The following is a 56881-nucleotide window of genomic DNA, read 5'->3' as shown; positions in this document are numbered from 1 at the left end:
AATTCCGACATTTCCAGCGTCATCAATGGCCGCGTTGCCATTGCAGACGCCGTCTGCCCGGCCATGGGCGGCGCGGCACAGAAGGGCGGGTTCGACGTCATCTCCGGACGCTCCGGCTCCGGCGCCCTGGCCAATCTGGCCGGTCCCGGCCTGACCAAGTTGGCCACCGGGGTCGCGGCGCTGGCCCTGTCCTATGACCGCGCCATTCTCGACCTTGCGGCCGGTGCCGACCGCGCCACCATCCGCCTCGCTTTGACCGCCGATGATGTGGTGATCGTGCTCAATGACGAGCCGACCTCGCTCACCGACGCCTATGCCTTTGTGAAAACGCTGCGCCTGCATGATGACGGCGCCTCGCCGCTGGTGGTGATCAACAATGCGCCCAGCATCAATGCCGCCAACGAGGCCTTCAGCGCCTTCCGCAAGACCTGCGAGGCGTTTTTGAGCTTCACGCCGACCCTGGCCGGCATTGTCCGCCGCGACCCGACCGTCCCGGCGGCCATCCGCGCCCAGACCGCCGTCTCCCTGCGCGCGCCGCAATGCGAGGCGGCCAAGGATATCCAGGCCTTGGCGGGCTCGCTCGCGCGTGGCAAACAGGCAGCCTGATCGACCGGGGGGATCGAGCATGTATGACAGTTTCGCGGAACGCCTGGCCGTCGGCTTCACACCGTTCGATTGGTGGCTGATCATTGTGCTGTCACTGGTCGCGGCGCTGATCATGCGCAAATGGCCACAATGGCCGGCCGCCGCCTCGATCGCCTTCATGCTCGATGCCTGCGCCCCCTTCTTCTACCGCTGGTCCACCGGCATCCCGCCCGATTTCGCCTTCGACTTTGCCTTCTCGCGCCTCGATGAGCGCGGCGGGGTCGTCGTGCTGATGCGGCTGGCGATCTACATGATCACGATCGGTGCGATTTACTGGGCCAAGCGCCGCTACGGGCGCTGACCGGGCACCGCAGGGCCGCGCGTCCGCATTATTCATATCCCGAATGAACGATATTCGCTCCATCAATTGGCGAAATCTGTGGTGATGCCCCACCTGATTGCGCGGCCAGCCGTCCGGCGGTCGCAAAGAGGGATCGCCATGACGAAATATACCGACACGCGCTAAGCGCCTGCGCGCCCAGGCGCGCCCACACCCGACATTCTGACATCTGACGCGCGCGCCTTGGCGCCGCGACTGCCGCCGGACGCGATACGCGCCGGTGAGCGTAATCCGTATTGCCTGAAAGGACCCGAAATGGGCGCAATCAGAAACCGCACGGACATGTTCGCAACGGCCCTGGCCGAGCGCATGATCCGCTGGCGCTGGGCGGTGATCCTCGTGACACTGCTCGCCACATTCGGCTTTGCCACCGGCATGCCGAACCTCGCCTTCGACACCAATTACCGGGCCTTCTTCTCGGACGAGAACCCGGAACTTGCCGCCTTCGAGACCTTCCAGGCGACCTACACCAAGAACGACAATGTGCTGATCGTGGTGCGTCCCGCAGACGGCAATGTGTTTTCCGCCGACACGCTGGCCGTGGTCGAGGAGATCACCGAGGCCGGCTGGCAGGTCCCCTATGCCATCCGCGTCGATTCCATCACCAATTTCCAGCATACCTGGGCACAGGGCGACGAGCTGATCGTCGAGGACCTGGTCCGCAATGCCCACGCGCTTGAACGCGGCGATCTTCTGGAGCGTCGCAGCATCGCGCTCAACGAGCCGCTCCTGCGCAACCAGCTGGTGACGCCGGACGGGTCGGTCACGGCCATCAACATCGTGCTGCAATACCCCGAACTCCATTCGATGGAAGTGCCGGAATCGGTGGCGGTCGTGCGCGCCCTGCGTGACCGCATCGAGGCGGAATATCCCGATATCGACATCGTCCTGTCGGGAATCTCGATGATGAACAATGCTTTCATGGAAAGCGGCATGGGCGACATGGCGAAGCTCATTCCGCTGATGTATCTCGTCCTGCTGGTCATCATGATGATCGCCATCCGCTCCTGGAGCGGCACGCTGGCCACCCTGTTCCTGATCCTGTTCTCGACCATCGTCGCGATGGGTTCGGCCGGCTTCCTTGCCATCGGGCTGACCCCGGTCTCGGCCTCGGCCCCGACCATTGTCCTGACCCTGGCGATCGCCGACTCGATCCACGTCCTGATGTCGATGCGGCAACGCATGCGCGACGGGCTGGCCAAGCGTGAGGCCATCATCGATGCGGTGCGGATCAATTTCCTCGCGGTCTCGATCACCTCGCTGACCACCGTCATCGGCTTCATGGCGCTGAACCTGTCGGACTCGCCGCCGTTTGGACATCTGGGCACCATGACCGCCATCGGCATCGTCGCCGCCTGGCTGCTTTCGATCACCTTCCTGCCGGCCATCGTCTCGCTGCTGCCGATGAAGGCCTCGCCGCGCAAATCGGATGGCAAGGACGCCACCGCCCGCATGGGCCAGCTGGCCAACTGGGTGACCCGTTACAGCCGCCCGGTCCTGTTCGGCTCGGTGGCGGGCAGCGCGGCGCTGATCGCGCTCATCCCGACCATCGATTTCAACGACCAGTGGGTGAATTATTTCGACACCTCGCTGGAAGTGCGGCGCGACAATGACCAGGCGCTGGAGGATTTCGGCCTCTACCCGATCGAGTTTTCAGTGCCGGCGCAAAGCTCGGGCGGGATCGCCGAGCCGGAATATCTGCAGAATCTCGACGCCTTCGCGGCCTGGGCCCGCTCGCAGGACAATGTGACCCATGTCTATTCGGTCACCGACATCATGCGGCGCCTCAATCGCAACCTGCATGGCGATGATCCGGACTATTACACCCTGCCGGATGATCGCGGTCTGGCGGCGCAATACCTGCTGCTCTACGAGCTCTCTTTGCCCTATGGCCTCGATCTCAATGACCGCATCAATATCGACAAGTCGGCCTCGCGCCTGACCGTCACCCTGGACAATGTCACGACCGAGGAGACGAAAGCCTTCCTCGACGCGGCGGAAGCCTGGCTGGCGGACAACACGCCGGACTACATGCACACATCGGCGACCGGGGCCCAGGTGATGTTCGCCTATGTCGCCGAGCGCAATGTGAACTCGATGATCTCGGGCAATATCATCGCCGTGCTGGCGATCGGCCTGGTGATGATCCTGGCCCTGCGCTCGCTGCGTCTTGGCGCCTTGAGCCTGATCCCGAACACACTGCCCATCCTGACCACGTTCGGGGTCTGGGCCTTGCTGGTCGGCACGGTCGGTTTCTCGGTCGCGGCGGTGGGTGCGGTTTCACTCGGCATTGTCGTCGACGACACGGTCCACTTCCTGACCAAATACCGTCGGGCCCGCGTCGAGCGCGGCGCCGATACTGCCGGCGCCATCCGCTACGCCTTCGAGACCGTCGGCATGGCGATCGTGATCAACACCATCATCCTGGCGGCCGGTTTTGCCGTCCTCGCCCTCTCAACCTTCAAGCTGAATGCCGACATGGGTCTTCTGACCGCCCTGGCGATCGTCTTCGCCCTGGTGCTCGATTTCCTGCTCCTGCCGGCCCTCCTCGTCGAGCTCAACAAGCTCACCTCCCGCAATACGCAATCCGGAGAAAACCGTGATGAAGACCAAAGCTACCAACCCGCTCAGTAAATCCCTGCTGGCCATGGCGAGCCTGCTCGCCCTGGCCGGCCCGGCACCGGCCTTCGCCCAGGAGGCCGAGCTGCCGGCCTGGGTCGACACAGACAGCGAACGCCGCGGCTATGAGATCGCCATCCGTTCGGACAATTCCGACAATGGCTTCGGCGACAGCCGGGTCGAGGCGACCATGACGCTGCGCAATGCCGCCGGTCAGGAAACCTCGCGCCAGCTGAGCTTCCAGACACTGGAACGGGCTGACAATACGGTTGGCGACAAGTCTGTGGTGGTGTTCCACACCCCGGCTGATGTCGAGGGCACCGCCCTTTTGTCGCACGCCCACATCCTGGAGCCGGACGATCAATGGCTCTACCTGCCGGCCCTGGCCCGGGTGCGCCGCATCTCCTCGGCCAACAAGTCCGGCCCCTTCGTGGGCTCGGAATTTGCCTTCGAGGACTTCACCGCGGTCGAGCTCAACAAGTATGAGCACAACTACCTGACCACCGAAGCGATCACGGTGGCCGGTGAAACCCTGCCGACCGACGTCGTCGAGCGTTTTCCGCGCTACGAGAACTCCGGCTATTCGCGCCAGGTCTCTTATATCGACCAGACCATCCACCAGGTCCGCCGCATTGAATTCTTCGACCGCCGCGGTGATCACCTCAAGACGCTCGATCTGGGCGACTACCGTGAATATGGCGACGGGATCTGGCGCGCCCACCGCCTGGTCATGACCAATCACCAGACCGGCAAGTCGACCGATCTTGTCTATGGCGATTTCGAATTCGGGGTCGGATTGACCGACAACGACTTCGTGCGTGGCGTTCTGGAACGCCAGTACTAGCCCCCCAGCCGACCGGCCGCGGCCCTGCCCGACTGCGGCCGGCTCAGCGACCGCCGCGACTGCACCTCTCCCTGTCGGTGCAGTCGCGGCGGCTTGTTCTTGATGAGGCCAATCATGAGGTCCCTGATGCGTACCCTGAAATCCCTGATCATGCCGTTGCTGGTGCTGGCGGCCGTGATCTTCGGCGCCTCCACTGCCCTGTCCCAGGGCTGGGACGTGGGAGGCTCGATCGGCGCCGAAGCGCGCATTTTTCCCGACGACCCGGCCTTCGCCGGCCAAGAGGATGGTGTCCAGACTTCGATCATCCTGGAGGGTGATTTTCGCTGGCGCAGCGCCGACCGCCGCCACCAGATCGTTCTGGTGCCCTGGGCGCGCCTGGACGCCGTCGATGACGCGCGCAGCCATGCCGATTTGCGCGAAGGCTTTTACCGCTTTGTCGGCGACGAGCTGACCGTCGAGGCCGGCCTGATCAAGGTGTTCTGGGGCGTGACCGAGTCGCGGCATCTGGTCGACATCATCAACCAGACCGACGGAGTCGAGGACAGTGATGGCGAGGACAAGCTGGGCCAGCCCGCCATCCGCCTGACCCGGCAGACCGGTTGGGGACGGCTGGAAGCCTATCTCCTGCCCGGCTTTCGCGAGCGCACCTTCCCCGGCATTGAGGGCCGGCTGCGCGGCCCGCTCATCGTCGACACGGATGCCCCGCTCTACGAACATGCCGACGAGGAGCGCCATGTCGATATCGCTGCCCGCTGGAGCCATTATCTCGGCGATTGGGATCTCGGACTGGCGGCCTTTCACGGCACCAGCCGCGAACCGGGATTCGTTCCATCCGCCGACGGGCAGAGCTTGCGGCCGGTCTACAATATCATTTCCCAGCTCTCGGCCGATGTGCAGCTGACCCGTGGCGCCTGGCTGTGGAAGGGCGAGGCCATTGTCCGCGAAGGCCAGGGCGACACCTTTGCCGCCTTCACCGGCGGGCTGGAATACACCTTCTATGGCGTCACCGCGTCCGGTGCCGATTTCGGCGTGCTGGTCGAATACCATTCCGATGGCCGCGACAGCGATCCATCGGTCGCGCCGCCGACTTCCTTCGACAATGATGTCTTCCTGGGAGGCCGCTTTGCTTTCAATGACATGAATGACACATCCCTGCTCGGCGGCGCGGTCATCGACGTGGAAAATGGATCAAGCGCAGTCCTGATTGAAGCGGAACGGCGTCTGGGTACCCATATATTCGTGGAAATCGAGGGGCGTTTCACCGTCAATGTCGACCCCGCCGACGCTCTGGCTGTCGTGCAGGACGATGATGCCATCACCCTTCGCATCACCCGGCATTTCTGAGCCGGACCGGTTGGAGCGTGCAGGAAGGATGAGCCTGATGAGCCTCAAACATATTGACTTGAACCTGTTGATCACCTTCGACGCGCTCTGGCACGAACGCAATGTGACCCGGGCCGCGCGGCGTTTGAACGTGTCGCAACCGACCGTGTCCAACGCCCTTTCGCGCCTGCGCCTGGTCTTTGGCGACCAGCTCTTTTTGCGCGCACCCCGCGGGATCGAACCGACCGAACGCTGCAGCGAGATCATCAAGGATGTGCGCGAGGCCCTGCGCCATATCGAACAGGCGCTGGACAGTGGCCCGGCGTTTGACGCCAAGCAGTGTCGGCGGCAATTCCAGATCGGATGCGCCGATTATTTTGACCTCTTCGTACTGCCGGACCTGCTCGCCTATATGGCCGTGCACGCGCCGATGATCGATCTGCGTATTCGCTCGGTTGATATTGAGGAGGGCATGGACCTGCTGGATGCCGGCGAGCTGGACTTCATGATGCATATGGAATTTCCCGCCGCGAAGCGCTTCGGCGTTCGCCCGGTCCTGCGGGAACGACACGTCTTCGCGACCCGGGCCGGTCATCCTCTGGTCAAGGGGCCACCCGATATCGCGACCTTTGCCAGCCTCTCCCACGTCAATTTCTCGCAGCGCGGCGACTCCGAGTCACTGGTCGACGAGGTCTTGGCCAAGCTGGGTCATCGCCGCCGCGTCGCGATCACGACCCAGCACATGACCACCGTCGCGCATCTGGTGAAGACCACCGATCTCGTGGCCTCGGTCCCGTCGCGCATGGCGGCCAAGATGCTCGAGGAAGGCGGGTTCGCCGTCTATCCCATCCCCTTCAAGATCGAGAAAGTGCCGGTCGCGGTCTATTGGAATCGCCGCTTCGAACTGGACGGCGCGATGCGCTGGATGCGCGATGCGATCATCGAGTTCTGCGAAGTCCTGGAGCCGGTCACCCTGCCTTTTGACACGCCCGCGCCAACAAAAATGGCGACGGCCAGCTAGCCGTCGCCATTTCTTTTTCCCGGTCAGCGCCGGGCGCTATTCGATGATGGTGATCTGGCTGTCCAGATAGGTCGCCGCATCTTCAAAAGCGGTCTCGGCATCGCTGATACCGAAGAGGACCCGCTGACCGGCTTCCAGCACCGGGCCGTAGAGCAGCGTGCCCTCGGCATCATCCTCGATGTGAAAACGGCGCGTGCCATCGGTTTCCAGCGCGTCAAAGCGGGCGCGAACCAGGGCCCAGTATTCCTGCGTGGCATCCCAGTAGTCGAGCGCGGCCTGGCCGTTGGACAGATCGGTATTGCGATAGGTGTTGACCCCGACTTCGCGGACCAGCTCGTGCACAACGCCGTCTTCCAGCGAGAGCTTGGAATTGTCCTGCTCGTGGATCCAGCCCCAAGACGTGACCGTGTGACGGTTGACGGCAGCAATCACGTCATAATCGTCGCGCGTGGTGTCATCGCGGCGCGGCAGCGGACGCCAGGAAACCGGCGGTTCCCAGGTGGAAATGCCATCCGCATCATGCGTCCACGGCGCGACGGCGGCGTAGCGCGGGCTGTCATCGACCTGGTAAACGGTCTGCGACCAGGCGCCGGCGCGATCGGCTGCGGCGACATCCTCGACGGTCCAGTCATCAAAACCCTGGAAAGCCAGCACGGTCGCCGGCTCATAGCGCCAATCCTGGCGCCAATGCTTGACGATGAAGGGGTTGTCGCCCTCACCGGCGATCAGCAAGTGCTGCAGCATGATGAAATCGCCCGTGTCCTCGACCACGACGACGACTTCGCGGGCCGGGGTGAGCTTCGGTTCTGCCAGCTCGTAACCGTCGGCAATCGGTACCATCTCACGGAAATCGAAAGTGACGGCATATTCGCCCTGCATGGCGAGGATCGCCTGGCGATCCCGTTCAAATGCTTCCGGCGAATGCGTGGCGACCGGCAGCGTCGGAGCCGATACTGGCGCGGTGTCGGTGGTCGTCGTGGCACAGGCAGACAGCGTCAGTGCGGCGGCAGCGAGATAAGCGAGTTTCATTAGCCCCTCGGTGAAATCTGGAATGACCCGGATGGAATTGGCAGTTGTTGATACAAATTCTCACTTGCATTCGCAGAAATCAAGCGGCAGAACACAGCTCATGCAAATCATTCGCAATCAGGACTTATCATGAAACGCGTATTTCTGGCCTCGACCGCCCTGTTCGCCCTCGCCGCTCCCGCCTTCGCCCAAGCCGACGAGGCCGAAACGGCCGAGGACGTGATCATCGTCGAGACCACCTACACCAAGCTGGACCGCTTCGTGTATCCGGGCGCGACCGCGACCGTTGATGCTGAAGCCCTCGACCTCAGCCGCCCCTCCGACCTTGATGACCTGTTGCGCCAGCTCCCCGGCGTCGACGTTTCCGGCGGCCCGCGCCGCACCGGCCAGACGGTGTCGCTACGCGGCCAGGGCCGCGAGAATACGACCCTGCTGCTCGACGGCGCCCGGCAGAATTTCGGGTCGGCCCATGATGGTGTCTTCTTTGTCGACCCGGCCATGCTGGTTGGCGTTGAAGCCGTGCGCGGGCCGGCATCGGCCCTGTTCGGCTCCGGCGCTTCCGGCGGGGTGATCGCCTTCCGCACTGCCAGCGCGCACGACCTGCTCGGCAATGGCGAGAACTGGGGCTATGGCCTCGGCGCCGGCTATCGCTCGGTGGACGAGGAAACCCGCAGCTCGGTCAGCCTTTACGGCCGCACCGGTGCCTTCGACGCCCTCGCCTCGATCTCCTCGCGCAGCTCCGGCGATATCGCGCTGGGTTCCGGCAATGACCTGCCCGCCGATGATGACAGCGTCTCCGGCCTGCTCAAATTTGGCGCCGACCTGGCCGACGGTATCCGGGCCGAGCTGAGCTGGCAGACCTTCGACGGCAGCGCCACCGAGCCGAACAATGCCCAGGGCGCGGCCGCGGTCGGTTCGCTCAACGCCCTGGTCAACAAGGACATCACGTCGGACGCGATCACGTTGAACGCCACCATCGCCCCGTCCACGATCAGCTGGCTCGATCTCGACGTCACCGTCTATCGCAACGAGACCGGCGTCGATGAGACCGAGACCGTGTCCGGCCGCGAGCTTCGTCGCGATCTGGAAACCTCCGGCATCCGCCTCGACCAGCGCTTTGACTTCACCCTCGGTGCCTATGATGCCGGCCTGACCGTGGGCGGTGAGTATTACGAAGACAGCCAGGACGGTTATGACAGCGCCGAGGCTGGCGGTGTGCGCGGCGGTGCGCCGGATGCCGACAGCCAGTTCACGGCCGGCTGGGTACAGCTCGAACTCGACGGGCCGGCGCCCTTCGGCCTGCCGGGCCGGGTCATCCTGCTGCCAGGTGTGCGCCAGGACTCGTTTGAAACCTCCACCCCAACCACCACGACGGTTTCCAGCGACGCCACGTCCAGCCGCTTTGCCGCCACCTATGCGCCGATCGACAGTTTCAATGTCTTCGTCAGCTGGGGTGAAGCCTTCCGCGCGCCGTCGATCAACGAGCTCTATCTCGACGGGACCCACTTCTCGCTGCCGCACATCATCCTCGGCCCGCCGACCTTCATCACCAACGAGTTCATTGCCAATCCGGACCTGCTGCCGGAAGAGACCGAAACGCTGGAAATCGGCTTGCGGGTGGATCTGTCGGACCGGATCAATGTCGACCGCCTCGACGTGAGCGCCTCCTGGTACCAGACCGATGCGGAAAACCTGATCGACCTCTTTGTCGATTTCGCTTTTGATCCGACCTGTTTCGCCCCGCCCTTCTTCGGTCCGTGCTCGGCCGGCACGACGCAGAGCCGCAATGTCGGCGCTGCGGAGCTGGAAGGTTATGAAATCCAGCTTGGCCTCGCCGAAGGCCCGTTCTCGCTGGACGCTTCACTCACGGGTATTGACGGCAAGGACGTCGCCACCGGCGATCCGCTCGGTTCGCTCGCGCCGACCCGGCTCTTCCTCGATGGCCGCTGGCGTTTCGAGGATACCCGCCTGACCCTGGGTGGCCGCATCGAGGCTGCCGGTGAGTATGACGAACCGCTGGCCGTCAGCGAACACCGGCCGGGCTATGTCGTCGCCGACGCCTATGCCCGTTGGCAACCGATCGCCGATAGCGGCTTGCGCATCAATGCCGGTGTCGAAAACCTGTTTGACCACGATTATGACCGCGTCTTCGCCGGCGTCAGCGAACCGGGCCGCTCGGTCCGTGTCGATGTGAGCTGGTCGCAGAACTTTTGATCGGCCCGTCTCCTTGTCATCCCTGATGGACGCCCGGCGAAAGCCGGGCGAACGTCAGGGACCTAGCTGGTCACCGGCACATAGGTCCCTGCCCTGCGTCCGGCCTTCGCCGGACATCCGGCAGGGATGACAATCCTGGCGGGGTATCCGCGCCCAAACAACAAAAAGCCCCGAACCAGCTGGTCCGGGGCCTTTTTGCGTCGTCACAGAATTCGCGTGGTCAGTGTGATGAGCGTCCGTGGCGAATCTGGGCGATTTCGTCGAGCTCGTCCTGTTCGGCGGCGCGGAGGGATTGTTCGATCCGGGCCAGACGGCGTTCTTCCAGCAGCTCGTATTTCTTGAGATCAGTGAAGGCTTCCGACAGCCGGTCGCGCAGGGCGTCGGCCTGGACATCGACCTCATCGAGCGAGGCGCGGATGTTCTCCTTCCGCTTGATCACCGCCTGGGCATAGGAGCCGTAGGCGACATAGCCCTCTTTCGACTGCGTCGCAGCCGCCTGCTCCTCCGGCACGGATGCCTCGAGCCGCTCGATCTGTCCGATCAGTGCCGCCCGGGAGCGATCCAGCTCGGCCATCTGCTTTTGCAGTTCTTCCACTTTGAACCGGGCCAGCCGGATCAAGGGTTCATGTGAGCGTGTCATTGTCGCACTCCTTCACCACCACCCAAAATCTCCGACAGCATCGCGAAGGTCGACGGAATATCCGCCGCCTCGTCTTTTGACTGTCCGAGAAACGCTTCCAGCGGATCGTTGAGCTCTATGGCCCGATCCACCGCCGGATTCGATCCCTGGGTGTAAGCACCCAAACGGATCAATTCTTCCATGTCGGCATAGGCCGACAAATGCTTGCGCGCTTCCGCGACCAGGGGTCGCTCGGCTGCGTCATAGACTTCAGGCGCGGTCCGGCTGACCGACTTGAGAACGTCGATGGCGGGGTAGCGCCCCCGTTCAGCAATGGCTCGGCTCATGACCACATGTCCATCCAGGATGCCTCGTACGGCATCGGCTATGGGTTCGTTATGGTCATCACCATCCACCAAAACAGTGAAAAGACCGGTAATGGAGCCTGCTTTTTTGCCGTCTTTACGTTCGGGACCGGGCCCGGCGCGCTCAAGTAGCCGTGGCAATTCAGCAAATACCGACGGCGTATAGCCGCGCGTGGTCGGCGGTTCACCGGCGGCAAGGCCGATTTCGCGCTGCGCGAGGGCAAAACGGGTGACACTGTCCATCAGGCACAGCACATCAAGGCCCTGATCGCGGAAATACTCCGCCGCGGTCAATGTCAGATGCGCCGCCTGACGGCGGGCCAGGGCCGGCGCGTCCGAGGTTTCGGTGATCACGACCGAGCGCTTGCGACCTTCCGGCCCGAGCACGTCATCCACGAATTCACGTGCTTCCCGGCCCCGTTCGCCAATCAGGCCGATGACAATCACATCAGCATCGCAGGCGCGCGCCAGCATCGACATCAACACCGACTTGCCGACCCCCGATCCGGCAAAAATACCGAGGCGCTGGCCACGACGCATGGGCACAAAGCTGTTGAGGACGCGCACGCCCATATCCATGCGGTCGCCCAGACGGGCGCGACCATGGGCGCTGGGCGGATTGCCCTTGAGCGGATAGGGCGTGCCGCCTTCGGTGAGCGGCGCACCGCTATCAAGCGGACGCCCGAACCCGTCGAGCACACGGCCCAGCCAGGACTGGCTCGGGCGAACACGGGCAGCTTCCGGCTGGAGCAGCGCGCGGGCGCCCGGCCGAATGCCCTCAAGCGGACCAAACGGCATCATCAACGCCGTTTCACCGCGAAAACCGACCACTTCACATTCAGCGATGCCATTACCGGTGTCGATCCGGGCATGGGCTCCGAGTGACAGGCCCGCCTTGGGCCCCTCCGCCTCGACAAGCAGCCCGTTGAGCGCGGTGACCCGTCCTTCCAGGATCCGGTCATCCAGTCGCCCGACGCGATCGATCAGGGTTTGCATCATACGGGTCAGCCCGCCTTCTCAAATGTGGCGCAAATGCCACTTCCCGGACAGTTTAAGGGCCGTCGGTTGCCTCGACGTAAACACCCGGCAGATTCTGCAGCCTTGGAAACGCGGTGATTCTGACCGAGGCCGGATTCCGATTCCAATGCTGAGTCCCGCAGTCGCAACAATTGCCTGTGGATAAGCCTGGTCGACCGGATCTTGGGAATCCTGAGCCGATTTGCCTGTCTGCACAGGTGAAAATCGCAACTCACTGGGAATACTTTATACCGTGCATATTTGATCAATCCGCACAATTTCACCGCGATGATGGCCCTGGTACCCCCGTTAACCCTTGAATGGTTAACGCGAAATCCGAATCAAGCTTTTCCGGGGAAATTTCGGAAATCTGCGATTCCAAAACTGGGTCAAGACGCAGTTAACTTTCGTTAAGGGTTTCCGCATAGCGTCCAAATAAGGTTAATCACCAGATGAGACCGGGCGCGCACTGATTCGCCCGGGTAGCAAAACCGGAGGCGAACCATATGCGGGTTCTTCTTATTGAGGACGATCGGGCAACGTCCCAGTCCATCGAATTGATGCTGAAATCCGAGGGTTTCAACATCTACACCACCGATCTCGGCGAAGAGGGCGTGGATCTGGGCAAGCTGTATGATTACGACATCATCCTGCTTGACCTGAACCTGCCGGACATGCCGGGCTTCGACGTCCTCAAGACGCTGCGCGTGGCCAAGGTCGACACCCCGATCCTGATCCTCACCGGCAATGCGGACATCGACAACAAGGTGCGCGGCCTGGGCTGTGGCGCCGACGACTATATGACCAAGCCCTTCCACAAGGACGAGATGGTCGCCCGCATCCATGCGATCGTGCGCCGCTCGAAGGGCCATTCCCAGTCCATCATCAAGACCGGCTCGATCGGCGTGAATCTCGACGCCAAGACGGTCGAGGTCGAAGGACAGCGCGTCCACCTGACGGGCAAGGAATACCAGATGCTCGAGCTGCTTTCCCTGCGCAAGGGAACGACGCTCACCAAGGAAATGTTCCTGAACCATCTTTATGGCGGCATGGACGAGCCGGAACTGAAGATCATCGACGTCTTCATCTGCAAGCTCCGCAAGAAGCTCGCAGCGGCCACCAATGGCGAACACTATATCGAGACGGTCTGGGGCCGCGGCTATGTGCTGCGCGACCCGGTCGAGGAGAAGGCGTCAGCCTGATCCACCGGTCTCAGCGTGATAAAAAGGCCCGGGCTGCCCGCCCGGGCCTTTTTCATGTCCGGTGTCCGGTATCAATCGCGCGACGGCTCGTCCGTCGTGTCATCGATTTCCTCGCCGGCTTCTTCGAACGTATCGCTGTCTTCACCGGTGACGTCCTCAATCGCGGCGTCGACCTCTTCGCCGGCATTTTCGGCATCACCGTCGGTGCAGCCGGCCAAGGCCAGGGCGGAGACCGTAAAGGCAAGCGGAATGTATTTGCGCAACATGGGATTTCCTTTCTGTGTGACTTCAGGAATTCTGGATTGTCTGCGTGTCAGATCCGCGGATTACGTCCGCGCAACAGACCTACCACAACCGAGAGCGCGAACAGAAAGAGAAACAGGACGAACACGATCTTCGCGATCGACGCGGCGCCCGCTGCGATACCGCCAAAACCCAGTACGGCGGCAATCACGGCAATAATGAAAAAGGCGAGAGCAAGATTTAACATGATCATCTCCTGGTTCGGCTATGTCCATGAAATGCCTGGAACGGGCTTTGGTTCCGTTCAGCCGCGAAGCTGAAGTATTGCCCGGCGACGCTCCGACAAATTGTCCTCCCCTGTTCAGGGGCCGGGCAGGCATTCGCCGATCCATGCGACACCATGACGCCGGCCCGGATGGTCAGGCGTCATGGTCAGCCACAGCCGCCCCCTGCATGGTTGACCACAGCGCCACAATGGCGGTGAGACCTGTCCATGATTTTGACCACGGTCGCGTTTTCGTGCGGTAGTGATCGGCAGCGGTCTCGACTACCGGCATTCGATCATCAGTTCACGGCTGACCATGGTCTGGAAGCTCAAGTCGCCATCCATTTCTGAGACATGCGTGTCCGTATCTCCAACGCGATCGATCACGATATAGCCCTGCGGGCACAAGCGGCTTGCCTCTTCATAACAGTCACTCCAGCGACCGCTCGAACAATCGATCGAGAAGCCCGGAAGGCCGTCCGGTGAGGTGAGCGGCTCGGATGTCGTGCAGCCGCTCACGAAGAGTCCGATCGTGAGAACGGCCAGCCAAATCCTGGTCGGGCGGATGATTGACTTGATGTGTGAGGTCATGCGGGGCTCCGGTTTTGATCGTAACCGGACCTTAGTCGCCCCAGGCGAAATGCGGCGTCCGAGCCAAACGGCACGGCCCTCGCTGGCAGCTCCGGCAGACCGCCCCGGATGGCTCGGACGTCATGACCGACCGACACCGCTACCAAGACGCATCAGCCGGGTCTGAGCAACGGGATCATCCCACTTGAATCCGGCTGGATGTCCAAACGGTGGCCGCCCCCCGGGCGTCAAGGCGCTCAAGCAAAACTGCGCCGTGCCCAAGGCCGCCGGTATTCCAATCCGTGTTCAAATCCAGTTTCGAGAAAAACAATGAAACATCTGATCCTGACAACGGCTCTGGTCGCCGCTTTCTCAGCAACTGCCCATGCGCAAGACTCGCGCTTCACCCTCTCCGAGGGCTACGCCTACCAACAATTTGACGAATTCAACGCCCACTCGCTCAATAGCCGGCTGGGCTACAACCTCACGGACTTCATCCGTGTCGAGGCCAATGCGGTGTCGGGTCTGAGCGGCTCCTCGGGGATTGATTGCCCGGTTGGCACAGATTGCTCGTCCATAGAGCCACGAGCCCGCTTCCGCTACGGATATGGCGTGTCAGTCGCCGGCGAGTATCCGGTATCCGAACACCTCTCCATGTTTGCCCGCATCGGCTATGACATCGCCAACTTCAAGGCCACCGCCGGGCCGTCCGGCGACGACTCCGGCTTGGCGTTCGGCGCCGGCGCCGATTTCTTCTTCAACGATGCCCATGGCGTCCGGCTGGAATACTCACGGACTGATTTTGACGATCGAGACGATGCGTCGAGCTGGGGTATTTCCTACGTGCGCCGCTTCTAGCAGGCAGGGTCTGTACGCCATCGCCTGCCCCCCTGTGGCGATCGGACGTCAGCCGGCGGCGGAGTTGCGGTGCCCACCGCAGCTTCGCCGCCATTCGGTTGGGGTCGTACCACTCACGCGTTTGAACGCGGCATTGAAAGTCGATTTGGTGTTGAACCCAACCGTGAGGGCGACCGACAGGACCGACTCCGAACTGTCGGGGTCGGCCAACATCTCCATCGCCGCCCGAACACGGGCCTGGGCGATAAAATCGTAGAACGTACTGCCGATCTCCTGTGTCAGTGTCTGGGACACGTAGGGCGCCTGAACACCGATACATTTCGACAGCTGGGTCAGTGACAGGTCACTGTTGCGATAGATCCCGTCGGCATGGACAGCCTGCCGGATCTTTGCGGCGATACGGTCCATGTCCCGCTGGGTCAGGCCGGATTTGGAATATTTCTGCTCCGCCTCTTGCCGACCTTCGGACGGGCCCGGACCCGCATCGGGATCGTCCCGGGCACTGCCCGGCGGCACAGGCGCGACGGGCGCCGGCGGCGGGGATTGTGGTCCGAAGATGACGCCCTGTCGCAGTCCAAGGATCGCCATCACATAAAAGCTCAGCAATTCCCAAACACTCAGCGCGATAAAGCCGGCCGACGCCTCCGACCAGTCGGTCCAGTCAGCCGCCATCGTCACCACCCACAGGAGCGAGATGTTGATCAGCGATACTTTCAGCCATCTCAGCCGCTTGCGGTCCAGATTGGAGAACTCGTCACGAATGCTGGCCGAGTTCCTGTTCAGAAGTGCATAGCCCTTGATGATGTAGATCAGGGTGATGACGAAGGTGACCAGCAAGACAACGGCCAGCATCAACACGATAAGAAAGTCTACCGGAGTGGCCGGGTCGACGTCCTGAGTGATGAAGCCGCCAAACGCGTCGGTTGGCACAAAAAGCAGTCCCGACGTGAACACCGCCCCAATAGCTGGCGCAATGAAGTGTTGTCGGTTGACCGGAGCCGAAAGCTCACCTTCACGGTTCACGACCTTGGTGATGTACAGGTAGAGAAGCGGCCCCAGAAACATCGGCGCGGCTATAAGCGGCACGGCGAGGCCGGGCGCCACGGTCAGGACGCCTGTCATGGACGTGATTTCGGCCAGGAATGTCAAACCGTAGAGACCGACGAAGACGCCCAGATAGAAGCGGGGCTCCGCCTTGCTGCGCGCATAGGCAATCAGCATCACGGCCACGAGCAGCGACTGCGAGAACCCGGCGGTTAGCAACGCCAATTTGAGTTGTTCCAATGGGTAATCCGACAAATTTGAAGCCCAATCCATCATGTCCACCTTCGGTTTCGGTACCAACAAGGTCAATCCTGGTTGCCGCCCCCTCCATTGCCTCGGTCATGAAGGCGAGGAGGCCCTGACTGGCAGGGCAGCTGGCCGCACCGGCAAGCCGAAACAGGGGAAAAGCGACGCCCCATACGCGATCGGTGCGACATGGACTATGACGACCGGCGACAGAGGCGACCGGCGCATCCCCGAGATTGGCCTTGAGATGGACAACGGATCCACCGCGGCCCGGCAGCGCGTTGCCCTGTCAATTGGCCGAGATGGCGGGGGGGGTGGCGCAGCCCGCCTCGGTGATCACCATCGCGACGACGGCAAGAGTGCTGGCTGTCATGATTCATCCCGTCGCTTGACTCGTGCGCCTGGCCATCGGCACGCTTGAAGATAACGGAAAGTCAGTTTTGCCCGGGCCGCTGACGACCGGCCCGCTCGGGCCGGTCCTTGAGGAAAGGCCGTCGGGGACGATCCGTCGCCCCAAACAAAAGAAAACCCCGCAGTCGCCACTGCGGGGTTTCTCAATTCGCGTCCTGACCGGACAGGATCAGGCCGCAGCTGATTTGGCGACAGCCTGGCGGCCATAGAGGCCACGACGCCCCTCGACCGGCGAGAAATCGCTGGAAAGACCGACCACGGTTTCGGCGGCGCCCATGATCAGATAGCCGTCCTGGGCCGTCTGCGTCGCGATACGCGCCAGCACCTTCTTCTTGGTGTCGGCATCAAAATAGATCAGCACATTGCGGCACAGGACCAGATCAAACGTGCCCATCGCCGAGAAGTTTTCCAGCAGGTTCTGCTTCTGGAAGGTCACCATCGAGCGAATGTTTGGCTTGACGCGCCACTGTTCGCCCTGCTGTTCGAAATGCTGCACCAGGCGTTGCACGGCGAGGCCGCGCTGGACCTCGAACTGGGAATAGATGCCGGCCTTGGCCTTCTCCAGCACACGCGGCGCCATGTCGGTGGCAATGATCTCGACACGCAGATTGCCAAGACGCGCGCGCTCTTCCTCAAGCAGCATGGCCAGCGAATAGGGTTCCTGGCCTGACGAACAGGCGGCACACCAGATCCGGATCGATCCATTATTGCCGCGGGCTCGGGCCAGGACCGGCAGCACGTCCTGCTTGAACAGGTCAAACGGCGTGTTGTCGCGGAAGAAAAAGGTCTCGTGCGTCGCCAGGGCCTCGGTGATCGCCCACAGGAGGCGACCGCCGGCATCGCGCCGGGCTGCCGTGATCAGGGCTTCGATCGAGGGATAGCCCTCGGCCCGCGCCAGCGGCGCCAGGCGGCTTTCCAGCAGGTAACCCTTGTCAGCGGACAGAACCAGGCCGGAGCGCTTGAACGCCTCTGCGGCAACGAAAAGGATGTCGTCGTGTTTTATCATTTTACAGCCCACCTTTCGCGCGCCGGACAATGCCCGGGCCCATGTCCGCGAGGGACAGAATTTCATCAGCCAGACCCGCCTCGGCAACGGCTCCCGGCATTCCCCAGACGACACTCGTCGCCTCATCCTGGGCCAGGATCGTGCCGCCGGCATTGCGCAGCATGCGCGCGCCTTCGCGGCCGTCATGGCCCATGCCCGTCAGCACGATCCCCAGCGCCGCGCCGCGGGTAACCTCGGCGACGGACTGGAACAGGGGATCAACCGCCGGACGGCAGAAATTGATCGGCGGTGTCTGGTCGAGCACCGCATAGTAACCGGCCGCGTCCTTGCGGATGGTCATGTGGAAATCACCCGGCGCGATATAGACGCAGCCCGGCTTCAGGCGCTCATTGTCTTCCGCTTCCTTGCACACCAGCTTGCCGGCCTTGGTCAGATGTTCGGCGAGGATCTTGGTGAACAGGGCCGGCATGTGCTGGGCGATCACGATTGGCGATCGCACATCGGCCGGAAAGGCACCGATCACATCACGCAGGGCCTGCGGACCACCGGTCGAGGACCCGATTGCAATGATTTCCGGACGCCCGGTATGGCGCGGCGTTCCACCGCGATTCATCGGCGGCTGGGCCACCGGTGCATGCATTTTTTTGGCCGGGGCGGCGGCGGACGGCGGCGCGGTCGTTGTGCGCGCTGTCGGCGTTGCCGGTGCCGGCGGTGTCGTTGACGGCAGGACATCGCGCTGGGTCGGCACTGGCGGAATTGGCCGCGGTGCCAGCGCTTTCAGCTTGGAGAGCAGGTCGCGGCGGAATTCCTCGGCGCCCGCCAAGCGGCCGGCCTGAGGCTTGGACGCATAATCGGCAGCGCCCATCGACAGGGCCCGGATCGTCACTTCACCGCCGCGGCGGGTCAATGTCGACGCCATCACAACCCTGCAGCCCGGCACAGCCTTCAGCAGCAATGGCAAGGCAGCGAGCCCGTCCATTTTCGGCATTTCAACATCGAGAACGATGAGGTCGGGCTTGAGTTCGGTCGCCTTGCGAAGACCCTGCTCACCGTCGACGGCAGAGCCGACGAGTGTGAGATCCGGGTCCTCTTCGACCCAACGGGTCATGAGACCGCGGGCAACAGCCGAGTCGTCGACAACGAGGACCCTGGCAATGGAATGGGCGGGAGACGCCTTGGGGGCGAGTTCCGTCATTGGAAACTCCCTCAGGACGCGCGCAGCAAACCCGTCTGCTGGAACTTGGACTCGATGATGTCGCCGTCGAAAGGCTTCATGACATACTCGTCAGCGCCGGCCCGCAGAGCTTCGGTGATGTGCGCCATGTCGTTCTCGGTCGTGCAGAAAACCACGATCGGACGATCACCGGTTTCTTCGCGGCGCAAGGCTTTGACGAAGTCGAGTCCATTCATGACCGGCATGTTCCAGTCCAGCAGGATCGCATCCGGCATCTGCTTGCGACAGGCTTCCAGGGCTTCAGCCCCGTCACCCGCCTCATGGCATTCAAAATCAAGCTCTTCGAGAATTTTGCGTGCGACTTTCCGGATCACCCGGGAGTCGTCAACGACCAAACATGTTTTCATCCCAACACCCTCCGCTAAGCTGCCTCTGCCTTGGCACCGGCCGATCCGATTACGGCCGAGACATCGAGTACAGCGAGCAATTCTTTTTCCAGCCTGTGCACACCCTTGACCATGGACCGCCAGGTCGGGTCGACATGGGCCGGCACCGGCTCCAGCTCCGCCCTCGGACGACGAAGCACTTCACCGACACTGTCCACGATAAGTCCAAAAATTTCGCTACCACGCTCAACACCCAATGCCATTCCGGCATCATTGGCGTCGCGCGGCGGCAGACCGAGGCGGCGGCGGGCGTCGATCGCGGTCACGATCCGGCCGCGCAGGTTGAGCAGGCCGGCCACTTCGCTCGGGGCGAGCGGCACGGACGTCACCGATTGCGGGGCGAACACTTCGCGGATCGCATCGACCGGAGCCCCGAAGAGCTGGTCACCGATACGGACCGAGACATATTCATTCATCGACTCGGCGCTGAGTTCAGCGTTGTCACCGTGATGCGTGGTCATGCCACCTTCTCCTCTTGAGACACCGAGTCGAGGGCGGCGATCAGGGCGCCACGATCCGATCTCGGCAGCACAGCCGTCAGGCCCTCAGCCTGGGTGTCTTCCGGCCAATCGGTGACGGCCAGCGTCGGCAGGTTCGGCCACAGGCCCTCCTGGCGAATGCGCGAGAGCGCGCTGGGATCACCCACCATGGCATCAAATTTCTCGCCCGCCTCGGCAATGGCGTGCACCTCATGCATGCCGCCCGTGGGCGTGACGTCATAACCGGCAGCGGCCAGCAGCGGTGCGATCATGCGGCGCGCGAAGGCGTCGGCATCGACCAGCAGGATACGGCGGCGGCGATTGCTCGAACGACGCTGGATGTTTCCAGCGCGCGACTGGTCGAGATACCAGGCAATGTCGACGACATCGGTCGCCTTGCCCTTGATGATCGCGGATCCGATAACGCCCGGCTTGTCGGACGACATCTGCAGATCAACGCGTTCCTCGACGACATCGACAATCTCGTCAACCGCGAGACCGATCGAGGTGTGGTTCTCGGCAAAGACGAGCACCGGCTGACGCTGGCCCTCGACGGTGCGGATTTCCGACCCGATCGGCACGATCGGCATCAGGCGGCCGCGATACTGGACCACGAGGCGACCATTGGTGCTCTCGATCGCCTGCGGCTCGAACTCTTCCAGACGCGTGACCAGGGCCAGCGGCACGGCTTTCGGCTCGGAACCACCGGCGCGGACCAGGAGAAGTCGCTGGGTATTGGCCATTTCCGCCGCCTTCGAAGCACCCGCATCGATCGTCGCCTCATCATCCATGGCGGTGACGATTTCACCGGCCAAGCCGTTCGGGTCGAGGATCATGATGACCGAACCGTCGCCGAGAATGGTGGCGCCGGAATAAGCGTGGACGCCGCGCAGCGAGTCCGACAGCGGCTTGACGACGATTTCCTCGGTATCAAGGACATTGTCGACGACGAGGCCGACATTGCGACCACCGGCGTCAAGGACGACCACAAAGCCGGTTTCGTCAGACGCGCCGTTATAGGCTTCGCCGACACCGAGCACATCGTGCAGGTCGACCAATGGCATGAGCCGGTCACGCAACCGCATGACGCGGGCACCGTTGAGGTTTTCAACCGTGTGATCCGACCCGGCACCGACCCGCACCAGCTCGCGCACGGCGAGCTGCGGGATGGCGAAGCGCTGCTCGTCACATCCGATGATGAGCGCTGACACGATGGCCAGGGTGAGCGGGATCTTGATCGAGAAATTCGATCCCTTGCCGGCCGTCGAGGTGACATCAATGACACCGCCGATTTGTTCAATATTGGTGCGCACCACGTCCATGCCGACGCCGCGGCCGGACAGGTTGGTGACCTTTTCCGCGGTTGAGAAACCCGGCGCGAAAATGAAGCGGTGGATCTGCTGATCCGTCATCCGCTCCAGCTCTTCATGCGTGGTCAGGCCCTTCTCCAGGGCCTTCTCGCCGATACGCTTGGTGTTGAGGCCCATGCCATCATCAGAGATCGCGATGATGATATGGCCGCCCTCATGATAGGCGGAAAGCTTGATCGTGCCCTTTTCGGACTTGCCCGCCTTGACGCGATCGGCCGGCATTTCCAGGCCATGGTCTGCCGAGTTGCGGACCATGTGGGTCAGCGGGTCCTTGATCAGTTCGAGGACCTGGCGATCGAGCTCGGTATCATTGCCGTCCATCACCAGTTCGATCTTCTTGCCGAGATCGGTGGAGACGTCGCGGATGATACGCGGCAGCTTGCGCCAGGCATCACCGATCGGCTGCATGCGGGTCTTCATGACGCCGTCCTGCAGCTCGCCGGTCACGGCAGACAGGCGCTGCAGCGGACCTTTGAGGTCATCATCTTCAAGGCCGCGCACGGTCTGCATCAGCTGGTTCCGGGTCAGGACGAGTTCCGACACCGTGGTCATCAGCGCTTCCAGCACATCGACGCCGACGCGGACGGTCGCCATGACCTTCACACCGCCCTCGCCCATGACATGTTCATCGCTGCCCTTGAGTTCGGCCATCGCCGTCTGCAGGGCCTCTTCGCGGCTCATATCCTTGGAGATCAGTTCGGCCGTCGGCGCGACGCTGACTTCTGGCTCGGCGCTGGCAAAAGCGGCTTCAAGCTCGGCGGCAGAGACTTCGCCCGGACGCAGTTCACGGCCCAGATCGGGATCAAAATCGCCAACACCGAGATGCTCGACCGGTGCGGCCTCAACGGGTGCGGCCTCGGCAGGTGCGGCCTCAGCCGTCGGGACGGCGGGCACATCGACTTCCGGGGCGGCACTGTTGAAAGCGGCTTCCAGGTCGGCGAGCGAGACTTCGCCGGGGCGCAGTTCGCGGCCCAGATCGGCGTCCCAGTTTTCAGGCTCTTGCTGGACTTCCTCCGCAGCCTGTTCCGGCAGACGGCCCATGGCGGCGTCTTCCAGGCGTCCGATCAGCTCGGCATCGTCGCCGGCCGGCTCGACACCGCTGTTTTCGAGGGATTCAAGCACGACCTTGATCTGGTCGATCGCCTGCAGGACCAGCGTCACCATTGGCGGGCTGACACTCAGCTCGCCGTCACGGAACTTGCCCAGCAGGGTTTCGCCGGCATGCGCCACGGCTTCAAGTCGCGGCAATCCAAGGAAACCGCAAGTTCCCTTGATGGTGTGCAGCAGGCGGAAAATATTATCGAGGATCGCCCGGTCTTCCGGGTTGTTCTCGAAGCGCACCAGTTCAGAATCGATGACGTCCAGGCTTTCGCCCGTTTCGGTCAAGAATTCACTGATGAGATCATCCATGGCAGGCCCCGTACGGTTCTGATTCCACAGCAACCTGACAGGGCTTGGTTAACGGACTATTGGCCGGGACGTCTGCGAGACAGCCAAATCGCTCATAGGATATGAGACCGCCCGGGCGTTCTTTGTCCGGCTAGCCGATCATGCCTTCCGGCGGCTTGACCAAGGCGATGAACTCGACCCGGTTCTCACCGGCCTGGGCGCTGACGCGGCCACCATTGGTGCGGGCAATCAGTCCCGTATAATACGGCTGGATCGAGCGACCATCATAGCCGTTCTCCGGAGCAATCGCCTCCAGGGCCTTCGCCGTACCTTCCTCCAAACGCGCCCGCGGACCGTCCGAGATCACGCGCAGGCGCGCACCGCCGGCAGCGGCCGCCGCTTCCACCGTCACCGTGCCGCCGCGCGGGGCCGCATCGACGCCCAGCAGGCACATGTTCAGCAACAGGCGCGCGGCCTGCTTCTCCAGCCCGGTGGCTTCAACCTTCCAGACAATCTGCGGCTTGACCGCCGAGAACATGGCTTCGGTCAGGCGTTGCAGCTCGCGGCTGTCGAGAATGCCCGGTGCTGACCCGCCAGCCCCGAAAGCGAGGCGGCAGAATTCCAGCTTGGCCTGGGCCTGGCGCGAGCTTTCGCGGACCAGCTCCATGGCGTCGTCATGCATGTCCGTCGAGTCCGGATCGTCGAATACGCTCAGCGCAGCGCTGAGCGCCGAAACCGGGCTGACGAGGTCATGACAGAGCCGTGCACAGAGCAGGGCGGCGAGTTGGTCGGCCGGGATTTCGGCGGGAAGAGCATCTTGCATGCGAATTTCCATACACGATTCTTGAGGATCGGTGACGGTTTTCGCACCGTGACTGCAATCACGGTCGCGGAAAGGTCTTGGCAACCGGATCAGTCCAAGACATGATTCGTCCCCGGCTGTGGGGACAGGTTTTGCGTTGCGTTTGGGGACAAGCCACAAACCGGTGCGAGACTTGCTTGATGGACCAGACAGGCCTGATCCGCTACGGACAGGCGTGTCGTTTGAGCAGACCGGAGTTTTGGGCAAGTGTCAGAGTTCGACGTCACCCGCGCCGATACCCGTCGCACGCGCGGCTTGGTAGCTTTCGCCAGCCTGGCGCTTTCCGCCGGCCTCTTGGCCGCGCTGATGCTGGGCGGTGAACCGCGCAGCGAAGCCGCCAGCACCGAAGCCATGAGCCTGGCGATGGCCGCACCGACCGATCCGGCCAACATCGTCCCGGTTCAGGACGTGGACGTCGAAGCCGCGCCGCGCGTGCTCAGCGCCGCCGATCTGGCACGCGTCAATGATGCCGCCTTCACCGAATGCCGGACCTGCGCCACCCGGATCCAGATCGAGCGGATCGTGCCGCGTGGCGGGACCATGGCCGGCTTGCTGGATGATGCCGGTGTTGATCGCGTCGAAGCCGCTCGGGCCATCGCCGCACTGGGAACGGTTTTCGACCTGCGCTACCTGAATATCGGCGAACGGATCAATCTGTATTTCGGCGCCGATGCGGCCGCCGATGGCGGTGAGGCCGCGACACGGTTTGAAGGCCTGTCCTTCCGCCCCGATATCGAGCGTTCGATCACCGTTGCCCGCACGTTTGACGACACATTCCGCGCCCGCGAGACGATCGCCGAGTTTGATCGCGAAATGGTGCGAGCCTCCGGTTCCATCACCGCCTCGCTCTATGTCGACGCCCTTGCCGCCGGCGCCACCGACCGGGTCGTCAACGAACTGGCCAGCGTCCTCGCCTACGCCATTGACTTCCAGCGCTCGATCCAGCCCGGCGATGAATTCGACATCCTGTTTGAGCGGTTCGTCGATGAGGAGGGCCATACCGCCCGCACCGGTGACATTCTCTATGCGATGTATGACGGTCGCGGCGATGCCAAGGAATTCTTCCGTTACGAGACCGAAGACGGGATTGTCGGCTATTACAGCCCCGAGGGCGCCAGCGCCCAGCGCCTTTTGATGCTGACTCCGGTCAATGGCGCCCGCCTGTCCTCATCCTTCTCGAGAGCGCGCCGTCACCCGATCCTGGGCTATACGCGCCGCCATAACGGCACCGATTTCGCGGCCCCGACCGGCACCCCGGTGATGGCCGCCGGCAATGGCGTCGTCGAACGCGCCGACCGCTATGGCAGTTTCGGCAATTATGTTCGCATCCGGCACGCCAATGGCTACCAGACCGCCTATGCCCACCTGAACGGCTTCGCCCGCGGCATCCGCGCCGGCAGCCGTGTCACCCAGGGCCAGGTCATCGCCTATGTCGGCACGACCGGTCGCTCGACCGGTCCGCACCTGCACTATGAAGTCCACCACAATGGCACGCCGCGCAACCCGATGACGCTGGACCTGCCGACCGGCCGCCAGCTGTCGGAAGACGAGATCCCGCTGTTTGAAGCCGAACGCGACCGCATCATCGCCATCCGCAACGCGGCCCGCCCGGCGGCTGACACCGACACGCCGATCGTCGCCGATGCGGGGAACGGGGCGCAGTAGTATCTGGGGCGAAGACCGCAGGTCCTCGCCCTTGATGGGCGAGGTGGATCGCCCGCAGGGCGAGACGGAGTGGGTGATCGGCTGTCAGTGCAAACAAGCGGTGACAGGCCTTCATTTTCGCGCGCCACGCGCGCGGTCGTCCATAGATCACTTGGCAGCCATCGGGCCGTAACCGGTTCTTGAGGTCAAGGGCGCCGCAGGCGCCGCTCCGCGGGCATGCCCCTTGAGCTCAAGAACCGGTTACGGCTTTCTCTCGGCAAGTGATTTATGGCCGAGCGTGCGCCGCGGGCGCGGTAACGTCACCTGTTTCCTCCCCAAGCCAGCCCCGCCTCGGGAGGCGAATGGTCAGTGCACCGGGACAACGGTATCTGTCCCGAGCCGGCCGCGATCGCCGCCCGTCATGGACGCCAAGCGGGATTGCGACGCGTCTGATCTCGCTATTGCCAAGCCGTCCGGCTTGTTAGCCATTCGCTGATCCGAGACGCGTCGAAACTAGGAAATACGCATGATGCAAAGTTTCAAATCCGCTTGCCTTCTCATCGGAATGGGCTTGTTCGGTTATGCAGGGACGGCATCTGCCCAACAAGCCGCCCCGCCTGTTTGCGGTCAGGACGTCGCACCATATTCGGATTTCGATTTCGTGATCGGCGAGTGGGACTTCTTTACCGCCGACGGGCAACAGATCGGCACCCAGACCTATACCCGGCGGGAGGCTGGTTGTCTGGTGGTTGAAGACTGGTCGACCTTCGATGGCGGCACAGGCACAGGAATGACGTTTGTCGACCCGGCCACCGGGCATTGGCGGCAGGTCTGGATGAGCCCGCGCTTTCACATCGACTATTCAGGCGGACTCGACGCAACGGGCGCGATGGTCCTGGAAGGCCGGTTGCACAGCAATGCGGACGGCAGCGAAATGCAGGTCCGTGGCGTTTGGGCACCGCAGGAGGACGGTAGCGTCCGACAAGAATTCTGGGTCCGCCCGGACGATACGTCTGATTGGGCCCCCCTCTTTGTCGGATACACCCGACGCCGGTAGCGCGACTAGCCAGAGCGGCACGGTGGTTTCACCTGCTTCCTTGACGGGCCAACCTCGACAAAACGGCGACGCAGTTCATTTATCTGATCTCCGCCGGTCTTCGCGGGGCGTCCGTCGGGGATGACGACCGACATCGACGCCCATTGACCCCCGTCCTCGCCGCGCCTATCTAGCACCCTAGGCATGGAGATGCCCGCCGCTCGCAGGTTTTTGGCCTTGGTGAAATCTCCCTTGAACACGACATTTCCCTCACGTCTTTTCGACATGCGGCGGGATGGCAAGGCGAGCCCCATCACTTGAACCGCATGCCAGAAGAAAAGGGCATGTCATGACCTCATCCCAACCGCTTTCGCGCGATGCGCTGAAAGCCCAGGCCAAGCGTTTGCGAAAAGCGCTGGAAGCCGAAGGCAATTTTGTCTCGCACAGCGAGGCCCTTGAACTCCTTGCCCGCCAGATGGGCTATCGCGACTGGAACACACTCAGTGCCGCTGCCGGCAACCGGCCGGACACGCCGCTCGCCGTTGGCGGGCGTGTCTCCGGACATTATCTTGGCCAGGCATTCCAGGCCGACATTATCGGCCTGCAATCGATTGCCGGTGGTGCCGGTGGCTGGCGGGTTTCGCTGGCCCTCGACGAAGCCGTCGATGTAGTAAAGTTCGACAGTTTCTCGGCGTTTCGCCAACGCATCAATGGCACGATCGGTCGCGATGGCCGCTCGGTCGCGCATACCTCGGACGGCACGCCGCACCTGCAATTGTCGCTTCGATAATCTGCGAAACAAAACAGCGTTGATCCCGAACGCGTCAACCTCTACGACCCCGCCTGTACTCAATGAGACGGGCGGGGTCGCATGCTCAACATCCTGGTTCTGTGCACGGGCAATTCCGCGCGCTCCATCCTGGGCGAAGCCCTGATCAATGCCCGTGGCCAAGGCCGGGTGGCGGGATACTCCGCCGGCTCGGCACCGACCGGCACACCCAATCCCCTCGCCCTTGAGACCCTCGCCGCCCACGGCCTGCCCGCCACCGGCTATAGCTCGAAAAGCTGGGACGTGTTTTCCGCGGCGGACGCGCCGGTCCTCGATGCCGTCATCACGGTCTGCGACAGCGCCGCGGCGGAAGTCTGCCCGGTCTGGCCCGGTGCCCCGGTCAAGACCCATTGGGGCCTGCCCGACCCGGCTGCCATTGCCGATGCCGAGGCCGCCCGAAAAGCCTTCCATGACACGTTCAACACGCTGGACGCCCGCATCACCGCCTTGATGGCCGCACTTGACGGCGATGATCGCGACGCGCTCAAACGCGCTTTTGATACTCTCGCCGCCCGACAGGACACACCCGCATGACCGACACCACCGTACAGGACGCCGCCCCGGGCGGGATCGGCTTTTTCGAAAAATGGCTGTCGGTCTGGGTCGGCATGGGCATGGCGGCGGGTATCGCCCTCGGCGTGATCATGCCCGGCGCCTTTGCCTGGCTCGCCGGGCTTGAATACGCCTCGGTCAATCTCGCCATTGCAGTGCTGATCTGGGCCATGGTCTGGCCGATGATGATCCAGATCGATTTCGGCTCGCTGACCCATGTTGGCGAACGGCCCAAGGGGCTGATCATCACCCTGGTCGTCAACTGGCTGGTCAAGCCCTTCTCGATGGCGCTTCTGGGCGTGTTGTTCTTCGAGCATGTCTTCGCCCCCTGGCTGCAGCCCGAGGACGCCCAGCAATACCTGGCCGGCGTCATCATCCTCGGCGCCGCACCGTGCACGGCCATGGTTTTCGTGTGGTCGCAGCTGACCAAGGGCGACGCCAATTACACCCTGGTCCAGGTCGCCGCGAATGACCTCATCATGGTCGTCGCCTTTGCCCCGATCGTCGCCCTGCTGCTCGGCGTGACCGATATCACCGTCCCGTGGGACACGCTCCTGCTGTCGGTCGGCTTGTATGTCGTCATCCCGCTGATCGCCGGCTGGCTGACCCGCAAGGCATTGTCGCGCGGCAAGTCCGCCGCGGGTGCCGACAAGGCCGTCGGTGATTTCACGGCGCTGATCAAACCGGCCTCGATCATCGGCCTGATCGGCACGGTGATCATCCTGTTCGGCTTCCAGGGCGAGACCATCCTGACCCAGCCCATCACCATCGCCATCATCGCGGTGCCGCTCCTGATCCAGTCCTACGGCATTTTCGCCATTGCCTATGGCGCCGCCTGGCTGTGGAAGACCCCGTTCAACATCGCCGCCCCCTGCGCCATGATCGGCACCTCGAACTTCTTCGAGCTGGCCGTCGCGGTCGCCATCAGCCTGTTCGGCCTGAATTCCGGCGCCGCGCTGGCGACCGTGGTCGGGGTGCTGGTGGAAGTGCCGGTGATGCTGTCCCTGGTGGCCTTTGCCAACCGGACGCAGGGCTGGTTTGCGGGGCGGTAGGGGGCGGGCGAACCGGAATCGCCATCGGAAACGTCCGCGCCTCGCGGAGAGATATTCATTCTTGGCTTGTCAGCCGTTTGCCCAGGCAGGTTCAGCGCGTCAAGGGCGGCTTTGCCGCCGCGAAGCGGCCCTTGGCCCTTGACGCGCTGAACCTGCCTGGGCCTGATCTCGGCAAGCCAACAATGGATGCTTGGGCAGGCGGGCTGCCCGTTTTCGAACGAGAATGGGGCGGCCATCACGACCGCCCCAAACATCAATTCACCGCGTCCGGCCTCGGCACTTTCACACCCACGGCAACCCCATTCACCGTCAGCACACCGGCCTCGCTGGAGACCTGGATGGTGTCGCCATCCTTGATCTTGCCTTCCAGCAGGAGACGGGCGAGCGGGTCCTGGAGCTCTTTCTGGATGACGCGCTTCAGCGGGCGCGCGCCATAGGCCGGGTCATAGCCCTTGGCGGCCAGCCAGGCGCGGGCGCCGGCGTCGATTTCGATCACCATGCGGCGGTCTTCCAGCAGGCGCTGGAGATAACCGAGCTGGATGTCGACGATGGCGCCCATATGCGCTTCGGCCAGCTTGCGGAACAGGATGACCTCGTCGATCCGGTTGAGGAATTCCGGCCGGAAATGACCGCGCACGACCGCCATCACACTGTCCCGCGCCTCCTCGACATCATCGACCAGTTGCAGATGCTCCGACCCCAGATTGGAGGTCATGATGATGATCGTATTGCGGAAATCGACCGTGCGGCCCTGCCCGTCTGTCAGCCGGCCATCATCAAGGACTTGCAGCAGCACGTTGAAGACATCCGGGTGCGCCTTCTCGATCTCGTCGAGCAGGACGACCTGGTAGGGACGCCGGCGCACAGCTTCGGTCAGGGCACCGCCCTCCTCATAGCCGACATAGCCCGGCGGGGCGCCGATCATGCGCGAGACCGAGTGTTTCTCCATGTATTCCGACATGTCGAGGCGCGAGACGGCGGTCTCGTCGTCGAACAGGAATTCAGCCAGCGCCTTGGTCAGCTCGGTCTTGCCGACACCGGTCGGGCCGAGGAAGAGGAAGGAGCCGATCGGACGGGCCGGATCCTTCAGACCAGCGCGGGCCCGGCGCACGGCGTCGGACACCGCTTCCAGGGCCGGGTCCTGGCCGATCACCCGGCCGCGCAGCGCGTCTTCCATGCGCAGCAGCTTGTCACGCTCGCCTTCGAGCATCTTGTCGACGGGCACACCGGTCCAGCGCGAGACGATCTGGGCGATCTGCTCGTCATCGACGACTTCCTGCATCGTGGTCCCGTCATCGCCCTCGGCCTCGGCGGCGGCGAGCTTGCGTTCAAGGTCGGGCAGTTGGCCGTATTTGATCTCCGACGCCCGGCCGAGATCACCGCGCCGTTCGGCGTCGGCGAGTTCGGAACGGGCCCGATCGATGGCTTCCTTGAAGGTGGTGGCCGAGGCCAGCTTGTCCTTTTCGGCGCGCCAGGTGGCGGTCAGTTCGGCGGAGCGGGATTCCAGCTCGGCGATCTCCTTGGAGATTGTTGCCAGGCGTTCCTTCGAGGCGTCATCCGCCTCCTTCTTGAGCGCCTCCGCCTCGATCTTGAGCTGGATGGCGCGGCGGTCGATCTCGTCGAGCTCTTCCGGCTTGCTATCGATCTGCATGCGCAGGCGGGCCGAAGCCTCGTCCATCAGATCGATCGCCTTGTCGGGCAGGAAACGGTCGGTGATGTAGCGGTTGGAGAGGTTGGCGGCGGATACGATGGCGCTGTCGGCTATGCGCACGCCGTGGTGAACCTCGTATTTCTCCTTCAGGCCCCGCAGGATGGAGACCGTGTCCTGCACCGTCGGCTCCTCGATCATCACCGGCTGGAAGCGCCGTGCCAGGGCGGCATCCTTTTCGACATGCTTGCGATATTCGTCCAGCGTCGTGGCTCCGACACAATGCAGCGCACCGCGCGCCAGGGCGGGCTTCAACAGGTTGGACGCATCCATGGCGCCATCGGTCTTGCCGGCGCCGACGAGCGTGTGCATCTCGTCGATGAAGAGGATGATCTGGCCGTTGGCATTCTCGACCTCGGACAGCACCGCCTTGAGCCGCTCCTCGAACTCGCCGCGATATTTCGCACCGGCGATCAGGGCGCCCATGTCCAGCGCGAGAAGGCGCTTTTCCTTCAGGCTTTCCGGCACATCGCCATTGACGATGCGCAGGGCCAGGCCTTCGGCGATGGCGGTCTTGCCAACGCCCGGCTCACCGATCAGGACGGGATTATTCTTGGTCCGGCGCGACAGGACCTGGATGGCGCGGCGGATTTCCTCGTCCCGGCCGATGACCGGGTCAAGCTTGCCGTCGCGGGCGACTTCAGTCAGGTCGCGGGCATATTTCTTGAGCGCCTCATAGCCGTCTTCGGCCGACTGGCTGTCGGCCGTCTTGCCCTGGCGCAGATCATTGATCGCGGTGTTGAGGGCCTGCGGTGTCACACTGGCGGCCTTGAGGATGTCGGCACCCTTGGTGCCGCTCGCCAGCGCCGTTGCCAGCAGGATGCGCTCGGCCGTGACGAACTGGTCGCCGGCCTTTTTGGACGCCTCCTCGGCAGCGCCAAACAGCTTGGCCGTCTCCGGCGCAAGATAGAGTTTGGCCTCCGCCCCGTCGACGCGCGGCAGGGCGGCCAGGGCCTGATCGACCCCGTCCTGCACCTGACGGACACGGCCGCCTGCGGCCTTGATCAGATTGCCGGCCAGACCGGCATTGTCGTCCATCAGCGCCTTGAGCACATGCACGGGCGTGAATTGCTGGTGGCTTGATTTCAGGGCCAGCCCTTGAGCGGCCTGGATGATCGACCGCGCGCGGTCTGTATAGTTCTCGAATTCCATGTCGATCCCCCGGATAAGGCGAGATAGGTTGCAGTTCGCCGCCTTGATCAAGCACGGCAAACTCGCGTTTCAGACCGCATGTAGGTGTTGCATATGCACCACACAAGGGGCTGATCTGCGACATTCTGACCACGGTTTCACCCGGACGCAGCGGAGCGACTCGGACCATGCCCCAGCTTACAGCCATCACACGCTTTCCGGTCAAAGGACTTGGCCCCGACCCGCTGACCACGGTGCCGCTGCGTGCCAACCACACCCTGCCGATGGATCGCGCCTTCGCCATCGAGAACGGCCCCTCGCCATTCGATGCCGCCGCGCCGGGTCACGTAAAAAAGAAACATTTCCTGATGCTCGCCGGCCAGGCCGAGTTGGCGCGGCTGATTTGCCGCTACACCGAGTTCGACGGGCGCTACACGGTCAGCCTCGACGGCAGCACATCAATCGCGGTGACGCTGGACGATGCCGATACCCACCAACCGCTGTTTGACTGCCTGCAAGAGCTGGTCGGCGATGCCATCCGGGGACCGCTGCGCCTCGTTCACGCCCCTGACCAAGCCATGACCGATATTCCCCAGCCGCAGATATCCCTGATCAACGCCGCCTCGGTGCGGGACTTGTCCACCAAGGTCGGCCAGTCGCTCGACCCGGTCCGCTTTCGCGGCAATTTGTTGGTCGACGGGCTTTCGCCCTGGGAGGAGTTCGAGCTGGTGGGGCAGGAGGTCAGGATCGGCGGCGTCAAATGCCGGGTTGAGAGCCGCATCCGCCGCTGCGCCGCGACCAGCGTGCATCCCGGCAAGGGTGAGCGCGATATCGATGTGCCCGCAGCGCTGTTCGAGCACTACGGGCACATGGATTGCGGTCTGTATCTGACGGTTCTTGAGGATGGCGAGATCGCGCTGGGTGAGCGGCTCAACCCGATTGCTGCACCACACTAGGAAGATCTGGCCAATCGTCCTGACTTGTCGTCTCGGACAGATTTAGGTCAACATCTCTGAGCGCAGTCAACACATCAACGCCGCGAATATAGTTCTCATACTCCACTTTTCCCTCAACATAGCAAACATTGTAGGCATCGTATGCTTGATTTCGTATTTGGACAATTCGGTGAAAACCACTTCCCAGTCGGTTCAATGACTGAGCTCCAAAAACATTCCTCTCAAACACTACAGCTGAACCCGAAATCGCCGTAAAAAATATCAATCCTGAAGAAACAAGATGAGACGGCTCGTAAGTCCCATAAGCGGCAAGCGAAACAGTGATAAGATACAAAAGAACTCTAACTATTCGGCTAATAACCTTGCCTTTTGAGGCATAATCATGAGCAGCAACGAAATCGTCTGCCGCACTGTTAAATAAACTTAAAGAATCTATCAATCTGCGCTGCAGACTATCGATGCGCCCTTTTTGTTCATCAATACTAAGGGAGTCCCAATCCGATTTGGACATTACTAATAGCGATTTAAGATCAATCATGAACGACCTTAACGCCGACAACTACAGTTCAAACGACCACCAATGCCGGCTTTTCCAACACAGCTCATAGCTTTCGGGCAGCCACCGCCACAGAAGTAGGACTCGGCTGCACCGCCTGTGATTTGGTATTTTGGCTTACTGGAGTGCTCAGAACGCACCCGGACCGCGTGGAGATGGAAACCAGTACGCAAAGAACAGTCACCTTGAACCAAATCAGACCAAAATTCCTCTTCATGCATCCGATCGTCAGGCGCGTTTGCTGAACGACAAAATTCGGCGATCTCCGCGCATTGCCTTGCCGAGTAGTAGCGAGGTCGACGCCCTTTACCTACAACATGCACTACAAGGGGATGGTTTCGAAAATTTTGTGAATTTCCGTTTCGAAGAGAATAAGTTGGCATTCAAGAATTCCTGTCGGTCGCATCATCCCGAAAGACGGCTTCTAACTTCTTGGTTACCATTTAGGTCGGCATGGTCAAACGCTGTCAACCCCCCTAGGTCGCAGGCGCCCAAGCTACACCCACTCGCGAGTAGCATCTCAATTGCCTTAACGTCATCTCGGAGCGTGGCATAAATCAACGGAGTCCATCCGAAACTATCCATCGCGTCCAAATCGGATATCGTAGCAATCGCTGATGCGAGCGCATCATAGTCTTGCTTTGCCAACGCATCTTGAAAATCTTTGTAGTCGGTCATGGAGGCCTCTTCATTTCGAGACGGCCCCAAATGATACTGGCATCCGAATCAGACGAGGCGCCGACAAATACTACCAGCGCCCAAATATAGTACCATACCACAACGCCAACCCTATATGTGCTACCTTTGGCACGAGCTGGGGCAAAAAAAGGCTTGCCGCGCGGCAACTTGGAAAGCCGCGCACCGGGAACACACATCAACTTCGCGCGACCAAAGGTTGACTTTTCCACAAGTTTATAAGGAGTGGGCGACGAGCGACAGCTCTAAGAGTTCAGCCGCACACTCGACGATTAACGCCTGAAATTGCGGGTTTGCCCTGCCGTCCCTTATTTCAAACTGTCGCGAAAAACCTCGCCTAAGCGGCCTGGGTCTCCGGACCGTCACCGCCGGTCTTGTCGGAACTGCCTTCATCGGCGGTTTCCGACGCGGATTTGAGGGCGGCCTCGGCAGCGCGGGCCGCTTCCATTTCCGCCTTGGTGCGGCGCGGACGACGGGTGCGGCGACGCGGCTCTTCAGCCTCATTGCCGGCATCTTTCGGCGCGTCGGACGTCGTCTCCGGCGACGGCGCATCACCCTCGGGGGTCACCACGCCAAGCGGGTCGTCCTGGGTGTCACGCTCCGTGTCGCGACCATTGCGACCGCGATTATTGCGGCCGCGGCGCGGTTCGCGCTGGTCACGATTCTCGTCCTGATCCCGGTCACGGCGCTCGCGCGGCTGACGGTCACCCCGGTCCTGACGGTCACCGCGATCCTGGCGGTCGCCCCGGTCCTGACGATCATGGCGGTCATTCCGGTTCTGGTTCTGGCCCTGGCCCTGGCCATTGCCGTTGTAATTGCCCTGGGACTGATTGCCGTCGTCGTCATCATCCATGTTGTCGCCATTGTCGTCATCCTGGTTGGGATCACGCTTGGGCTGGTTCAGCTGGACGATGCGCAGATAGTGTTCGGCGTGCTGGAAGAGATTTTCCGCCCGCACCCGGTCACCCGCCGACGACGCGTCGCGCGCCAGCTGCATGTATTTGTCATAGATCTGGGACGCGTTGCCGCGGATCTTCACCTCGGGACCATTGCTCTCATAGCTACGGTTCGCGGAATTGCCGGGCTTACGTCCTCGACCACGTTGACGCTTCATATCGCGTTATCCTGTTCAACAGCGATGCATATCTAACTTCTGGCTTGGCGGTGCATTCGCAGGTGCAAGCCTGTGCGCTGATACGTTGGGGATCCAAATAATTGACCGGATAATGGCAGGTGGCTCATCCGGCCGCGCGAGACCCCCGTACTGGCGCGATCCACCTGCCTTGGTCCGGACCCTAGACCGCGATGGCGGGCATTCCAAGCCCTTTTAGCGGTCACCCCCGGATCGCCGCCCGATGACGACGCGGTCATGGCCGGCAAGGTCCGCTTTCACGGCAATACTGACAAGGCCGGACGACCGTGCCAGATCGCTCACCGCAGCGCCTTGGTCAAAGCCGATCTCAAGCGCAAACAGCCCGCCCGGCACCAGCAGGCGCGGCAGGTCGCGAATGATTTCGCGATAGGCGTCGAGCCCGTCGGCGCCGCCATCCAGCGCCAGGGCCGGTTCATGGTCGCGCACTTCAGGCGCCAGCCCGGCCAACACGTCAGTGACAATATAGGGCGGGTTGGACACCAGGATATCCGCCGAGGCATCAGCCAGCCCCGCCCCCCAGCGCCCCTGCAGAAAGCGAGCGCGATTCGCCAGGCCGCAACGTTCGGCATTGCCGCTCGCGACGATCAGGGCCGCGTCGGACAAGTCGACGCCGAGACCGTTCCAGCCCGGCCGTTCCGACAACAGGGCGAGCAGGATGGCGCCGGAACCGGTGCCCAGATCGACCAACCGCGCAGCGTCGGTCCCGGCCTCCGACAACACGGCTTCGACGAGGGATTCGGTGTCTGCCCGCGGCGTCAGCACATCCGCCGTGACAGCAAGATCCAGCGTCCAGAAAGGCTGACTGCCCAAAACCTGCGACAAGGGCACGCGCTGCAGACGGCGCCAGCTCAGGGCGGCGAGCCGTTCGGCCTGTTGCCAGGAAAACAGGGCGGGATCGGCCAGGGCCTGGGCGAGACTGGCGGGAGCCAGGACATGATTGAGCAGGAAACGCGCCTCGTCTCCGCCCTCATCAACCCCGGCCGCGATCAGGCGCGCGGCGAGATCGCTGCGGATATCAGCGAGAGACAGCGCCTGCCAGGCCTCAAGCAGCGGTTTATGGTCCGCCACGTCAAAGCCGGACCGGGCCGCCTCAACCAGCGCGTCGAAAGGCCCGCGCGCCATGGCGCTTACGAATTGTCTTCGAGGGCGGCCAGGCGCGCCGCCTGGTCCTCGGCGATCAGGGCGGTGATGACCTCGTCCAACCCGTCACCAGCGACAATGTCGTCCAGCTTGTAGAGGGTCAGATTGATGCGGTGATCGGAGACCCGGCCCTGGGGATAATTATAGGTGCGGATGCGCTCGGAACGGTCGCCGGACCCGATCTGGCCCTTGCGGTCGGCGGCCCGTTCGGCGGCGGCGGCCTCGCGCTGCATGTCGTAGAGCTTTGCCTTGAGGATTTCCTGCGCCCGGGCCCGGTTCTGGTGCTGAGATTTTTCCTGGCAGACAACGACAATCCCGGTCGGGATATGGGTCATGCGCACGGCTGAATCGGTCTTGTTGACGTGCTGGCCGCCGGCGCCGGAGGCCCGCATCGTGTCGACCCGCACATCCCCCATATCGAGTTCGATATCAATGTCTTCCGGCTGCGGCATGATCGCCACCGTCGCGGCCGAGGTGTGGATACGGCCCTGGCTTTCCGTCGCCGGGACACGCTGCACCCGATGCACGCCGCTCTCGAATTTCAGACGCCCGAACACGCCATTGCCGGAGATCGCCGCCACGACTTCCTTGAAGCCGCCATGCTCGCCATCAGACGCTGAAACCAGCTCCCAGCTCCAGCCGCGCAGCTGGGCATAGCGCTGGTACATGCCATAGAGATTGCCCGCAAACAGGGCCGCTTCATCGCCGCCTGTGCCGGCCCGTATCTCGATCATGGCATTGGCGCTGTCATCCTTGTCTCGTGGTAACAGCATCAGGCTCATCGCATGCTCGAGCTCGGGCAGGCGTTCCTTCAGCGCGTAATATTCCTCACGCGCCATGTCGGCCATTTCCGCATCCTCGCCCTCCATCATCTCGGCGAGCTCGGCGAGTTCGGCGCGGGCCGACTTCAGCGCATTGGCCTTTTCGGCCACGGGCTTGAGCTCGGCATGCTCCTTGGAGAGCTTGACGATTTCATCCGGGTCGGCGGCGGCGCCCAGGCGGGCTTCCACCTGGTCGAACCGGTCGATGACTTGGGCGAGTCTGGCTTCAGGTGCGTGCATGACGCTCCGTTAGCACCTCGCGCGAGCGATGAAAATCCTGCGCCGCTGTCGGGACACCCGTCAGGCCAGTACCGCCATCACATTGCGCACCGCCATGATGATCAACACGATCGAGCCGAGGGTGAAGACCAGAAAGCGTATCGGGATGAAGTTCCACAGGCACTGGATCAGCGAGTGGACCACCCGGATCAGCACATAGGCCCAGGCCAGCATGATGTTGAATTCGTCCGACACGCCGACCAGGTGGGAGTAAAGCACCAGCGCATAGAAGATCACCGGCTGTTCGTGCAGGTGATTGTAATTATCCGCGATACGCCGCACCTCGATGGGCAGGCGGTCCATCACGGACTTGTCTTTCACCGTCGCCGGGTCGATCCCGGCCTTGCGCATGGCCGGAATGCGGGTGGCATACATCCACACCCACATGATCAGCGTCCAGCAAACCAGCGCCAATATCGGCGTCATCATTGATTGAAACATAGCTCAGCCCTCCCCGGCCATTTTGCCGGAGGTTAGTCCGAGTTTGGTTGATTTGGCGAGAGGGCGGTTTTTCGCCCTGCAGACCATCCGGTTGGTCGTCCCGGATGGACGCCCGGCGCAGGCCGGGCACAAGTCCGGGACCTTGATACCGATCAACCCGCCGCATTGCCGCCGCGATCCCTGCCAATTCCCGCCTTTCACTGGGTCTAGCCTCTTGCAGGACAGCACCAGAACGCGTTCTATGGGAAAAAATTCGAGTATGCCGGATTCAACGATGGAATTTCACCGCACCAAGCGTCTGCCGCCTTACGTTTTCGAAGAAGTCAATCGCCTGAAGGCCAAATTGCGGGCCAATGGCGCCGACATCATCGATTTCGGCATGGGCAATCCGGATCTGCCAACCCCGCCGCATATCCTCGCCAAGCTGCGCGAGACGACAGAGAAGCCGCGCACCAATGGCTATTCCGCCTCGCGCGGAATTCCCGGGCTGCGCAAAGCCCAGGCGCGTTATTACAAGCGCCGCTTCGATGTTGATCTCGACCCGGACAGCGAGGTCATTGTCACGCTGGGCTCCAAGGAAGGCTTTGCCAATCTCGCCCAGGCGATCACCGCGCCGGGCGATGTCATTTTGGCGCCGTCACCCTCCTATCCGATCCATACATTCGGCTTTCTTATTGCCGGCGGCACGATACGGCATGTCCACGCGCCGTCGCCGGAAGATTATCTGCGCGGACTCGAGCATGCAGCGAGGCATACGGTCCCGAGTCCGATCGCCGTCGTGGTTTGTTTTCCCTCCAACCCCACGGCACAAACCGCCTCGCTGGATTTCTACAAGGAGGTCGTGAAGTTCGCGACCAAGCACGATCTCCTCATTCTCTCCGATCTTGCCTATTCGGAGATCTATTTCGGTGGTGAGCCGACCCCGTCCATGTTGCAGGTCGAGGGAGCCAAGGAGCGCACTATCGAGTTCACCTCGATGTCGAAGACCTATTCCATGGCCGGCTTCCGGGTCGGCTTTGCGGCCGGTTCACCGCGGCTGGTCGGGGCCTTGGCCCGGGTCAAATCCTATCTCGACTATGGCGCCTACACGCCGGTCCAGGTCGCGGCCTGTGCCGCTCTGGATGGTCCACAGGACTGTGTCGACGAGGTCCGCGCCATCTACAAGCATCGCCGTGATGTGTTGGTGGAAAGCTTCGGCCGGGCCGGCTGGGCCATTCCGTCTCCGGAAGCCTCGATGTTCGCCTGGGCACCGCTGCCGCGCGGCTGCGAGGAGATGGGTTCGCTGGAATTTTCCAAGCAATTGATGGAAGAGGCCGGCGTCGCCGTCGCGCCCGGCATCGGCTTTGGCGAGCATGGTGAGGGCTATGTCCGCCTGGCGCTGGTCGAGAATGAGCAACGTATCCGGCAGGCGGCACGCGGTGTTGCCGACTTCCTCAAGTCCAGACAGCCAGCAATCCGGGCGGTCTGACCGCCCGGATCACCTGTGCAGGCCAGTCCGGTTGAGGGAGGATGCCGGACCGGCAATCTGCCTATTGCCTAGAAATAGTGACGGATCACCGTCGAATGTGCCCACAGGCCACCAGCCTTGGCCCGGCCGCGACGACGACGCATGCGGTCCTGCATGACCTTGCGAACTTCCTCCAGCGGCGGCTTGGGCGCGCTGTCGGGTGCCTTGAGATCCTCGCGGTGCGCCACGAACTCGGCATAGGCCTCCAGCTCCGGCGCCAGACCAGCCGCGACCAGCTCGATCATGATGGCATCATCGATATAGCCAATGCCCGGCGTTGAATCAGGGATGAGATCGTCCGGATCAACGAAATAGGCCAACGCATTGAGCACCCGCTCGCGGTCCTCGCCTTCCAGCTTCCACTCGGCATCGTCCAGCATGCCGACAAGCGGGCCGAGCTGGCGCAGGCGCGTCTTGACGAATTCCGGCGGATTGGCGGCCAGTGCCTTGGTGATCATGTCGGCCACACCAGCCGTGATCCGGCCTTCATCCAGATCGGCACGATCCTCACGCGCCTTGTCGAGACGGTCCCGGAAGAAGGCGAGATCGGATTCAGAGAGTTCGAACTCAACCTTGAGGGTCGGGGTGGACGAATTGGTCATGACAGTGTGGCACCTTCCTGTGGCCGTTGATTGATGGAGAGCTTGTCCCATACCGGCCGTCGCGCCAATAGCGGGAACACAACCGATTGCATCCCGGGGGACGCGACACGGTGCCGATCCGCCGATCGGCCTGCCGGACACCAAGGCTTAACCATGACTCCAATCTCCGCTCCCGGCTTCGTGATGGCAGGCCTATTGTGCCGCCATGAACGTCGCTTTCAATACCGCCGTTGCCGGCATGATGTCCGCCCAGTCCCATGCCGGCGAGGCCGCCCGCCAAGCCGTCAACAATGCGGCCAAGGGCGAAGACATCATCCAGGCGGCGGTGGCGCTGAAAAAGGCCGAGGCGGCCCATTCAGCGTCCGCCGTGATGGCGCGAACAGCGGCAGAGCTGACTGACACATTGCTGGACATCACAGTCTAGCCCGACTTCCGGTCGGTGGGTGGCCGGTGGGCGTCATCCCCTCGTTCACAGGTCCGCGATGGCCTGGTGTCCAAGCACGGGGGGATGACGAGCCCGCCACCCGCATCTCTCCCGCCCATCGCTCCCTCCAAGCCTCGCATTTTCCTGCGAACTCGCCTAAATCACCGGCATGACCCAATCCGTGACCGTTGACATCGTCTCCGACCTCGTCTGCCCCTGGTGCTGGCTCGGCAAGCGCCATTGGGATGAAGCCCGCAAACTGACCGCGGAAATCGAGGTCGAGACCGTCTGGCGCCCCTTCCAGCTCGACCCGACGCTGGCTCGCGAAGGGCGCCCCTACAAGGACTATATGCGCGAGAAATTCTCCGGCGCCGAAGCGTCCGGCCGCTGGAAGGCCATGCGCGACCATCTCGAACAGGCCGGGCCGGCCGCCGGGATCGAGTTCCGTTTCGACGACATCACCATGCGACCCAACACGCTCAACGCCCACCGGCTGATGCGCTGGGCCGGCGGTCAGGGCGAGACGCCGGAAATGGCCGAAGCCCTGTTCGCGGCCTTCTTCAACCAGGGACGCGATATCGGTGACACGGCCGTGCTGGCCGAGCTCGCCGGTCAGGCGGGCCTTGATGCCGCGGTGACGGCCGACCTCCTGGCCACCGATCGCGACGAAAAAGCGGTCTGGGAGGAAGAGCTGTTCTACCGCAAGCTCGGCGTCTCCGGCGTGCCGACCTATATTTTCAACGGACGCTTTGCCGTGTCCGGTGCCCAGGAAGCGGCCGTTCTGGCCGATGCAATCCGCCAGGCGGTCAAGGAACCGGCCGAAACGGAATAGGCCCGCTTCAAGCGGGCAGGTCAGACGGGGAGAGATCATGACCGCCATCCAGGCTTTTGCCCTTTATACCGGCCTCAACGGGCTCTTGCTCGTCGGTCTTGCCTACAATGTGGTTCGCCATCGCCAGCGCTCGAAGATCGGCCTCGGCTCCGGCACGGATGCGGCGCTGGAACGGGCCTGCCGTGTGCATGGCAATGCGGTTGAATATGTCCCGATTGCCCTGGTCATCCTGGCCGGTCTCGCACTGAGCAGTGTCTCTGCCCTGGTGATCCATGCCCTCGGCATCTGCCTGACCCTGGGCCGCATCCTGCACGCCTGGGGCCTGTCGAGTTCGGCCGGCACGTCCATGGGCCGGGTCGTCGGCACGCTGTTCACCTGGATCAGCGTCGCGGTCGGATCGGGCTGGCTGATCTGGACGGCCGTCAGTTGAGCCATTGCCCGGCGGGGCCTCGCGGGGCTATAGCGCTCACATGACACAGACCTTCAAAGCCCCCGACCCCGCCGCCCTGCAGGACATTGCCGCCGACCTTGTCGCCCGGGCCCTGAAAGCCGGTGCCGACAGCGCCGAGGCCTCGGTCGCCGAGTCGCGCGAAACCGAGCTCTCCGTCCGCGATGGCAAGCTGGAAGACATTGGCCGCTCGGAAACGCTGGATGCGGGCCTGCGGGTCTTTGTCGGCAAGCGCCAGGCCGGCGTCGCCTTTTCCGACCTGTCGGAGAAAGGCCGCGACTTCACCATCGGCCGCGCCGTGACCATGGCCAAGGCGGCACCGGAAGATCCCTATTCTGCCCTCGCCGACCCGGAGCGCCTGTGCAAGGCACCACCGTCGATCGAGCAGTTCGAGGCCGGCGAGTGGACGCCGGAAGAACTCGAAGAAACGGCGCTGGCCATCGAGTCCGCTGCCCGCGCCGTTGACGGCGTTACCAAGACCGACGCCGCCTTCGCGTCGTCCGGTCAGGGCGCAGCCGCCTATGCCACATCGACCGGCTTCAATGCCGGCTGGAAAAAGAGCGTGTTCGGCTATGGTGCCAGCGTGATCGCCGGCAGCGACGAGGCGATGGAACGCGACTATGCCGCCACATCGGCCCGGCGCCGTGCCGACCTGCGTGACCGTGTCGAGATCGGACGGGAGGCCGGGGAACGCGCAGCCCGCCGATTGGGCCCGAAGAAGCTCCCCTCCGGCGTCATGCCGGTGGTGTTTGATCGCCGTGTCGCCACGACCTTCCTCGGTTCACTCGCCGGCGCCATATCCGGCCCGGCCGTGGCCCGCGGTGTCTCTTTCCTGCGCGACAAGCTGGGCGAGATGATCTTTGCGCCGGGCGTCACCGTCATCGACGACCCGCACCGGCCCTGGGGCCATGCCTCGGCACCCTTTGACGGCGAAGGCACGGTCAATCGGCGCAGCGCCATTATCGAGGACGGGCGGCTGACCACCTGGTTCCTCAACTCGGCCGCAGCCCGCCAGCTCGACATGAGCCCGACCGGCCATGCCCGGCGCAATATGGGCGGTTCGCCCGGTGCCGGTCCGACGAATTTCCACATGGAAGCCGGCGAGGCCAGCCGCGACGCCCTGATCAGCGGCATCAAGGACGGCGTCCTGATCATGGAAATGTTCGGCCCGTCGCTGAACGCCAATACCGGCGACTGGTCGGTCGGCGTGTCCGGCTATCGCATCGCCAATGGCCAGATCGATCACCCGGTCAGCGAGATCACCGTGGCCGGCAATCTCGTCGACATCTATGCCCGCCTCATTCCGGCCAGTGACCTGGAATTTCGGGGTTCTGTTAACGCCCCCAGCGTATTCGTGGACGCCATGTCCATCGGCGGTCTCTAGGCGCCGGACGGACAGGATCATTTTAGGAGCCCGTCATGACTGAAACCAAGATCAACAACCAGCTTCTCCACCTCGTCATCGGCGGCGAGCTGGCCTGTGTCGACCCCACCAATTGCGAGTTCAAGGATCTCGATGAGGTCGATTTCGTCGGCGCGTTCGGCAGCTATGCCGAAGCCCGCGCCGCCTGGAAGGGCGCCGCCCAGCGCACCGTCGACAATGCCCACATGCGCTATTTCATCATCCACGCCCACAAGCTTCTCGATCCCTCGACCGAGAAGAAGGACGGCTAGGTTCCGATCCACGGCGTGACAGGCGAGACCCCACCCTCCTCAACAGCCACGCTGGGCAAACGCCTGTGGCGCGACTGGCTTTGGCGGCGCCCCGGCCTGGTCGGTCTGGCGCTGGTCCTGTCGGCGATCACGGCCGGAGCCGCCGCCTCCTATGCCGGCGTCATCGCCTGGACCTTCGACAAGCTGAACAATGGTGCGGCGGACTTTTTCCCGCTCGCCCCGCTGGCCGTGATCGGCCTCGCCACCCTGCGCGGGGTCAGCCTCTATCTGCAGACCGTGCAGACCAATCGGCTGGCGCTGAACGTGATGCAGGACCTGCAGAACGCCATGTTCGGCAAGCTGGTGCGGGCTGATTTCGCGCGTCTGCAGGCCGAAGGCACCGGCTCGCTGGTGTCGCGGTTCACCAATGACATCACGCTTCTGCGCGAGACGATTGTCCGCCTCTCCAACAATCTGATGCGCGACGTGTTGACCGTGGTGATCACGATCGGCGTCATGCTGAGCCTCGACTGGATGCTGTCGCTGTTGATCCTGGTCGTCTACCCGATCGCGGCCTGGCCGGTGATCCGGATCGGCCAGCGCCTGCGCAAGACCTCCTCCCAGGCCCAGTCGCAAATGGGCGAGGTGACCAGCCAGCTGGAAGAGAGTTTCTCCGGCGCCCGCATGGTCAAGACCTATGGGCTGGAGGATTATGAAAGCGAACGCGCCCGCAAATCCTTCTTCGACCGGCTGCGCTTCCTCCTGAAAATCACCGAGAACAAGGCCCGCATCGATCCGATCCTTGAAGTCGTCGGCGGGCTGGCCTTTGCCGGTCTGGTGGCCTTTGCAGGATGGCGCATGCTCAATGGCGAGACCTCGCTGGGCAATATCATCGGTGTGCTGACCGGGATTACGGTGATCGCACCGGCGATCCGGGCCCTGGGCACGCTCAATGCCGTCGTGCAGGAGGGCTTTGCTGTCCTCGACCGGATCTTCATTGTGCTCGACACCGACGAGACCGTGACCACCGCCCTCGATGCGCCAGCCCTCGCCGTCACCGATGGCGCCGTCCGCTTTGACGGGATCGGCTTTGCCTATCCGGACGGATCGGTGGCCTTGTCAGACATCTCGCTCAAGGCCGAGCCGGGCCAGACCATCGCGCTGGTCGGACCGTCCGGCTCCGGCAAGTCGACCATCCTCAACCTGTTGCCGCGCCTCCATGACGCCCAGAACGGCATGATCACGATTGACGGCACCGACACCCGCACCGTCTCATTGGGATCGCTGCGACAGAGCATGGCGCTGGTCAGCCAGGATGTGACCCTGTTTGACGATACGGTGCGCGCCAATATCGGCTTCGGTGACTTGCACGCCGACGAAGACGCCATCATCGCCGCCGCCAAGGCCGCCGATGCGCATGATTTCATCATGGCGCTGCCGGATGGCTATGACAGCCCGGTCGGGCCGCGCGGCGGCAATCTGTCGGGTGGTCAACGCCAGCGCCTGTCGATCGCCCGGGCGATCCTGAAGGACGCCCCCATCCTGTTGCTCGATGAAGCGACGAGCGCGCTCGACACCGAGTCGGAACAACGGGTTCAAGCCGCGCTGGAACGCCTGTCGCAGGGCCGGACCAGCCTGGTCATCGCCCACCGGCTGTCGACCGTGCGTCATGCCGACTGGATCTATGTGATGGAACAGGGGCGGATCGCGGAACAGGGCCGACATGACGAGCTGGTCGCCCGCGACGGTCTCTATGCCCGCCTGTGCCGGATGCAATTCGGCGAATAGCGCCAGCAAAAACCCCGGACGACCGGATCAGGCGTGCTGGGCCTGAAGTATCTCGCTGCGACGCCCGCTCTCAGGCAATGTCACGGCAAATTTCGAGCCGGCGCCCGGCGCGCTTTCAACAATGATGTCGCCGCCCATCAGCTCGGCCAGTTTCTTGGCGATGGCGAGACCCAGGCCGGTCCCGCCATTCTTGCGCTGCATGACCGCCTCGCCCTGGCTGAACGGCATGAAGATGCGGGCCATCAGATCGTTGTCCATGCCGATGCCGGTATCGCCGACCTCGAATCTCACATCGTGCGACCGGTCTTCGGTCTGGCTCATCAGGCAGCGCACCCGTACCTCGCCGCGATCGGTGAATTTCACGGCGTTGGACAGGAGGTTGGACAAAATCTGGCGGACCCGGGCCGGGTCTCCGACGACCTCGCGCTCGGCAACCGGATCGATTTCCAGATGCAGGTTCAACCCCTTCTCCATCGCCTTCATGCGATAGGGGCCGGCAACCGTGCGGACAAGCTCGGCCGGATTGAAACTGGCCTGCTCGACTTCGAAACGACCGGACTCGATATTGGCCAGGTCGAGAATGTCATTGAGAATGGTCAACAGCGACTGGCCGGAGGCCTCGATCAGACTGACCATCTCGCGCTGGGACGGTTCAAGGTCTGTGCTCGCCAGCAGCGCTGACATGCCCAACACACCATTCATCGGCGTGCGGATTTCGTGGCTCATCGTCGCCAGGAAGCGTGATTTGGCGCGGCTCGCCTCGGTCGCCTGCTGGCGCGCTTCGACAAGGTCGTGAATATCGGTCAGGGCACCGACAAGGCGAACCGGATCGCCGTCCGGCGTGCGCACCGCCTCACCGCGCATGCGAAACCAGCGATGAAGCCCGCCGACAACTTTCAAACGGATCGTCAGGTCAAACGGGCGACCGGCGCGAAAATGGGCGTTCAGGGCCGACTGGAAGCGCGACCGGTCATCGCCGTGGACGAGCGTTGTGAAGCTGTCGGTCGCGGCCGTGAACTCGCGGGGCTGATAGCCCAGCAATTCGCGACCGCGGGCCGAGATGTAGACCTGGTCTGTTTCCAGGCACATGTCGACAATGCCGTCCGACGTGCCCCTCATCGCCAGTTCGGCGCGGTCACCGGACTCAGCGGCCAGGATTTCACCGGTCAGGCGGCGACGATAATGGTTGAACACGGCGAGCAGTTCGTCGGCGAGTTCAACCGGCCGCTTGAACATGGCCACGACAATGCCGACCGACTGGGCGCCATTATACAACGGCATGCCGACATAGGCCCGCATGCCCATTTCCTCGAGCATGAAGTCGCGCGGATAGCGCGCCGCCACATTGTCCTCGAAGATATCAGCGCCAGCCTCCATCACATCGGCGCAGGGCGTACCCTTCAGTTCGTAGCAATAATTGCCGACGAGGGCGCTGCCGCAGGCGACCTTGAGGGTGCGCAGGCGTGAATGGGTGGCGTCGATGCGGGCGATAAAGAGGCGGTCAGCGGCGAAAACTTCGGCGGTCTGCTTGACGAAAGCCTCAAGAAAGGCCGGGCCACATTCGCGCGACAACAGGAAATTCAGACGGTTCAACCGTTCCTGCGTATAGTCTGAACGTATGGCCAGATCCGGCATCAGCCCCTCCCCCTCGCCCCCCGGCAAGCCGGGACGCTGAACGTGGTTAACGAGCATTAATGTGACTCAATCCTGTGGAAAGAGTCGTCATATCTGATGAATTCACTGGTTATAAAAAATGGGCGGCGTCTATTCGCGGCGCAGCAGCTTGTCTGTCAGGAAATTGCCCCACCAACTCGACATGAAGCCCGCCTGCACAGTCTCGCGGTCATAGACATTTTCGACCCAGTCCATGAAATCGATCGGCGTGGCTTCATTATAGGCGCGGTAGCACTCGAAGAAATAATCCAGCACGCCAGTCTTGCCGGCTTTCACATGCAGGTATTTCAGCGACAGGTGCGTGATCGCCTCGTCATAGGGCAGTTTCAGCTTGGTCAGCGCGTAGAGGACCGAGATGATGCCGGCCCGGTCGGCGCCTGACTTGCAATGGATCAGGGCCGGATATTCGATGCTGTCGAATATTTTCACAGCCCGCTGCATGCGATCGACATACGGCGCCTCGCGTGAGCCGAAGGGCATGTCGATCATCTCGAGGCCAAAGCGTTCGCAGGCCTCCTTCTCGAGATCATAATAACACACGCCCGGCTGGGTGCCGCGGATGTTGAGAATGGTCTTGAACCCGACTGCCGCCAGCTGTTCCAGGCGCTCGGGCGAGGGCTGGTTGGCGCGCCACATGCCGCCGCCGACCTCGTGCATGTTGTGGAATTTCTGCCGCAGGATGCCATGATCCTTCCACAGATAATCCTGCCAGGCGCGCTCGCGGTCCTTCGGGTCGTTCAGGTCATAGGGCATGCTGGGCCTTTCGTCTGGCAGCGCATTTAGGCTGGTCTCGGCGCCGACGCAACCGCGCGCCATGCTTGACCTTTTGCGTCACGGAGGTGAGCTAGGGCCTGACATGTCAAAACGCCTGCTCTCCCGCCCCTGGGCCCAGGAAGCCCTCGCCTTCCTCATCCTGCTCTATCTCGAGCTGGTCCGGCGCTCGATACGCTGGGAACATCGCAATGCCGACTTCGTGCAATCGGTCTGGGACGAGCGCAAACCCATTCTCGGCTGCGTCTGGCATGGCCGGATCCTGATGGCCCTGCATGGCTGGGCGCGCCAGAAGGACCGCATGGTCGCCCTCGCTTCGCGTTCGCGCGAAGGCGAAATCGGCTCGCGACTGACCCGCTGGTACAAGGTCGGCGTGGTGCGCGGCTCGTCCCGCAATCCCGACAAGCCAGGTGCGACCAAGGGCGGTGAAGCCGCCTATCGCGCCATGGTCAACCATCTCAATGCCGGCGGCTGTGGTGCGGTGACACCGGACGGGCCGCGCGGCCCGCGCATGCGGGCCGGCTATGGCGCTGTCCGCATGGCCCGCGATACCGGCGTTCCGATCCTGCCCTTCACCTGGTCAACGCGCCGCAAGACCGTTCTCCGCAACGCCTGGGACCATCATTGCCTGCCGCATTTCTTCACCCGTGGCATCATCATCTGGGGCGAACCGATCCATGTCGCCAAGAATGCCGGACCGGAAGAGCTGGAAGCGGCCCGACTGGCGTTGGAAACCACGCTCAACGCGATCACGCGTGAGGCCGACGAAGCGGTGGGCGGCGACATTGTCGAGCCCGACAGCAAGCTTCGTCCCGGTACCGGCGAACGGTCCGGCAAACGCCGGGGCAACACCCCCAAGAATGGCAGCGCCTCCGAACCCTCCGAGGCGCCGGCGTGAGCCTGCCGGTCTCGCTCCAACTCTATCGCGCGCTCACCGGGCTCGCGTCACCGCTCCTGCCCGCCATCCTGTCGCGCCGGGCGCGGGCCGGAAAGGAAGACGCGGCCCGTCGGCACGAACGCCTGGGCCGTCCCGATATCCGCCGCCCCGGCGGCAAGCTCCTCTGGCTGCATGGCGCGAGCGTCGGCGAGAGCCTGGTCCTGGCCACCCTGGTCGACGAGCTGGCCCAGCAAGACCCCGACCTCGAATTCCTGGTCACCACCGGCACGGTGACCTCGGCCACGCTGATGGCCAAACGCCTGCCGCCCCAGGCCAAGCATCAATATGTGCCGGTCGACACGCCCGGCGCAGTCCGGCGCTTCCTTGACCATTGGCGACCGGATGCGGGTGTGATCGCAGAATCCGAGCTGTGGCCGAACCTGTTGATCGAGGCACGCCTCCGCGACATCCCGATGGCGCTCGTCAATGCCCGCATGAATGCGGGCTCGCTGCAGCGTTGGCGCAAGCGCGGTGACGCCCTCCGGCGGCTACTGGAGGGCTTCGACTGGATCGGCGCCGCCGACACCCGCACCCGCGACGGTCTGGAAGACCTGACCGGTCGCGAGATCGTGCTGGCCGGCAATCTCAAACTGGAAGCCCAGCCGCTGGCGCCGGATCCCGACGAGCTAGCAAGCCTCAAATCGGGTCTCGCCGGTCGCCCGGTCTGGCTTGCCGCCTCGACGCATGACGGCGAGGACGACATTGTCCTGTCGGCCCACGCCGTGCTGCACAAGACCCATCCCGGCGCCCTGCTCATCCTCGCCCCGCGCCACCCGGAACGCGGCGGTGCGCTGGAGGCACTGATCAAGCAACACGGCTTTGCGATGGCCCGGCGTTCGCGCGGCGAGGTCCCCGAGCCTCGGGACACGGTCTGGCTGGCCGATACGCTGGGCGAAATGCCGCTCTGGTTCGCCCTCGCCCCGGCCGCTTTGATCGCCGGCAGCCTGCTGCCGGATATTGGCGGGCACAATCCGATCGAAGCCAGCCAGGCAGGGGCCAGCGTGATCACCGGGCCGCATGTTGCGAGTTTCGATGACGTGTACGCCGCCTATCGCCGCCACGACGCTGTACTGGAAGTTGACGACGCACCGAGCTTGGCACAAGCCGTTGAACAGGTCTGGCAGGCAAACGGGCCGGGTCGGGCCAGCGCTGAGCGCGCCATCGCCGATATCTCGGGTGGTGCGCTTGAGACCAGCCTGGCGGCGATCAACCGCCTGCTGAACCGGGCCGACAAGGCAGGGGCAAGCGCATGAAGGAACCGGCTTTCTGGCGCACCGACGGGGGACGCGGCTCGGGCGCCTTGGCGCGTGCCCTGCTGTCACCGCTGGGCTGGCTTTATGCTTGGGCCGTCGCTCGTCGCATCCGCCGGGCGACACCGGTCCGCATTAGGCCGAAAGTGGTCTGTATCGGCAATCTCACTGTCGGTGGCACGGGCAAGACGCCGGTCACCCAGACCCTGATGCAACGCCTCGCTGCCATGGACATCACCACTGTCTCGCTCTCGCGCGGCTATGGCGGGGCCGAGGCGGGTCCGCTGCAGGTCGATCCCGATCAACACGCCGCCGCCGATGTCGGTGATGAACCCCTGCTCCTCGCCAGTTCGGGCCAGGCCTGGATTGCCCGCGACCGGGCTGCCGGCGGCCAGGCCATTGATGCGGCGGGCGGTATCGACCTTGTGCTGATGGATGATGGTCACCAGAACCCCGACCTCGCCAAGGATTGCTCGATCATCGTCGTCGACGGCGTGACCGGCTGGGGCCCGGGCACGATCTTCCCGGCAGGCCCGCTGCGCGAACCGGTCAAGGCGGGGTTGGCCCGCGCCGATGCGGTGATCGTGATGATGCCGGATGAAGACAGCCAACCCGACTGGGCAGGCCTCGGCCTCGCCGACCTGGAAATTCCCGCCTTCCACGCTTGGCTGGAACCGGTCGCGCCGCCACCACCGGGCAAGCTCGTCGCCTTTGCCGGCATCGGCCGTCCGCAAAAATTCTTCGACGCCCTGCAAGCGGCCGGCGGCGATCTGGGTGAGGTTGCCGTCTATGGTGACCATCACAGCTTCACGGCGGGCGATATACGCCATCTTGATGCCCTCGCCTCCGCCCATGACGCGCAGCTGGTGACGACCGAGAAAGATTGGGTCCGCCTGCCACCGGATATCCGCGCGCGGGTGACCGCTTGGCCGGTGCGAGCGGTCTTCGCCAATCCCGGCGCCCTGGACGGCCTGTTGCGCGACATCGTGGACGGCGCCGCCAACGCTGGTTAAATCCGAACAATGATAGATGCCCAACGCAATGCCTCGACGCTGACACGGATCGGCTGGCGGTTCGAAGCCGCTGCTTGGGATGCCTATGCCGGCTGGTACAAGATCAAGGGCATCGACAAGGCCTCTGACGCGGCCGGCGAGCTTCTGCGCAAGCTTGGCCCGTTGATGCCCGTGCACAAGGTCGCCCGCATCAACATGCAGCGCTGCTTCCCCGAAGCCGCCGCGCCGGAAATCGAACGACTGCTCGGCGGCATGTGGGAAAATTTCGGACGCTTGGCCGGCGAGATGCCGCATCTGGGCGTGTTCGCCGGGCCGGAATTCAATGAGCGGGTCGAGTTCATCGGCCGCGAGAAGTTCGAAAAACTGCGTGATGCCGGCAAGCCGGCGGTCATCATCTCGATGCACCACTCGAACTGGGAGATCGGGGCCGCAGCCATCAGCCAGACCGGCCTGCCCTGTCACATCACCTACCGCCCCGCCAACAACCCGCTGATCGACCGCCGTATCACCGACATGCGCGTCGGCTATGGCGTCAAGACCTTGACCGCCAAGGGCGGCGACGGTGCCAAGGCGCTGATGCAGGCGTTGAAGGCTGGCGAGTCGGTGGCGCTGATGAACGACCAGAAGATGAATGACGGCGTCGAAGCGCCTTTCTTCGGCCAGCCCTCGATGACCGCACCGGGACCGACCCGTCTGGCCATGCGCCATGGCTGCCCGATCCTGCCCCTTTCAATTCGGCGCATGGGCGGCGCCCGCTTCCGGGTGGAAGTCCACGACCCGATCGAAATCTCCACCAATCCAGACAAGTCCGCCGCCATCATCGAGACGGTGACGCGGATCAATCAATGGGTGGAAAGCGAAATCCGTCAGGCCCCCGAGCAATGGTTCTGGGTCCATCGCCGCTGGGCCAAGTCGGTCTACAAGTCAGACTAAAAACGGCGCTACTTACCGCGGGCGGCAACGGCACCACCGGCCAAGATCAAAGCCCTTTCCTAACCCGGCGCGTTGAGGTGGGCGACGGTTTCGGGCCAGTCGAACAGGTAAGGGTCGTGATCGACACCGCGCTCCAAGTCGGCCAGCCGGTAGGAGCCCCGCCATCCGTGCCAATCATCCTGGCCTTCCGGCGCATAGGTCCCACTCAAGTCCGCGGCGACGATGATTCCGTCGCCGGTAACCACCACCTCGCCCGACAAGGCCTCCGGCGTCATCGAATGCCGGCTTTCCAATTGCAGGCGCTCGACCGCTTCACCCTGCCACCTGTCCGCTGAGACGGCCGTGACGTGAACGTCCAGATAACGCAGGTGCTCGCGGTCCAGATAGATCGGGCGGCGCGGCGCCGGTTCCATGACGGCATAATCCGGGTTCCCCAGATCGCGCTCATAGACGTGCCCATCGGCGGGCCGGTAAAGCGCCTCCACACCGTGTTCGTCTGCACCAAGGGACAGCGTGCCGTCCGCCAGCCCCCGCGCAGGACGGGAATGGCCATCGGCATCAAGCCTGACGGCGGACCAGCTGGATGCGGGTTGCGGTATCCGGTCTGCAGCAAGCAGAGCGTCACCGGCCTCGGGCGATTGGGCGAGACTGACCGAGGTCGTCAAGCCGGCCATCGCCAGTGCCGCCAGCAAGCGTCGTGTCCATTGCAACATCATCACTCTGTCTCCCGAGGCGCTGACAGGATTGTCCACAGGGTGTGGGCGGGAGTCCATCCGTTTCCCGATCCAGTTGATAGGGACACACACCGTTTTACGGCGCTGAAAACCCGCAGCAGACACAATGGTACCCCAAAGCGTCAGCGCCGCCGGCGCATACCCACCCATAGACCGCTTGCCGAGAGACCGCCGTATCCGTTTCTTCAGGTCAAGGGCCGCAGGGCGGCCGCTGCGCGGTTTCACCCTTGAGCTGAAGAAACGGATACGGCCTGCTGGCTGACAAGCGGTTTATGGCTCATTGCGCGCGCGGCGCTCAGTTCGCGACGAGTTCAACCGGAGGCCGGCACATCGAATGGGAAATTCGGAATCTTCCCCAGAAAACGGAAAACAGGCGCTAAGCCGCCAGCCTAACGCAGTTCGCTCAGGTCGAGATCCAGCAGGCTCTGCGGGTCGACATAAAACTGGTTGCGCAGCTTCACCCGCCAATCGAGGTGTGAGCCGGTGGCCCGTCCGCCGGCACCCATGGCGCCGATCAGCTGGCCCTGTTCGACGATATCGCCCTCGGAGACTTCGACACCGGACAGGTGCAAGAAGGCCGAGACCAGGCCCTGGCCGTGATCGATGAAGATCAGTCCGCCTTCGTAATACATGTCCGGCTCGGCCAGGGTGACCAAGCCGCCAGCGGGCGCGTAAACCGGGGTACCGACCTCATTGGCCCAGTCCAGCCCCCAATGCGGGCTGCCCTCATGGCCGTTATTGTAGACCCGCGCCGAACCATAGACGCCAGTGGTGATACCCTCGGCGGGACTGATGAAACCGTCCAAAAAGCCCTGCCCGTCCCAGACCGAGTTGAAGGCGGCTTGTTTCTGCGCGTATTCGCGCTGGCGCCGCGGCAGGGTGGACGGGGCCGGCGTCACGGTCGTCTGCGGCACGCCGTCAACATGCTGGAGATTGTATTCGCGCTGGGCGATGAACAAGATCTGGGTCTCGTCGATCTGGTTGGTACTGTTGACGACATTGACCGTCGACATCTCGAAAAGCATTTCCTCAGGCGCATTGCGCGGAATTCCGAGTACCGCGAAGCCCTGCGCGTCAGCGACGGCCACACTCTCACCCAGATCCAGTCGCGTGCCCGGTTCGAACCGGCAGATGATCAGAGCGCCCTGCTCATACTGTCCACGACAGCCCGTGGGCGCAGGCGCGGAGGCTTCCCGCGCCTCCGGTGCGTTCTGGGCAATCAGCTCGGCAATGGGATCGAACTGGCCATCGACGAAGGCCGTCGTGGATTGCAGGGCAAGGGCGACGGCGAGAGCGATCATTTGCCCGGCTCCGTGTTCAGCTCGATCCAGCGCTGCTTGGCGATCAGTACATCGCGATAGGCTTCCTGCTCATCAACATTCCAATAGCGCAGCTGGTCGAGCTGGATCGGGTCACCGGTCACGGCGCAACGCACGAAACTGCCCGCCTTCAGGATGATGAAGTCGCTGTCGCCAAACTCGAGAATGGCTTCGCCCTGGAAGTCTTTGTCGAAACTGAAATCACTCATGGAACTGTCTCTAGCAGGGTTTGCGGGCGAGCGGGAGGGCTGTGCCGCATCAGAAAAGCTTGCCCTGGCCGTCCGCTTCCGGCTTGCCGCGCGGCTTGGCTTTGGGCTTGGCCTTGCGGACAGGCTGCGGCGTTTCCGGTGCTCGTTTCGGCGCCTTCCGGCCACCCTCGATCCGGGCAGCACGGTCGCCATCAGCAAAAACAAGATCAACCCCTGCGCCTTCGATCAGGGACGCACCCGAGCGGACCAGCTTGCCGGCCCGGTCGCGCACCAGCACGAAGCCGCGTTTGAGCACGGATTGGTGTGACAGGGCCTCCAATCGCGCGGCCCAATTGGCGAGATCACGCTTGCGGTCGCGACGTACCCGGTCGGCCGCCGGCATCAACCGCGCCGAGCGCTCGGCCAGCAAATCACGTTTCTGGCGCAGGTCACGGCTGAGCGCGGCCGGTTTCAGGCCGGCTGCGAGGACGAGGAGCCGGCCGCGTTTCTCAGCGGCGTGGTTCAGCAGGGCCGGGTCGAGCTTGTCGGCGACCATGTCAAAACGCTGGCGTTTCAGCGCCATTAGCGCCGCTGGCCGCGGCATGGCGCGGGCCGCCGATCTCAATTCAGTCCGACGACGCTCGATATGGCGCGACAGGGCCGCCACCAGGCGTCCGCCGAGTTGGTGGATATCGGCCTTCAGCTCGGCCCGCACCGGCACCGCCATCTCGGCGGCCCCGGTTGGGGTCGGGGCGCGACGGTCAGAGGCGAAATCAATCAGCGTCGTGTCGGTCTCGTGGCCGACGGCGGAGATCAACGGGATCTCGCTCTCGGCAGCAGCGCGGACCACCACCTCTTCGTTGAAGGCCCACAAATCCTCGATCGAGCCACCGCCCCGCGCGACGATCAGCACGTCCGGACGCGGCACGACTCCGCCGACGGGCAGGGCGTTGAAGCCGCGGATTGCATCGGCAATCTGGGCGGCGGCCGCGTCGCCCTGAACCAGGACCGGCCATAACAGGACATGTCGCGGAAAGCGGTCCTGCAGCCGGTGCAGGATATCGCGGATAACGGCGCCGGTGGGCGAGGTGACGACCCCGATCGTGGTCGGCAGGAAGGGGATGAGCCTTTTGCGGCCTGTGTCGAACAGGCCTTCCGCCGCGAGCTTTTTCTTGCGCTCCTCCAACAGCGCCATCAGCGCCCCGGCACCGGCCGGTTCCATGCTTTCAACAATCAGCTGGTATTGCGACCGGCCGGGATAGGTCGAGAGCCGGCCTTCGATGACCACTTCCAGCCCCTCTTCCGGACGGAAGCGGAAACGCTGGGCCGTCCCCTTCCAGGCGATCGAGGCAATGACCGCCTTGTCATCCTTGACGTCGAAATAGACATGGCCGGACTTGGCCACGACAACCCGGCCCAGCTCACCGCGCACGCGGACATGGCCAAAGGCATCCTCGACCGTGCGCTTGAGCGAGCCGGCAAGCTCGGACACCGTGAACTCGTGGATGTTTCCCGTGGGCGTATTCATGCTTCATCTGGTAAATTGGATTGTCGGCCATCGCAACGCCCCGGATACCGTCGGGCGGACTCGCGATTGTCCGGCGATTGCGCTAGGCAGGGCGCGGAAAGAGTTGCCACAGACGCATTGAGGGTCAGATGAAGGTTCTGGTTGTCGGATCAGGCGGGCGCGAGCACGCCCTGGTGTGGAAAATAGCGCAAAGCCCGGTGATCTCCGCGATTCTCGCAGCCCCTGGCAGCGCCGCCATCAGCGAACTCGCCACCTGCCACGATATTCCGGTGTCCGACCTGGATGGCCTGGTTGACCTGGCCCGCGCTGAAGCCGTCGATCTGGTCGTCATCGGGCCGGAAAACCCGCTCTGCGACGGTTTGGCCGACCAGCTACGCCAGGCCGGGATCAATACGTTCGGCCCGTCAAAACTGGCCTCGCGCCTGGAAGCCTCCAAGGCCTTCGCCAAGGATTTCTACGCCCGCCACAATGTGCCCTCGGCGCGTTATGGCACCTTCTCCAATGCCGGTGAGGCCAAGGCCTTCCTGGACCAGTTCGAACCGCCCTATGTGCTCAAGGCCGACGGTCTGGCCGCCGGCAAGGGTGTGGTCATTGTGTCCGACCGCGGCGAAGCCGAAGACGAGATTGATGCCTTCCTGTCGGGCAAGTTCGGCGAGGCGTCCAAGACGCTGGTGATCGAGGAATTCATGGCCGGCGAGGAAGTTTCGATCTTCGCCCTGTGTGACGGCGAGACCGTGCTTTATTGCGGCGCCGCCCAGGATCACAAACGCGTCGGCGAAGGCGACACCGGACCGAATACCGGCGGCATGGGCGCCTATTCCCCCGCTCCGATTGCCAAGCCGGAGCTGATCGAAACCGCGATGAAGACCATCATCGAACCGGTCGCCAATGGCCTTGCGGCTGAAGGTTCGCCTTTCCAGGGCGTGCTGTTTGCCGGGCTGATGGTGACCCCCGAGGGTCCCAAGGTCGTCGAGTTCAACATCCGCTTCGGCGACCCGGAATGCCAGGTCCTGATGATGCGGATCGAGGATGACATCCTGCCCTATCTGGAAGCCACCGCGACCGGCGGCCTCGCCGGCATGCCACCGCTGCGCTGGACGGCCGAGCCGGCGATCACCGTCGTCATGGCCGCCAATGGTTATCCGGAGGCCTATGAGAAGGGCAGCGTGATCGGCGGGGTCGATGACGCCAACAAGATGGAAGGCGTGGTCGTCTTCGAAGCCGGTACGGCCCGCAATGCCGACGGCGAACGCACCGCCAATGGCGGCCGCGTGCTCAATGTCACGGCCTCGGGCGAAACCCTCCACTATGCTGTCGACCGGGCCTATGCCGCCATCGACGAGATCGACTGGCCGGAAGGCTTCTGCCGCCGCGACATCGCCTGGCGGGCGCTCAAGACGCATTAGTGCCAACCGCGACCATGGTTTGACATCACGGGCCGGGTCGTCATCTTCTTGCGCAAACACATGTTTGCGGGGAGGCAGACCTGATGCTCAAGACAACCCTCACAGCGATCGCGCTGATCGCCACGACCACCTTCGTCCCGGCCGCAATGGCCCAGGACAGCAATGATGCACTGACCGTCATCCATGCCGGCTGGCTGCTGGCGGTGCCGGGCGAAGACCCGGCGATGGAGCAATCCATCCTGATCCGCGGCGAGCGGATTGAAGGGATTGAAGCCGGCT

The 56881-nt window shown here is 63.2% G+C and carries 55 protein-coding genes (2 of these 55 only partly in view); 28 read left to right on the top strand and 27 right to left on the bottom strand.

Annotated elements, in window-relative coordinates; all coding sequences use genetic code 11:
- The 6 genes from C7435_RS02460 to C7435_RS02435 form a co-directional block, all read left to right on the top strand.
- On the top strand, positions 1-606 hold the 3' portion of the coding sequence (locus C7435_RS02460; protein ID WP_121209886.1) for a nucleotide-binding protein. It extends 195 nt beyond the left edge of the window; only the last 606 of its 801 coding nucleotides appear in the window; the start codon falls outside the window, past its left edge; the stop codon is at positions 604-606.
- A 19-nt stretch (positions 607-625) separates the two neighbouring features.
- The gene (locus tag C7435_RS02455; protein ID WP_075189468.1) at positions 626-946 is read left to right on the top strand and encodes a hypothetical protein; all 321 of its coding nucleotides are present in this window, start codon (positions 626-628) and stop codon (positions 944-946) included.
- A 294-nt stretch (positions 947-1240) separates the two neighbouring features.
- Entirely contained in the window at positions 1241-3619 is a 2379-nt protein-coding gene (locus tag C7435_RS02450; RefSeq protein ID WP_121209885.1) for an efflux RND transporter permease subunit, read from the top strand.
- Positions 3588-4448 carry an outer membrane lipoprotein-sorting protein gene (locus tag C7435_RS02445; RefSeq protein ID WP_233128263.1) on the top strand — a complete coding sequence of 287 codons (861 nt, stop codon included), beginning with the start codon at positions 3588-3590 and terminating at the stop codon, positions 4446-4448. The genes C7435_RS02450 and C7435_RS02445 overlap by 32 nt, the downstream gene beginning before the upstream one ends.
- A gap of 126 nt (positions 4449-4574) precedes the next feature.
- Positions 4575-5792, top strand: a complete 1218-nt coding sequence (locus C7435_RS02440; RefSeq protein ID WP_233350660.1) for a hypothetical protein — start codon at positions 4575-4577, stop codon at positions 5790-5792.
- A gap of 37 nt (positions 5793-5829) precedes the next feature.
- The gene (locus tag C7435_RS02435) at positions 5830-6792 is read left to right on the top strand and encodes a LysR family transcriptional regulator (protein WP_075189484.1); all 963 of its coding nucleotides are present in this window, start codon (positions 5830-5832) and stop codon (positions 6790-6792) included.
- A 36-nt stretch (positions 6793-6828) separates the two neighbouring features.
- On the opposite strand, the gene C7435_RS02430 is transcribed toward C7435_RS02435, so the two are convergent.
- A complete protein-coding gene (locus C7435_RS02430; protein ID WP_121209882.1) occupies positions 6829-7821 on the bottom strand; it encodes a DUF6607 family protein in 993 nt (330 codons plus the stop codon).
- Between the two features lie 129 nt (positions 7822-7950).
- Here C7435_RS02430 and C7435_RS02425 point away from each other — a divergent pair, with 129 nt between their 5' ends.
- Positions 7951-10035 (top strand): TonB-dependent receptor, heme/hemoglobin family, encoded by a 2085-nt coding sequence (locus tag C7435_RS02425; protein ID WP_121209881.1) that lies wholly within the window; start codon positions 7951-7953, stop codon positions 10033-10035.
- 220 nt (positions 10036-10255) lie between these two features.
- On the opposite strand, the gene C7435_RS02420 is transcribed toward C7435_RS02425, so the two are convergent.
- Both C7435_RS02420 and fliI read right to left on the bottom strand, forming a co-directional pair.
- Entirely contained in the window at positions 10256-10675 is a 420-nt protein-coding gene (locus C7435_RS02420) for a flagellar FliJ family protein (RefSeq protein ID WP_121209880.1), read from the bottom strand.
- Positions 10672-12015 carry a flagellar protein export ATPase FliI gene (fliI, locus tag C7435_RS02415; RefSeq protein WP_075188986.1) on the bottom strand — a complete coding sequence of 448 codons (1344 nt, stop codon included), beginning with the start codon at positions 12013-12015 and terminating at the stop codon, positions 10672-10674. The genes C7435_RS02420 and fliI overlap by 4 nt, the downstream gene beginning before the upstream one ends.
- Before the next feature lie 527 nt (positions 12016-12542).
- Between fliI and ctrA the strand changes: the two genes are divergently transcribed.
- A complete protein-coding gene (ctrA, locus tag C7435_RS02410) occupies positions 12543-13238 on the top strand; it encodes a response regulator transcription factor CtrA (RefSeq protein ID WP_075188927.1) in 696 nt (231 codons plus the stop codon).
- A gap of 71 nt (positions 13239-13309) precedes the next feature.
- On the opposite strand, the gene C7435_RS02405 is transcribed toward ctrA, so the two are convergent.
- From C7435_RS02405 to C7435_RS02395, 3 genes are all read right to left on the bottom strand, one after another.
- The gene (locus C7435_RS02405) at positions 13310-13504 is read right to left on the bottom strand and encodes a hypothetical protein (protein WP_121209879.1); all 195 of its coding nucleotides are present in this window, start codon (positions 13502-13504) and stop codon (positions 13310-13312) included.
- 47 nt (positions 13505-13551) lie between these two features.
- The gene (locus C7435_RS02400) at positions 13552-13728 is read right to left on the bottom strand and encodes a DUF1328 family protein (RefSeq protein ID WP_075188984.1); all 177 of its coding nucleotides are present in this window, start codon (positions 13726-13728) and stop codon (positions 13552-13554) included.
- 300 nt (positions 13729-14028) lie between these two features.
- Positions 14029-14337: a hypothetical protein gene (locus C7435_RS02395; protein ID WP_121209878.1), complete on the bottom strand. Its 309-nt coding sequence runs from the start codon at positions 14335-14337 to the stop codon at positions 14029-14031.
- A gap of 309 nt (positions 14338-14646) precedes the next feature.
- On the opposite strand from C7435_RS02395, the gene C7435_RS02390 reads away from it, so the two are divergent.
- Positions 14647-15174: a porin family protein gene (locus tag C7435_RS02390; RefSeq protein ID WP_170150317.1), complete on the top strand. Its 528-nt coding sequence runs from the start codon at positions 14647-14649 to the stop codon at positions 15172-15174.
- Positions 15175-15222: 48 nt separating this feature from the next.
- Here C7435_RS02390 and C7435_RS02385 read toward each other — a convergent pair whose 3' ends face one another.
- The 7 genes from C7435_RS02385 to chpT form a co-directional block, all read right to left on the bottom strand.
- Complete coding sequence (locus tag C7435_RS02385; RefSeq protein ID WP_233350659.1) at positions 15223-16518, bottom strand: helix-turn-helix domain-containing protein; 1296 nt, start codon at positions 16516-16518, stop codon at positions 15223-15225.
- Positions 16519-17044: 526 nt separating this feature from the next.
- Complete coding sequence (locus tag C7435_RS02380; RefSeq protein WP_075188921.1) at positions 17045-17881, bottom strand: CheR family methyltransferase; 837 nt, start codon at positions 17879-17881, stop codon at positions 17045-17047.
- A 1-nt stretch (position 17882) separates the two neighbouring features.
- Positions 17883-19076 carry a protein-glutamate methylesterase/protein-glutamine glutaminase gene (locus C7435_RS02375; RefSeq protein WP_121209875.1) on the bottom strand — a complete coding sequence of 398 codons (1194 nt, stop codon included), beginning with the start codon at positions 19074-19076 and terminating at the stop codon, positions 17883-17885.
- A gap of 11 nt (positions 19077-19087) precedes the next feature.
- Positions 19088-19462, bottom strand: a complete 375-nt coding sequence (locus C7435_RS02370) for a response regulator (protein WP_075188919.1) — start codon at positions 19460-19462, stop codon at positions 19088-19090.
- Between the two features lie 14 nt (positions 19463-19476).
- Positions 19477-19962, bottom strand: a complete 486-nt coding sequence (locus tag C7435_RS02365; RefSeq protein WP_075188918.1) for a chemotaxis protein CheW — start codon at positions 19960-19962, stop codon at positions 19477-19479.
- A complete protein-coding gene (locus C7435_RS02360) occupies positions 19959-22760 on the bottom strand; it encodes a hybrid sensor histidine kinase/response regulator (RefSeq protein ID WP_121209874.1) in 2802 nt (933 codons plus the stop codon). The genes C7435_RS02365 and C7435_RS02360 overlap by 4 nt, the downstream gene beginning before the upstream one ends.
- A 130-nt stretch (positions 22761-22890) precedes the next feature.
- Positions 22891-23562 carry a histidine phosphotransferase ChpT gene (gene chpT, locus C7435_RS02355; protein WP_233350658.1) on the bottom strand — a complete coding sequence of 224 codons (672 nt, stop codon included), beginning with the start codon at positions 23560-23562 and terminating at the stop codon, positions 22891-22893.
- Positions 23563-23808: 246 nt separating this feature from the next.
- Here chpT and C7435_RS02350 point away from each other — a divergent pair, with 246 nt between their 5' ends.
- The 5 genes from C7435_RS02350 to arsB all read left to right on the top strand — a co-directional run bounded on the left by C7435_RS02350 (position 23809) and on the right by arsB (position 28714).
- Positions 23809-25266, top strand: a complete 1458-nt coding sequence (locus tag C7435_RS02350) for a M23 family metallopeptidase (protein ID WP_121209872.1) — start codon at positions 23809-23811, stop codon at positions 25264-25266.
- Between the two features lie 505 nt (positions 25267-25771).
- A complete protein-coding gene (locus C7435_RS02345; RefSeq protein ID WP_147422608.1) occupies positions 25772-26302 on the top strand; it encodes a hypothetical protein in 531 nt (176 codons plus the stop codon).
- A gap of 328 nt (positions 26303-26630) precedes the next feature.
- The gene (locus tag C7435_RS02335; RefSeq protein WP_121209869.1) at positions 26631-27071 is read left to right on the top strand and encodes a glyoxalase superfamily protein; all 441 of its coding nucleotides are present in this window, start codon (positions 26631-26633) and stop codon (positions 27069-27071) included.
- 81 nt (positions 27072-27152) lie between these two features.
- A complete protein-coding gene (locus tag C7435_RS02330) occupies positions 27153-27644 on the top strand; it encodes an arsenate reductase ArsC (RefSeq protein ID WP_121209868.1) in 492 nt (163 codons plus the stop codon).
- On the top strand, positions 27641-28714 hold the full coding sequence (arsB, locus tag C7435_RS02325) for an ACR3 family arsenite efflux transporter (protein ID WP_121209867.1): 1074 nt from the start codon (positions 27641-27643) through the stop codon (positions 28712-28714). Before C7435_RS02330 ends, arsB begins: the two co-directional genes overlap by 4 nt.
- A gap of 253 nt (positions 28715-28967) precedes the next feature.
- Here arsB and clpB read toward each other — a convergent pair whose 3' ends face one another.
- The gene (clpB, locus tag C7435_RS02320; protein WP_121209866.1) at positions 28968-31574 is read right to left on the bottom strand and encodes an ATP-dependent chaperone ClpB; all 2607 of its coding nucleotides are present in this window, start codon (positions 31572-31574) and stop codon (positions 28968-28970) included.
- A gap of 167 nt (positions 31575-31741) precedes the next feature.
- Here clpB and C7435_RS02315 point away from each other — a divergent pair, with 167 nt between their 5' ends.
- A complete protein-coding gene (locus C7435_RS02315) occupies positions 31742-32509 on the top strand; it encodes an MOSC domain-containing protein (RefSeq protein WP_121209865.1) in 768 nt (255 codons plus the stop codon).
- Here the strand turns inward: C7435_RS02315 and C7435_RS16915 are convergent.
- From C7435_RS16915 to C7435_RS02290, 6 genes are all read right to left on the bottom strand, one after another.
- Positions 32484-33047, bottom strand: a complete 564-nt coding sequence (locus C7435_RS16915; protein ID WP_147422607.1) for a hypothetical protein — start codon at positions 33045-33047, stop codon at positions 32484-32486. The genes C7435_RS02315 and C7435_RS16915 overlap by 26 nt on opposite strands.
- 423 nt (positions 33048-33470) lie before the next feature.
- On the bottom strand, positions 33471-33743 hold the full coding sequence (locus C7435_RS02310; RefSeq protein ID WP_121209864.1) for an ankyrin repeat domain-containing protein: 273 nt from the start codon (positions 33741-33743) through the stop codon (positions 33471-33473).
- Between the two features lie 355 nt (positions 33744-34098).
- Complete coding sequence (locus tag C7435_RS02305) at positions 34099-34875, bottom strand: DUF4167 domain-containing protein (protein ID WP_121209863.1); 777 nt, start codon at positions 34873-34875, stop codon at positions 34099-34101.
- A 213-nt stretch (positions 34876-35088) separates the two neighbouring features.
- The gene (prmC, locus tag C7435_RS02300) at positions 35089-36036 is read right to left on the bottom strand and encodes a peptide chain release factor N(5)-glutamine methyltransferase (protein WP_121209862.1); all 948 of its coding nucleotides are present in this window, start codon (positions 36034-36036) and stop codon (positions 35089-35091) included.
- 5 nt (positions 36037-36041) lie between these two features.
- The gene (prfA, locus tag C7435_RS02295; RefSeq protein WP_121209861.1) at positions 36042-37115 is read right to left on the bottom strand and encodes a peptide chain release factor 1; all 1074 of its coding nucleotides are present in this window, start codon (positions 37113-37115) and stop codon (positions 36042-36044) included.
- 60 nt (positions 37116-37175) lie between these two features.
- Positions 37176-37595: an MAPEG family protein gene (locus C7435_RS02290; protein WP_075188903.1), complete on the bottom strand. Its 420-nt coding sequence runs from the start codon at positions 37593-37595 to the stop codon at positions 37176-37178.
- A gap of 274 nt (positions 37596-37869) precedes the next feature.
- Between C7435_RS02290 and C7435_RS02285 the strand changes: the two genes are divergently transcribed.
- Positions 37870-39063, top strand: coding sequence for an LL-diaminopimelate aminotransferase (locus tag C7435_RS02285; RefSeq protein WP_170150315.1), 1194 nt, complete (start codon positions 37870-37872; stop codon positions 39061-39063).
- Between the two features lie 68 nt (positions 39064-39131).
- Here C7435_RS02285 and C7435_RS02280 read toward each other — a convergent pair whose 3' ends face one another.
- On the bottom strand, positions 39132-39704 hold the full coding sequence (locus C7435_RS02280; protein ID WP_170150314.1) for a YkvA family protein: 573 nt from the start codon (positions 39702-39704) through the stop codon (positions 39132-39134).
- 205 nt (positions 39705-39909) lie between these two features.
- Here C7435_RS02280 and C7435_RS02275 point away from each other — a divergent pair, with 205 nt between their 5' ends.
- The 6 genes from C7435_RS02275 to C7435_RS02250 all read left to right on the top strand — a co-directional run bounded on the left by C7435_RS02275 (position 39910) and on the right by C7435_RS02250 (position 44849).
- Entirely contained in the window at positions 39910-40128 is a 219-nt protein-coding gene (locus C7435_RS02275; RefSeq protein WP_075188900.1) for a hypothetical protein, read from the top strand.
- 181 nt (positions 40129-40309) lie between these two features.
- Positions 40310-40960, top strand: a complete 651-nt coding sequence (locus C7435_RS02270) for a DsbA family oxidoreductase (protein WP_233350657.1) — start codon at positions 40310-40312, stop codon at positions 40958-40960.
- A 37-nt stretch (positions 40961-40997) separates the two neighbouring features.
- Complete coding sequence (locus C7435_RS02265) at positions 40998-41390, top strand: MAPEG family protein (protein ID WP_075188898.1); 393 nt, start codon at positions 40998-41000, stop codon at positions 41388-41390.
- Positions 41391-41430: 40 nt separating this feature from the next.
- On the top strand, positions 41431-42792 hold the full coding sequence (locus C7435_RS02260; protein WP_121209857.1) for a TldD/PmbA family protein: 1362 nt from the start codon (positions 41431-41433) through the stop codon (positions 42790-42792).
- Between the two features lie 35 nt (positions 42793-42827).
- A complete protein-coding gene (locus C7435_RS02255) occupies positions 42828-43082 on the top strand; it encodes a DUF4170 domain-containing protein (protein ID WP_075188896.1) in 255 nt (84 codons plus the stop codon).
- A gap of 15 nt (positions 43083-43097) precedes the next feature.
- Positions 43098-44849 (top strand): ABC transporter ATP-binding protein, encoded by a 1752-nt coding sequence (locus C7435_RS02250; protein ID WP_075188895.1) that lies wholly within the window; start codon positions 43098-43100, stop codon positions 44847-44849.
- Between the two features lie 27 nt (positions 44850-44876).
- Here the strand turns inward: C7435_RS02250 and C7435_RS02245 are convergent, their stop codons facing one another.
- Both C7435_RS02245 and C7435_RS02240 read right to left on the bottom strand, forming a co-directional pair.
- Positions 44877-46484, bottom strand: a complete 1608-nt coding sequence (locus C7435_RS02245) for a hybrid sensor histidine kinase/response regulator (RefSeq protein ID WP_170150313.1) — start codon at positions 46482-46484, stop codon at positions 44877-44879.
- 129 nt (positions 46485-46613) lie between these two features.
- Positions 46614-47339 carry a protein tyrosine phosphatase family protein gene (locus C7435_RS02240; RefSeq protein WP_121209854.1) on the bottom strand — a complete coding sequence of 242 codons (726 nt, stop codon included), beginning with the start codon at positions 47337-47339 and terminating at the stop codon, positions 46614-46616.
- A 40-nt stretch (positions 47340-47379) separates the two neighbouring features.
- On the opposite strand from C7435_RS02240, the gene C7435_RS02235 reads away from it, so the two are divergent.
- From C7435_RS02235 to C7435_RS02220, 4 genes are read left to right on the top strand one after another with little or no spacing between them, the layout of a single operon-like run.
- The gene (locus tag C7435_RS02235) at positions 47380-48192 is read left to right on the top strand and encodes a lysophospholipid acyltransferase family protein (RefSeq protein WP_170150312.1); all 813 of its coding nucleotides are present in this window, start codon (positions 47380-47382) and stop codon (positions 48190-48192) included.
- On the top strand, positions 48189-49484 hold the full coding sequence (locus C7435_RS02230; protein WP_121209853.1) for a 3-deoxy-D-manno-octulosonic acid transferase: 1296 nt from the start codon (positions 48189-48191) through the stop codon (positions 49482-49484). Before C7435_RS02235 ends, C7435_RS02230 begins: the two co-directional genes overlap by 4 nt.
- The gene (gene lpxK, locus C7435_RS02225) at positions 49481-50494 is read left to right on the top strand and encodes a tetraacyldisaccharide 4'-kinase (RefSeq protein ID WP_121209852.1); all 1014 of its coding nucleotides are present in this window, start codon (positions 49481-49483) and stop codon (positions 50492-50494) included. Before C7435_RS02230 ends, lpxK begins: the two co-directional genes overlap by 4 nt.
- A 9-nt stretch (positions 50495-50503) precedes the next feature.
- Positions 50504-51427: a lysophospholipid acyltransferase family protein gene (locus C7435_RS02220; protein WP_075188889.1), complete on the top strand. Its 924-nt coding sequence runs from the start codon at positions 50504-50506 to the stop codon at positions 51425-51427.
- A gap of 59 nt (positions 51428-51486) precedes the next feature.
- Here C7435_RS02220 and C7435_RS02215 read toward each other — a convergent pair whose 3' ends face one another.
- The 4 genes from C7435_RS02215 to xseA all read right to left on the bottom strand — a co-directional run bounded on the left by C7435_RS02215 (position 51487) and on the right by xseA (position 55196).
- Entirely contained in the window at positions 51487-52143 is a 657-nt protein-coding gene (locus C7435_RS02215; RefSeq protein ID WP_121209851.1) for a hypothetical protein, read from the bottom strand.
- 407 nt (positions 52144-52550) lie between these two features.
- Positions 52551-53462, bottom strand: coding sequence for a M23 family metallopeptidase (locus C7435_RS02210; RefSeq protein WP_121209850.1), 912 nt, complete (start codon positions 53460-53462; stop codon positions 52551-52553).
- Complete coding sequence (locus C7435_RS02205) at positions 53459-53689, bottom strand: DUF2093 domain-containing protein (protein ID WP_075188887.1); 231 nt, start codon at positions 53687-53689, stop codon at positions 53459-53461. Before C7435_RS02205 ends, C7435_RS02210 begins: the two co-directional genes overlap by 4 nt.
- A 49-nt stretch (positions 53690-53738) precedes the next feature.
- Positions 53739-55196, bottom strand: a complete 1458-nt coding sequence (xseA, locus tag C7435_RS02200; RefSeq protein WP_121209849.1) for an exodeoxyribonuclease VII large subunit — start codon at positions 55194-55196, stop codon at positions 53739-53741.
- A gap of 128 nt (positions 55197-55324) precedes the next feature.
- Here xseA and purD point away from each other — a divergent pair, with 128 nt between their 5' ends.
- Entirely contained in the window at positions 55325-56602 is a 1278-nt protein-coding gene (purD, locus tag C7435_RS02195; RefSeq protein WP_121209848.1) for a phosphoribosylamine--glycine ligase, read from the top strand.
- Positions 56603-56685: 83 nt separating this feature from the next.
- Positions 56686-56881 carry the beginning of a metal-dependent hydrolase family protein gene (locus tag C7435_RS02190; RefSeq protein WP_121209847.1) on the top strand. Its footprint extends 1103 nt past the window's final position, so the window shows 196 of its 1299 coding nt (coding positions 1-196); its start codon is at positions 56686-56688; its stop codon lies off the right edge, out of view.

Origin of the sequence: Maricaulis maris, assembly GCF_003634045.1 — a bacterium.
Taxonomy (GTDB): domain Bacteria; phylum Pseudomonadota; class Alphaproteobacteria; order Caulobacterales; family Maricaulaceae; genus Maricaulis; species Maricaulis maris.
Note: the sequence above shows the minus strand (reverse complement) of the source record. Positions and strands in the feature narration are given on the sequence as shown.

Coding starts and splice junctions, on each gene's coding strand:
- C7435_RS02455 (WP_075189468.1), top strand. CDS start 626: ATGTATGACAGTTTCGCGGAACGCCTGGCCGTCGGCTTCACACCGTTC.
- C7435_RS02450 (WP_121209885.1), top strand. CDS start 1,241: ATGGGCGCAATCAGAAACCGCACGGACATGTTCGCAACGGCCCTGGCC.
- C7435_RS02445 (WP_233128263.1), top strand. CDS start 3,588: ATGAAGACCAAAGCTACCAACCCGCTCAGTAAATCCCTGCTGGCCATG.
- C7435_RS02440 (WP_233350660.1), top strand. CDS start 4,575: ATGCGTACCCTGAAATCCCTGATCATGCCGTTGCTGGTGCTGGCGGCC.
- C7435_RS02435 (WP_075189484.1), top strand. CDS start 5,830: ATGAGCCTCAAACATATTGACTTGAACCTGTTGATCACCTTCGACGCG.
- C7435_RS02430 (WP_121209882.1), bottom strand. CDS start 7,821: ATGAAACTCGCTTATCTCGCTGCCGCCGCACTGACGCTGTCTGCCTGT.
- C7435_RS02425 (WP_121209881.1), top strand. CDS start 7,951: ATGAAACGCGTATTTCTGGCCTCGACCGCCCTGTTCGCCCTCGCCGCT.
- C7435_RS02420 (WP_121209880.1), bottom strand. CDS start 10,675: ATGACACGCTCACATGAACCCTTGATCCGGCTGGCCCGGTTCAAAGTG.
- fliI (WP_075188986.1), bottom strand. CDS start 12,015: ATGCAAACCCTGATCGATCGCGTCGGGCGACTGGATGACCGGATCCTG.
- ctrA (WP_075188927.1), top strand. CDS start 12,543: ATGCGGGTTCTTCTTATTGAGGACGATCGGGCAACGTCCCAGTCCATC.
- C7435_RS02405 (WP_121209879.1), bottom strand. CDS start 13,504: ATGTTGCGCAAATACATTCCGCTTGCCTTTACGGTCTCCGCCCTGGCC.
- C7435_RS02400 (WP_075188984.1), bottom strand. CDS start 13,728: ATGTTAAATCTTGCTCTCGCCTTTTTCATTATTGCCGTGATTGCCGCC.
- C7435_RS02395 (WP_121209878.1), bottom strand. CDS start 14,337: ATGACCTCACACATCAAGTCAATCATCCGCCCGACCAGGATTTGGCTG.
- C7435_RS02390 (WP_170150317.1), top strand. CDS start 14,647: ATGAAACATCTGATCCTGACAACGGCTCTGGTCGCCGCTTTCTCAGCA.
- C7435_RS02380 (WP_075188921.1), bottom strand. CDS start 17,881: ATGATAAAACACGACGACATCCTTTTCGTTGCCGCAGAGGCGTTCAAG.
- C7435_RS02375 (WP_121209875.1), bottom strand. CDS start 19,076: ATGACGGAACTCGCCCCCAAGGCGTCTCCCGCCCATTCCATTGCCAGG.
- C7435_RS02370 (WP_075188919.1), bottom strand. CDS start 19,462: ATGAAAACATGTTTGGTCGTTGACGACTCCCGGGTGATCCGGAAAGTC.
- C7435_RS02365 (WP_075188918.1), bottom strand. CDS start 19,962: ATGACCACGCATCACGGTGACAACGCTGAACTCAGCGCCGAGTCGATG.
- C7435_RS02360 (WP_121209874.1), bottom strand. CDS start 22,760: ATGGATGATCTCATCAGTGAATTCTTGACCGAAACGGGCGAAAGCCTG.
- chpT (WP_233350658.1), bottom strand. CDS start 23,562: ATGCAAGATGCTCTTCCCGCCGAAATCCCGGCCGACCAACTCGCCGCC.
- C7435_RS02345 (WP_147422608.1), top strand. CDS start 25,772: ATGATGCAAAGTTTCAAATCCGCTTGCCTTCTCATCGGAATGGGCTTG.
- C7435_RS02335 (WP_121209869.1), top strand. CDS start 26,631: ATGACCTCATCCCAACCGCTTTCGCGCGATGCGCTGAAAGCCCAGGCC.
- C7435_RS02330 (WP_121209868.1), top strand. CDS start 27,153: ATGCTCAACATCCTGGTTCTGTGCACGGGCAATTCCGCGCGCTCCATC.
- arsB (WP_121209867.1), top strand. CDS start 27,641: ATGACCGACACCACCGTACAGGACGCCGCCCCGGGCGGGATCGGCTTT.
- clpB (WP_121209866.1), bottom strand. CDS start 31,574: ATGGAATTCGAGAACTATACAGACCGCGCGCGGTCGATCATCCAGGCC.
- C7435_RS02315 (WP_121209865.1), top strand. CDS start 31,742: ATGCCCCAGCTTACAGCCATCACACGCTTTCCGGTCAAAGGACTTGGC.
- C7435_RS16915 (WP_147422607.1), bottom strand. CDS start 33,047: ATGATTGATCTTAAATCGCTATTAGTAATGTCCAAATCGGATTGGGAC.
- C7435_RS02310 (WP_121209864.1), bottom strand. CDS start 33,743: ATGACCGACTACAAAGATTTTCAAGATGCGTTGGCAAAGCAAGACTAT.
- C7435_RS02305 (WP_121209863.1), bottom strand. CDS start 34,875: ATGAAGCGTCAACGTGGTCGAGGACGTAAGCCCGGCAATTCCGCGAAC.
- prmC (WP_121209862.1), bottom strand. CDS start 36,036: ATGGCGCGCGGGCCTTTCGACGCGCTGGTTGAGGCGGCCCGGTCCGGC.
- prfA (WP_121209861.1), bottom strand. CDS start 37,115: ATGCACGCACCTGAAGCCAGACTCGCCCAAGTCATCGACCGGTTCGAC.
- C7435_RS02290 (WP_075188903.1), bottom strand. CDS start 37,595: ATGTTTCAATCAATGATGACGCCGATATTGGCGCTGGTTTGCTGGACG.
- C7435_RS02285 (WP_170150315.1), top strand. CDS start 37,870: ATGGAATTTCACCGCACCAAGCGTCTGCCGCCTTACGTTTTCGAAGAA.
- C7435_RS02280 (WP_170150314.1), bottom strand. CDS start 39,704: ATGACCAATTCGTCCACCCCGACCCTCAAGGTTGAGTTCGAACTCTCT.
- C7435_RS02275 (WP_075188900.1), top strand. CDS start 39,910: ATGAACGTCGCTTTCAATACCGCCGTTGCCGGCATGATGTCCGCCCAG.
- C7435_RS02265 (WP_075188898.1), top strand. CDS start 40,998: ATGACCGCCATCCAGGCTTTTGCCCTTTATACCGGCCTCAACGGGCTC.
- C7435_RS02260 (WP_121209857.1), top strand. CDS start 41,431: ATGACACAGACCTTCAAAGCCCCCGACCCCGCCGCCCTGCAGGACATT.
- C7435_RS02255 (WP_075188896.1), top strand. CDS start 42,828: ATGACTGAAACCAAGATCAACAACCAGCTTCTCCACCTCGTCATCGGC.
- C7435_RS02245 (WP_170150313.1), bottom strand. CDS start 46,484: ATGCCGGATCTGGCCATACGTTCAGACTATACGCAGGAACGGTTGAAC.
- C7435_RS02240 (WP_121209854.1), bottom strand. CDS start 47,339: ATGGCGCGCGGTTGCGTCGGCGCCGAGACCAGCCTAAATGCGCTGCCA.
- C7435_RS02235 (WP_170150312.1), top strand. CDS start 47,380: ATGTCAAAACGCCTGCTCTCCCGCCCCTGGGCCCAGGAAGCCCTCGCC.
- lpxK (WP_121209852.1), top strand. CDS start 49,481: ATGAAGGAACCGGCTTTCTGGCGCACCGACGGGGGACGCGGCTCGGGC.
- C7435_RS02220 (WP_075188889.1), top strand. CDS start 50,504: ATGATAGATGCCCAACGCAATGCCTCGACGCTGACACGGATCGGCTGG.
- C7435_RS02215 (WP_121209851.1), bottom strand. CDS start 52,143: ATGATGTTGCAATGGACACGACGCTTGCTGGCGGCACTGGCGATGGCC.
- C7435_RS02210 (WP_121209850.1), bottom strand. CDS start 53,462: ATGATCGCTCTCGCCGTCGCCCTTGCCCTGCAATCCACGACGGCCTTC.
- C7435_RS02205 (WP_075188887.1), bottom strand. CDS start 53,689: ATGAGTGATTTCAGTTTCGACAAAGACTTCCAGGGCGAAGCCATTCTC.
- xseA (WP_121209849.1), bottom strand. CDS start 55,196: ATGAATACGCCCACGGGAAACATCCACGAGTTCACGGTGTCCGAGCTT.
- purD (WP_121209848.1), top strand. CDS start 55,325: ATGAAGGTTCTGGTTGTCGGATCAGGCGGGCGCGAGCACGCCCTGGTG.